Genomic DNA, 56,541 nt, shown 5'->3' on the forward strand with positions numbered 1-56,541 from the left:
TCCCGGATCGCAGGCAGCATGACCAAAGGGGAACAGCAAATCAAGCTCGCTTTGGTTGTGCGCCGGCCAAGCCGATCAATGCTGCGGCGCGAACGCGGCTTCCATGGCCTTGCGCGCCTTCACCGTTTCGTTGCCCGGGTCGAATTCGACATCGCTCCAGCGTACCAACGTGCCATGGGCGACGTCGTGCTTAAGCTTGAGGCGATGTGCGAGCCCGATCGGCAGGGCCCCAGCCCTGAGGCTCGCGGCCGCCGGTATCAGCTTGCCCCATACCGTGTAGCCGCCTTCGCCGTCGAGCATCTCCCCGGCACGCAAGTTACGTTTGGCCACGGCGGCGACGTCGCCGCGAAAGCCGTAAGGCTGCCCGGTGGGCTCGCCCCGCAGCGCGGCCGACAGCATCGAGATGTTCAGCTCGAGCCCGATCAGATGGTAGGGCTTGTACATCGCGGCATAGCGTCCGCTCCCATCGGTCTTGAGGCCGTATTGCCTGAAGCAATCGGCGGCATAGTCGTTGGGCGCCTCCAGTACCACATAGACGCCCCAGCGCAGGTCGCGAAACACCGGCCGGCCGTCGCGCTCGAGCGAGGAGACGACTTCGACGACACCGGATCGCTCCAGCACACCGCCGCGCGAGCGCGGCCGCATGATGTGCGGCAGATCATCGACGCCGCACGGCGGAAACGCCAGGCCGTCCGCGGGCACGTCGAGGCCGCAGGCATTGGCGATCGCGGCCATCTCGATCGCCGATTTGGTGCCGTCGAGGAACGAGTTGAACATCTGCGGATTCATGCCGGCCGACTGCGCTTCGCCCGCGGTCAGGCCGTAATGCTGCCAGACACCGTCGGGCGTCACGTCGTGATAGGCTGGCAGGTACTTCGTGCCCTTGCCGGCGGCAATGACGTGAAATCCAGTGGCGCGGGCCCAATCGACCATCTCCGCCGTCAGCGCCGGCTGGTCGCCATAGGCGAGCGAATAGACCACGCCGGCTTTGCGCGCTTCGTCGGCGAGCAGCGGGCCCGCCAGCACGTCGGCTTCGACATTGACCATCACGATATGCTTGCCCGCCGCGATCGCGGCGCGCGCGTGGGCAATGCCGACGGCGGGATTGCCGGTCGCCTCTACCACCACGTCCATGGCGCCGCCGGCAATGGCGCGCGCGCCGTCATCGGTGAACACGGTCGCGGCGATGCGTTCGGCATCCCAGCCGACGGTCCGGCAGGCCTCGCGGGCCCGGTCGCGGTCGATGTCGACGATGAGGGGCACCTCCAGCCCCGGCGTGTGCGGCACCTGTGCGAGGAACATCGAGCCGAACTTGCCGGCGCCGATCAGCGCGACACGGATGGGCTTGCCGGCGGATGCGCGGGCTTGCAGGAGGCGGAAGAGGTTCATGGGGGGTCCGAGATCGCTATGGCTGTCAGGTGACACTGTCAAACTTCGTCATTCCGGGGCGCGCGAAGCGCGAGCCCGGAATCCATTTCTCCACAAGCACTGCGGCCCGATGGATTCCGGGCTCGACGCTCCGCGTCGCCCCGGAATGACAGGTTACTCCGCCGCCTGCCGTGGTGCCCGCGCCAACCGCAGCAGCGCATCGTCGTCCACCGTCTTGATCGGCGTGAAATCGCGATGGGCGATGTAATCCGGTCGTGTCGGTGTGCGGATATGGTTCGAGACCGCATTCAGCGTCAGGTACACGATCTTGCGCGGATAGGGCGTGATGTTGCCGCTGGAGCCGTGCACGAGATTGCCGTGGAACATCAGCATGCCGCCGGGCTTGCCGGTGGGCGCGACGATGCCGCCCTGCTTGACGAGGCGCGTCACCGTATCCTCGTCCAGCGTCCATAGCGGATAAGAGGTGGTGGCAAGATCGTGCGAAGCCTCGAGATCGCCGGCGTTCTGGCTGCGCGGCACCAGCATCAGGGGGCCGTTGATCGGCATCACCTCGTCGAGGAAGATCGCGATGTTCATCGCCCGCGGCTCCGGCATGCCGTCATCGCGCTTCCAGGTGCCGTAATCCTGGTGCCATTGCCAGACGTCGCCGGTGAAGGCCGATTTCGCGTTGATCTTGAACTGGTGCATGTAGACGGGCTCCCCGAACACCTGCTCGACCGGCTCGATCATGCGCGGATGCGCGCCGAGGATCGCGAACGCCTCGTTGTAGAGATGCGCGGCAAAGGCCGTGCGCGGCGCTCCGCTCTTCTCGCGCCAGACCTCCGGCCGGTTGGCCTCATAGATGGCGACCGCCTCGCGCGCGAGCAGGTCGACCTCCTCTTGGGCGAACAGCTCGGGCAGGAACAGCCAGCCCTCGCGGTGGAAGAACTCCAATTGCTCCTGAGACAGTTTCATGGGTCGTCCTCCTTGGTTTTGTTTGTTTTTGTCATTCCGGGGCGCGACGAAGTCGCGAGCCCGGAATCCATTTTCCCCGCAGTCTCTGCCGCCCGATGGATTCCGGGCTCGATGCTTACGCATCGCCCCGGAATGACGGTGGCAATCGCTACGCCGCCGCCTCTTCCGTCGCCCGCAATCTCTCCTCGGTCATCCGTCCCGCCGTCTGCGCGTGCGCGAGCGCGGCGCGTTCGGCCGCTTTCGCGTTGCCGCTGAAAATGTGCGCGGCAATATCGGCATGCTCCGCCCAGGCGCTGGCGCGATAATCGAGCTCGGAGAGCACCGTCGCCATCGAGCGACGCATGTGCGGCCATTGCGGCGCCATGGTCTCCTCGATCACGGGATTGCCGGCGAGCTGATAGATCGCGCGGTGAAAATCGACATCGAGGGTGATGAGCTCGGATAGCGTGGTGTCGCGGTCGCTGCGGCGCCCGGCGGCGAGCGCTGCCTCCAGTCGCGCGCGTCCCGCTGCGTCGCTGGCCGCGCGCTGAGCGGCCAGCCCGGCCGCCAGCGCGTCGATGGCGCCGCGCACCTCGTAGAGCTGACGGATGCGCGCGGGATCGAGCTGAGTCACTTCAAAGCCGCGGCGGCCGCTCTCGGCGACCAGGCCCTGCCGATGCAACAGATGCAGCGCATGCGACACCGGCTGGCGCGACACGCCGAGCCGATCGGCGAGCTCGTTCTGCCGGATGCGCTGGCCGGGCCGAAGCGTTCGGTCGGAGATCGCCTCCAGGATCCGCGCATAGACCTGGTCGATCAAGTTCGGGAGCGGGTCGAGAGGGATCACGCCGGCAGCTCCAAGCCATCTCAGAATACGGAATTCCGTATTCGAACTTACGCTCGGCGAGGTGGAGCGTCAAGCCGTACCTCGGGCGATCCCAAGGGCTTCACGTCACCCGGGTAAGCTGTTGAATTTCCTGAGTCCGTCTACTGTGCATGGGGTTGTTTTCGCGACAACGGGTCCGGATCTGACCCATCCAGCACCTCCACCTCCATCGTGGCGATGTCGTCCGCATCGGCCACCGCCTCGATCGCCCCGATCCGCTCGCCCACGAACGTCACGCGCAGGGCAATGCGCAGCTGTCCGCCGAGGATGACGGCAGCACCCAACTCACCATCGACCAGCGCCGTGCGCGCCGTCCGGGCGCGGCCCTTGTAGAGCTGCGCGACAGCCTCGGCGCCGCGCACCTCCGCCAGCGAGCCGAGCCGCACCGCGGCCTGATCGGCGCGGAATACCACGTCGGGATCCAGCACCGCGAGTAGCCCTTCGAAATTGCCCTCGCGCGACGCTTTAAGAAATGCATCGACGATCCTTCGCTGCTGCGTCCGATCCGTCTCTGGCACCGGCGCGCCCTGCACGCGCCGCCGGGCGCGGCTCGCCAGTTGCCGCGAGGCATCGACCGAACGGCCGACGATCGGCGCGATCTCCTCGAACGGGACGGCGAACATGTCGTGCAGCACGAAGGCGAGCCGCTCCGCGGGCTGCAGCGTTTCCAGCACGACCAGCAGTGCCGCGCCGACGGAATCGGCCATCTCCGCCTCTCGCTCGCGGGTATCGTCAACCGGCTCGGGTACGTGCGGACCCATCGGATCCTCGCGACGCGACTTCCGGGCGCGCAGCATGTCGAGGCAGATGCGCGCCACGACCGTGGTCAGCCAGCCGCGCAAATTCGCGATGTCGGACAGGTCGTAGCGGCTGACCCGCAGCCAAGCCTCCTGCACGGCATCGTCGACCTCGGCGCGCGAGCCCAGCATGCGGTAGGCGACCGCACGCAAATGGTCCCTGCTCGCCTCGAACTGTTCAGTCAGAAAATTTTCTCCGGTCATAGGTCACATTCCCTCGTCGCGATCCGTCATGCCCATGACGAAGCCAATCCGGCCGATGTGACCGGAACCTTCGAAATTCGACAGATGGAGACGCAACATGATGCACGCCCGCATGAAACACCCTGTCATGGTCCTGCCGGAGGCCATGAATGTCCTTCAGTCCCTCGGCAACCTGACAAAGCAGGGTCTGCCGGAAAGGCTCCTCGAACTGGTGCACCTGCGCGCCAGCCAGATCAATGGTTGCAGCGTCTGCGTCGATATGCACCCGAAGGTCGCCCGCAGACTGGGTGAGACCGACGAGCGCCTGTTCGCCGTATCCGCCTGGCGCGAGGCGCCCTATTTCACGGACCCCGAGCGCGCCGCGCTGGCCCTGACCGAAGCCGTCACGCGCGTCGCCGATCGCGAGGATCCGGTGCCCGATGCGATCTGGAACGAAGCCGCCAAGCACTTCGACGAGCGCGAGCTCGCCACGCTGATCGTTGCGATCGCGACGATCAACGTCTGGAACCGCCTGAACGCGACGATCAAGATGCCGGTCGGCGTGTGGAAGGTGTGAGCTACTCCGTCAGGAATCTGCTCACCACCTCGCCGAACTCGAGCGGCGCCTGCTCGAACATCCAGTGGCCGGCGTTCGCGATCACTGCCGTCTCGGCGCCCGCGATGTGCGCGGCCAGCACGCGCCACATCACCGACAGGCTGCCGGTGGTGGCGCCGCCGCCTATCAGCAGCGTCGGCGTCCTGATCGCCTGCGCATCGCTGAGGGTGTAGGGCCGGCGCTGCTCGTTGATCTGGCCAAGGAAGGTGAGCGCGTTGTCGCGGAGTTGTTGCTTGGCCGCAGCCGGCACGCGCCGCCAGGAACCGTCGCCCTCGATGCCTTCGTAGAAATTCCGCACCGCGCCCTCGAGGTCGCCGCCGCGGATCATCTCGACCGAGCGCGCCGTGCGCGCCGCGAGCGGCGGATGCGCGGGCGTGCCTTCGGGCACAGGCAGGGATGGGTCGAGATCGCGGCCGGGCTCGGCCAGCACCAGCTTGTGCAACAGATCAGGCCGCGCCTGCGCCACGCGGAAGGCGATGTGGCCGCCGCGCGAATGGCCCATCAGGTCGACGGGGCCGGGCCTGACCTGCTCGATGAAGGCAATCGTATCGGCGACGTGCTGCGCCATCTTGTAGTCGTCGCCGACGGCGTCCCAATGCTCGGGAAAGAAGTGCCGCAGGCTGACCGCGATCACGCGATGGGATTTCGACAGCGGACCGAGCACCGAATACCAGGTGCGGAAATCACCGAGTGTGCCGTGCACACAGACCAGTGGCGGGCCCTCACCGACCTCGAGATAGGCCATGTCGTAACCGTTGACGCGGAAGCCTTGCATGGTCAGCTCGCCAGAAAATCCAAAACCACTTCGGAGAATTTCTGCGGCGCCTGCTCGAACATCGGATGCGTCGCGTTCGGGATGATCGCCGTCTTGGAATAGGGCACATGCGCGGCCAGCGCATGCAGCACTTTCGGCAAGAGGCCCTTGGTCCGCGCGCCCAGGATGAACAGCGTCGGCATCTTGATCGCCTCCGCATCCGCCTTCGAGAACGGCGGGCGGCTGTCGCGGACCTGGCCGATCAGCGTAAAGGCATTGTCGCGCAGGTTCTGCTTCACCATCGCGGGCAATCGCGGCCAGGTGCCGGGGCCTTCCAGCGTGTCGACGAAGACGGCGAGCCCGCCGTCGACATCGCCGGCCGCGATCTTCTCGGCCGAGGCCGTGAAGCGCGCCAGCAGCGGCGAGGGGCCGCCGACGTAGTCCGGATCAAGGCTCGCATCGAGCTCGCCCCCGGGCTCGGCCAGGATCAGCCGGCGTAAGAGATCGGGCCGCTGCTGCGCCACGCGGAAGCAGATATGCCCGCCGCGGGAATGGCCCATCAAATCGACCGGTCCCACATCGAGCTTGTCGATGAAGGCGATGACGTCCTCGACATGCTGGGCGATCGAATAGGTGTCACCGACGCCGTCCCAGCGCTCCGGGAAGAAGTGCCGCAGGCTGACGGCGATCACCCGGTGCCGCTGCGTCAGCGGCCCCAGCACGCAGCCCCAGACGCGGAAGTCATTCAGCGATCCATGCACGCAGACCAGAGGCGGACGGCCCCTGTCTTCGCCCACGTCGAGATAGGGCATGTCGTAACCGTTGACGTGGAGGCTCTGCATGATGGACTCGGGAGAGGATTGGAACGCCTGTGCAAGATTCCCGGAAACCGGGTGGATCGCAACTATTTCCAAGCCTAGATTTGGCACGACATCAAAGTGGGGGCCTGCAACGGAAGCAAGCCAGGAACCTAGACATGACCGACCAGCATTTTGCCCTGTTCGACACAAGGATCGGCCTGTGCGCCATCGCCTGGGGCCCGCGGGGCATCAACGGCACGCAATTGCCGATGGGCGGCGAGCAGAAGATCCGCACCCGCATCAGCCAGCGTCATGCCGACGCCGTTGAGGCCGAGCCGACCGCCGAGGTGCAACAGGCGATCGACCGCATGACGAAACTGCTCGCCGGCGAGCCGGATGATCTCACCGACATCCCGCTCGATCTCGACGGCGTGCCCGAGTTCAATCGCAGCGTCTACGACATCGCCCGCGCGATTCCGCCCGGCAAGACCGTCACCTATGGCGACATCGCCAAGCAGCTCGGTGGCGTCCAGCTGTCGCGCGACGTCGGTCAGGCGCTCGGCCGCAACCCGTGCCCGATCGTCGTGCCCTGCCATCGCGTGCTCGCGGCGGGCAACAAGCCCGGCGGCTTCTCGGCGAATGGCGGCGTGGTCACGAAGCTGAAGATGCTGGAGATCGAAGGCGCGCTGGTGAACCACACGCCGAGCTTGTTCGATTGAAGATACCAAAGCTTGCTCGGCGTCATGGCCGGGCTTGACCCGGGCATCCACGTGTTCCTTTGCGGTACAAAGAACGTGGATGCCCGGGACAAGCCCAGGCATGACGGTGTTGAGAGCGGCCGCTCGCCCTAAATCTTCGTCGCCGTCTTCGGCCAATACCGATCACGCAAATGCCGCTTCACCAGCTTGCCGGTCGGCGTGCGCGGCAGCTCGGCTTCGAAATCGATCGAGCGCGGGCATTTGATGGCGGAGAGGCGGCTCTTGCAATAGGCGATCAAATCGGCTTCCAGCGCCTTGCCGGCGCGGCTCATGTCGTGGGGCTGCACCACCGCCTTGACCTCTTCGCCCATCTCCTCGTTCGGCACGCCGAACACCGCGACGTCGGCGACCTCGGGGTGGGTGATCAGCACGTCCTCGGTCTCCTGCGGATAGATGTTCACGCCGCCGGAGATGATCATGTAGGACTTGCGGTCGGTGAGATAGAGGAAGCCGTCCTTGTCGAGATAACCGACATCGCCGAGCGTCGACCATCCCTTGGCGTTGTAGGCTTTCTTCGTCTTCTCGGGGTCGTTGTGATAGGTAAAGGCGGGCGCATCGGCGAAATAGACGGTACCGATCTCGCCGACCGGCTGCTCCTCATCGTTCTCGTCGAGAATCTTGATCTTGCCGACCACGGCGCGGCCGACGCTGCCGCGGTGCTCCAGCCATTGCTGCGAGTTGCAGACGGTGACGCCATTGCCTTCAGACCCGGCGTAATACTCGATCAGGATCGGCCCCCACCATTCGATCATCCTGGCCTTGACGTCGACCGGGCAGGGCGCGGCGGCGTGGATCGCTCCCTTCAATGTGGAGACGTCGTATTTGGCGCGCACCTCGTCCGGCAGCTTCAGCATGCGCACGAACATGGTCGGCACCAGCTGGGATTGCGTCACCTTGTACTTTTCGACCAGCTTCAGGAACTCTTCGGCGTCAAAGTGCTCCATGATGATGGAGGTGCCGCCGAGCACGATCGCCATCATGTTGAAGCGCAGGGGTGCCGCATGATAGAGCGGCGCCGGCGACAGATAGGTGCTCTCCGCATTCATGCCGCACATGTCGGCGCAGAGCACGCGGAGGAAGGCGTTCGGCACGTCGATCCTGTTGCCTTCGAAAGCCTTCTTGATTCCCTTAGGGCGCCCGGTGGTGCCCGACGAATACAGCATGTCGTAGCCGGCGACCTCGTCGGCGATCGGCGTCGTCGGCTGCGCGGCGGCTTCCTTGTCGTAGGAGCGGAAGCCGGGCAGCGGGTCGTCCATCATGTAGAAGATCGGCTCGCCGGGCGTGCCTTTGATCAGGCCCTTGATCTGGTCGGCGCATTTCGGCGTCGTGATCACGACCTTGGCGCCGCAATCGGCAATGATGTAATCGATCTCGTCCTGCTTCAGGTAGCGGCTGATCGCGGTGTAATAGAGCCCGCTGCGCTGTGCCGCCCAGCACAGCTCCATGAAGGCGAGGCGGTTCTCCATCAACAGCGCAATGTGGTCGCCGGCCTTGAGGCCAAGCGAGCGGAACAGATGCGCGCCCTGGTTCGAGAGCTCGTCGAGCTCGCGATAGGTGATCGCCTTGCCGGTCCCGGCCATCTGGTAGGCGATCTTGTCGGGCGTCGTCTTGGCGTGGATACAGGGGTGGGTCATGGCATTTCCTCAAAACGTGAAATGGCGAGTAGCGAGTGGCGAATAGGGAAGAAGGGCAAACCGCTCTTCGTCTACTCACCACTCGCTACTCGCCACTCGCTACTCGCTTTTGTTCTTCTTACAGCCGCTCCACGATCGTCACATTGGCCATGCCGCCGCCTTCGCACATGGTCTGCAGGCCATAGCGCTTGCCCCGCTGGTGCAGCGCGTGGACCAGCGTCGTCATCAGCTTGGTGCCGGAGCCGCCGAGCGGATGGCCGAGCGCGATGGCGCCGCCGTTGACGTTGAGACGCTCCGGGTCGGCGCCGGTGGTCTTCAGCCAGGCGGTCGGCACCGAGGCGAAGGCCTCGTTGACCTCGAACAGGTCGATGTCGCCGATCTTCATGCCGGCCTTCTCCAGCGCGCGCTTGGTGGCGTGCAGGGGAGCATCGAGCATGATCACGGGATCGCCGCCCGTCATGGTCATGTGATGGATGCGGGCGAGCGGCTTGACGCCGAGCTGCTTCAGGCCCTTCTCGTTCACCACCATGACGCCGGAGGCGCCGTCGCAGATCTGGCTGGCGCTGGCCGCGGTGAGCTTGCCGTTCTCGGCGATCAGCTTGACGCCCTTGATGCCGTCGAGCGTGACATCGAAGCGAATGCCTTCGTCGATGTGGTGAGTGTCCTTGCTGCCGTTGGCGCGGGTGATGTCGAGCGGCACGATCTCCTTCTTGAAGTGACCTGCTTGCGTCGCCGCGATCGCGCGCTGATGGCTCTGGTAAGAATATTCGTCGAGCTCATCCTTGGAGAGGCCGTACTTCTCGGCCATCATCTCGGCGCCGGTGAACTGGCTGAACACGATATTCGGATACTTCTTCTCGATGCCCGGGCTCTTGTAATTGCCAAAGCCATTCTTGGCCGGAAGCTGCGACGACAGGCCCATCGGCACCCGCGTCATCGACTCCACCCCGGCCGCGATCACGACGTCCATCGCACCCGACATCACCGCCTGCGCGGCGAAGTGCAGCGCTTGCTGCGAGGAGCCGCACTGACGATCAATCGAGGTGCCTGGCACACTCTCCGGAAGCTTCGAGGCCATGATCGCGTTGCGCGCGACATTGTTGGACTGTTCGCCGACCTGCATCACGCAGCCCATGATCACGTCCTCGACCTGGGCCGGATCGACCTTGGTGCGGTCGACCAGCTCGTCCAGCACCTTCGCGGCGAGATCGGCCGGATGCCAGCCGGCGAGGCGGCCCCCCTTGCGCCCGCCGGCGGTGCGCGCAGCGGCGACGATGTAAGCCTCGGCCATGTCGGTCTCTCCCTGAATTCTTTATTGGGTGGGTTGTCGGGCGATTTAAGGGTCGGACCATCGTTTAGTCAATCGATCAATTAACTCTTGTGATGAGGCGCTGCTTGCGCTTATCTGCGCCCCGCTTCCAGCGGCCAAACAGGGATCTCCGTGGCGACCAGCGTACCGAACAGGCTCCCCAGCGGGAAAAATTCCACGGCAGAGAAATTGCTGGTGGCCGCGAGCGAGCTGATGATCGAACGCTCCTCGATCGAGATCTCGCTGTCCGATATTGCGCAGAAGTCGGGCGCCAACGCGGCCCTGGTCAAATATCACTTCGGCAACAAGGACGGCCTGCTGCTGGCGCTGCTGGCGCGGGATGCCGCGACCGAGATGACCAATCTCGAATATCTGCTGGCACAGCCGATCACGTCGACAGCGAAGCTGAAGCTGCACATCGCCGGCATCATCCGTGCCTATCACCGGTTCCCCTACATGAACCGGCTGATCCACTATCTCTTGCACGAAACCAGCGCGAGCTCTGCCGACGAAGTCTCGAAATTCTTCGTTGCCCCGCTGCTGGACTTCCACCGCCGCCTGGTGGCGGAAGGCGTCAGCCGCGGCGAATTCCGCCCGACTGATCCGGTACTGTTCTACACCAGCCTGATCGGTGCCTGCGATCACCTGTTCTTCGGCCGGCACGCGATGTCCCGCGCCACCGGCGTCGGCCCGGTCACTGACGATGTCTGCCGGCAATACATCAAGCACATGGAAACGCTGATCTGCGGCGGCATCCTCACGCAAGCCGGGGAAGCCGCTGCGGCCGGATAGTCCGGCCGACACGTGACAAGTCTAGAGAAGAAACGCTCAAGGAAAGGTACAAGCGATGCAATTAAAAGACGTAGCCGTTCTCATCACCGGCGGCGGCTCGGGCCTTGGTGCCGCGACCGCCCGCGCCATGGCCGCCAAGGGCGCCAAGATCGGCGTGATCGATCAGAGCAAGGAAAACGCCGAGAAGGTGGCCGCCGAAGTGAAGGGCGTCGCGCTGCACGCCGACGTCACCAGCGAGGAGCAGATCAAGGCAGCGATCGCCAAGGCGGAAGCCGCACACGGCGTCGCCCGCGTGCTGATGAACTGCGCCGGCATCGGCGGCTCGCAGCGCATCGTCGGCCGCGACGGTGTCTATCCGCTCGAAAAGTTCGCACGCATCATCAACGTCAATCTGATCGGCACCTTCAACTGCCTGCGGCTGTTCGCCGAGCGCCTCGTTACTGCGGAGCCGATCGGCGAAGAGCGCGGCGTCATCATCAACACGGCCTCGGTTGCCGCCTACGAAGGCCAGATCGGCCAGATCGCTTATTCGGCCTCGAAGGGTGGCGTCGTCGGCCTGACGCTGCCGGCCGCGCGCGATCTCGCCAGCCAGAAGATCCGCGTCAACACCATTGCGCCCGGCCTGTTCTTCACGCCGCTGCTGATGGGCCTGAACGAAGAGGCCCGCAAGAGCCTGGGCGCCCAGGTGCCGCATCCCTCGCGTCTCGGCGATGCCAACGAATACGGCATGCTCGCGGTGCACATCGTCGAGAACCCGATGCTGAACGGCGAGACCATCCGCCTCGACGGCGCGATCAGGATGGCGCCGAGGTAGGTGCTTTCTTCCTTCTCCCCTTGTGGGAGAAGGTGGCATAGGCGGCCTTAGGCCGCCGTTCTTAAGAACGCCGAAGCGAAGCTTCGGCTACGGCGCCGGATGAGGGGTTGTCTCCACAATCTCATTTGTGGAGGCAGACCCCTCACACAAGCGATTGTGCGGCTAGCGATTTACATGCCCTCTCCAAGGGGAGAGGGCGCAGCAATCGGCGCCGCGACTCGCGGCAAGTGCGAGGCACCCATGTCCCAACCGCTGCTGATCGAGCATGACGATGGCGTCGACCGGGTGACGCTCAATCGGCCCGAGCACCTCAACGCCCTCGATCCGGCGCTGATCGATGCGCTCAACGACTATTTCCAGGGCCTGCAACGCAATCGCGACACGCGCGTCGTCGTGCTCAAGGGCGCCGGCAGGAATTTTTGTGCCGGGCTCGATCTCAAAGCTGCGATGGCGCGCCGGGCCGGACAGCAGGAGCCGCCGGGCGTCACGGAGTCGCTGGATTCGCAGCGGCGCATCGCCGACATCGTGATGCTGATGCGGCGCTGTCCGCAGCCGATCCTGGCGCTGGTGCAGGGCGCGGCGGCCGGCGGCGGCTTCGCGCTGGCGCTGGCCTCCGACATCCGCATCGCGACGAGATCGGCGCGGATGAATTGCGCTTTCATCAAGCTCGGGCTCGGCGGCTGCGATATCGGCACCAGCTATTTTCTGCCGCGCCTCGTCGGCGTCTCCGTCGCATCCGAGCTGATCCTCACCGGGCGCTTCATCGGAGCGGAGCGCGCGCTCGCGGTCGGCCTCGTCTCGGAGATCGTGGACGAGGACAAGCTCGATGACGCGGCCGCGCCTTATGTCGAGGCGATGATGACGGCCTCGCCCGTGGGCCTGCGGCTATCCAAGGAATGCCTCAACATGAGCGTCGATGCCAGCTCGCTGGAAGCTGTGATCGCGATGGAGGATCGCAACCAGGTCCTGTGCAGCCGCTCGGAAGAGTTTTCGGAAGGCATCAGGGCCTTCCTTGAGAAGCGAAAGCCTGTCTATATCAGGCGCTGAACGATGAAGATCCGCAAAGGACAGTAATTCCGGGAGACGCAAAATGAGTGGAAGCGCGGCGGCAGTGATGACGAAGCCCGCCTTTCGCAAGGTGCAGTGGCTCGCGCGCGACATCGACGTCGAGCGTCGCGGCGACGGCACGGTGGTGCTGAAGTCGCGCATTCCGCTGCAGCCTCATGAGAAGCACATCCCGGCCTCGCTGGCGAAATGGGCCAAGGAAGCACCCGAGCGCATCTGGCTGGCGCAGCGCGGCGGCCCGAACCGCGAATGGCGCAAGGTGTCCTATGGCGAAGCCAAGCGCATCGTGGACGCGCTGACGCAAGGCCTGCTCAATCTCGAGCTCAAGGGCCGGCCCGTCACGATCCTCTCCGGCAATTCGATCGAGCATGCGCTGATGACGCAGGCCGCGATGCAGGCGCGCGTTCCGGCAGCGCCGGTATCGCCGGCCTACTCGTTGATGAGCCACGACCACGTCAAGCTCAAGTACCTGTTCGACCTGATCAAGCCGGCGGTACTGATGGTGCAGGACGGACCGATCTTCGAGAAGGCGCTGAAGGCGCTCGACCTCAGCGGCGTCACCGTGGTTCACGTCGCGCGGCCCTGCGAGGGCATCAAGAGCGTCAGCTTTGCCGAGCTCGCGGCAACGCGTGTCACGGCCGATGTCGAGGCCTCGATCGCGAAGATCACGCCGCAGACCGTCGGCAAGCTGCTGTTCACATCAGGCTCGACCGGCATGCCCAAAGCCGTCATCAACACGCAGGAGATGATGTGCGCCAATGCAGCGATGATGATGCAAGTGCGGCCGCGCGATCCGAACGGACCGATCTCGACCATGCTGGACTGGATGCCCTGGAACCACACCATGGGCGGCAATGCCGCGTTCCACCCGATCCTGGTCGACGGCGGCACGCTCTATATCGACGACGGAAGGCCGATGCCGGGCCAGTTCGAGGAGACCCTGCGCAATCTGCGCGAGATCTCGCCGACCTATTATGCCAACGTGCCGGCCGGCTATGCCGCGCTGGCAGCGGCCATGGAGAAGGACGACGCGCTCTGCCGTTCCTTCTTCAAGAATCTCTCGATCATGGCCTATGGCGGCGCGCGTCTGCCCGACGATCTCTACGAGCGCATGCAGGCCCTCGCAGTGAAGACCACCGGCGAGCGCATCGTGTTCTACACCGGCTGGGGTTCGACCGAGACCGCGCCGACCTCGACCGGCACCTATTGGGACACCGAGCGCGTCGGCCTGATCGGCCTGCCGTTCCCCGGCGTCGAGTTGAAGATGGTGCCGTGCGGCTCGAAATACGAGTTGCGCCTGCGCGGCGTCAATGTCACGCCCGGCTATTTCGGCCAGCCTGAGCTGACGAAGAAGATGTTCGACGAGGAAGGTTTTTATTGCATCGGCGATGCCGGCGTCTTCGTCGACGATTCCGATCCGGTGCAAGGCATCATCTTCGCCGGCCGCGTGGTGGAGGACTTCAAGCTCACCACGGGCACATTCGTACATGTCGGCTCGCTGCGGACCGATGCGATCGCGGCCGCCACGCCCGTGGTGCACGACGCGCTGGTCGCGGGGCAGGACCGTCCCTTCATCGGCCTCCTGGCCTGGCCGAACCTGCACGCCTGCCGGCAGCTGGTCGGCAATCCCGATCTCAGCTTTGCGGATGCTGTGAAGCATCCCGAGGTGATCGCTTGCTTCAGGCGCGGCCTGGAAGCCCACAACCGTGAATGCGAAGGGGCCAGCAGCCGTATCATCGCGCGCGCGATGCTGATGGTCGAGCCGCCCTCGATCGACGGCAACGAGCTCACCGACAAGGGCTACATCAACCAGCGCGCCGGCCTGGAACGCCGCGCGGCGCTGGTGGAGCGGCTCTATGCGGACAAGCCGGATCAGGATGTGATCGTGCTGAAATGAAGACGACACTCGCTCCATTCGTCATTCCGGGGCGCGCGCAGCGCGAGCCCGGAATCCATCGGGCCGCATATGCGTGGCGAAATGGATTCCGGGTTCGCCGCTGCGCGGCGCCCCGGAATGACGGCAATAAATGACAACGAATAAGAGGTAAGCCCGCCATGAACTTCGACTTCTCCGACGATCAAAAGCAGCTCCGCGACCAGGCGCGCAAGTTCCTCGCCGAGAAATGCTCGCCCAAGGCGGTGCGTGTCGTGCTCGACGGCAAGGCGCCTTACGACAAGGAGCTGTGGAAAGGCCTCGCCGAGATGGGCTTCCTCGGCGTCGCGATTCCCGAGGAGTTCGGCGGCGCCGGCGCCGGTCATCTTGAGCTGTGCGTAATCGCGGAAGAAATGGGCCGGGCCAACGCGCCGGTGCCGTTTTCCTCGACCGTGTACCTCGCCGCCGAAGCGCTGCTGATCGCCGGCAGTGACGCGCAGAAGAAGAAATGGCTGCCGGCGATTGCTTCCGGCGAGGCCATCGGCACGCTGGCGCTGTTCGAGGGCAAGGGCAACCCGTCGCCGAAGAACGTCAAGCTGACGGCTGCGAACGGCGTGCTCAACGGCGTCAAGAAGCCGGTCGCCGACGGTGCGATTGCCGATTTTGCGGTGGTCGCCGCGCGCACGGGATCGAGTGGGCGCGACAATGACATCTCGCTGTTCCTGGTCGATCTCAAGGCCGGCGGCGTCGATGTGAAGAGCCTCACCAACCTCGATCCGACCCGCGGACAGGCCGAGATCACCTTCAAGGACGCCAAAGCCGAGCCGCTCGGAGCTGCGGGCGACGGCTGGAGCATCCTCACCCAGGTGCTCGACCGCGCCGCGGTGCTGTGCGCGTTCGAGCAGGTCGGCGGCGCCGATCGCGCGCTGGAGATGGGCCGCGACTACGCGCTGGACCGCATCGCCTTCGGCCGGCAGATCGGCTCATTCCAGGCGGTCAAGCACATGCTCGCCGACATGTACGTCTCGGCGACGCTGGCGCGCTCCAACAGCTATTACGGCGCCTGGGCGCTCTCGACCAATGCGGCCGAACTGCCGGAAGCCGCCGCCGCCGCGCGCATCAGCGCGACGCAAGCGTTCCAGCACTGCGCCAAGAACAACATCCAGGTCCATGGCGGCATGGGCTTCACCTGGGAATTCGACTGCCACATGTACTATCGCCGCGCCAACGCGATGGCGCTCGGGCTCGGCAGCCTCACTTATTGGGAAGATCAGCTGATCGATCGGATGCGGAAGAAAAACGCAGCGTAACGACAGGTGCGTAGGGTGGGTTAGCCGAAGGCGTAACCTACCACCGACCGGCAGTGCTCGACAGAATTGGTGGATTACGCCTCCGGCTAATCCACCCTACGGACAACAGAGAACCAAGATGAACTTCGACGACACCCCGCAGGAAGCCGAGTTCCGCGCCACCGCCCGCGCCTGGATCAGTGCGAACGCGCCCAAGCAATACGAGGACGAGCTGCGCAAATTCTCACTCGGCCGCACCGTGCTCAAGAACGCTGACATTCTCGAAGTGGCAAAAGCCTGGCAGAAGAAAAAGGCCGACGCCGGCTGGGCCTGCCTGCACTGGCCGAAGGAATATGGCGGCCGCGGCGCCTCGCCGATCGAGCGCGTGATCTGGCAGCAGGAGGAGGGGCCGTTCGGCCAGCTGTCCCGCATGTTCATCATCGGTCACGGCATGTGCGGGCCGACCATGATGGCGTTCGCGCGCGAGGAGCATAAGCGCACCTATCTGCCGCCGCTCGCCTCCGGCGAGAAGGTCTGGTGCCAGCTGTTCTCCGAGCCCGCCGGCGGCTCGGATGTCGCGGGCCTGCGCACGCGCGCCGAGAAGGACGGCGACGACTGGATCATCAACGGCCAGAAGATCTGGACCTCGGGTGCACATTATTCAGACTACGGCATCCTGCTCACGCGCACCGATCCGACCGTGCCCAAGCACAAGGGCCTCACCATGTTCTTCCTGGACATGAAGAGCCCCGGCGTCGAGGTGCGGCCGATCAAGCAGGCGAGCGGTGCCTCGGATTTCAACGAGGTCTATTTCACCAATGTCCGCATCCCCGACCATCAGCGCCTCGGCGAGGTCGGTGACGGCTGGAACGTGTCGCTGACCACGCTGATGAACGAGCGCAGTGCGATCGGCGCGGCCGTATCGACCGGTTTCCCCGAACTGTTCGAGTACTGCTCCAGCCTGATGCTCGACGACGGCCCGGCGATCGAGGATCGCGCGGTGCGATCCAAGCTGGCGAACTGGGCGGTGAAGGCAAGCGGGCTGAAATACACCAGCATGCGCGCGATCTCGGCGCTGTCGAGGGGAGAACGCCCGGGACCGGAGAACTCCATCGGCAAGCTGGTGGCGGGCTCCATGATCCAGGACGTTGCGACCTATGCGCTCGATCTGCAGGGCGCGTCCGGAATCGTCAGCGGCGAGGATGGCGAGCTGGCCGGCCGTTTCCAGGCCATGCTGCTGCGTGCGCCGGGTACACGCGTCGAGGGCGGCACCGACGAGATCATGCGCAACATCATCGCCGAACGGGTGCTGGGCCTGCCCGGCGACATCCGCGTCGACAAGGACGTGCCGTTCAACAAGATCCCGACGAAGGGAAGATGACTTCGAATTCGTAGGGTGGGTTAGCGAAGCGTAACCCACCACGTTCGCAACGATACTCGACAGAAGTGGTGGGTTACGCCTTCGGCTAACCCACCCTACGCACCGCGCAAGGATTGAGAGGTCCGCCATGAATTTCGACGACACCCCGCAGGAAGCCGCATTCCGCGAGACCGCGCGCAAATGGATCGAGGCCAATGCGCCGAAGGAATTGCAGGCCGAGCTGTCGAAGTCCTCGCTCGGCCGCATCCGCCTTGCCAATCGCGACATCGTCGATGTCGGCAAGGCCTGGCAGAAGAAGAAGTTCGAGGGCAATTGGGCCTGCCTGCACTGGCCCAGGGAGTATGGCGGCCGCGGCGCGACGCCGATTGAGAAGGTGATCTGGCAGCAGGAGGAGGGCGTCTACGGCAAGCTGACGCAGCCGTTCCAGATCGGCGAGGGCATGTGCGGCCCGACCGTGATGGCGTTCGGCAGCGAGGAGGCCAAGCGCCGTTACTTGCCGAAGCTCGCATCGGGCGAGGAGATCTGGTGCCAGCTGTTCTCCGAACCGTCTGCCGGCTCCGACGTCGCAGGGCTTCGCACCCGCGCGGAGAAGAGGGGCGACGTTTGGGTCGTCAACGGCCAGAAGATCTGGACCTCGGGCGCCCATTATTCCGACTACGGCCTGCTGATCGCGCGCACCGATCCCAACGTGCCCAAGCACAAGGGTCTCACGATGTTCTTCCTGGACATGAAGAGCCCCGGCGTCGAGGTGCGTCCGATCAAGCAGGCCAACGGCATGCAGGAGTTCAACGAGGTCTATTTCACCGATGTCGTGATCCCCGACAGCCAGCGGCTGGGTGCCGTCGGCGACGGCTGGAACGTCTCGCTGACCACGCTGATGAACGAGCGCATGTCGATCGGCGCGCGGCTCGCGACCGGCGTGCCCGAAATGTTCGAGCTATGCTCGAACCTGATGCTGGAGGATGGCCTCGCCATCGACGATCCCGCCGTACGCTCGAAGCTCGCGAGTTGGGCGGCGAAGTCGAACGGACTGAAATACACCAGCTACCGCACGATCTCGGCGCTATCGAAAGGCGAGCGACCGGGCCCGGAGAATTCGATCGGCAAGCTGGTCTCGGGCATGATGCTGCAGGACATCGCGACTTACGCCATGGACCTGCAGGGCGCGGCCGGTGTTCTCACCGGAAATGACGAGGAAACGGCCCAGGGCCAATTCCAGCAGATGCTGCTGTCCTCGCCCTCGATGCGCATCGCCGGCGGCACCGATGAGATCCTGCGCAACATCATCGCCGAGCGCGTGCTCGGCCTGCCGGGCGACATCCGCGTCGACAAGGACGTGCCGTACAACAAGATCCCGACCAAGGGGCGGTGATCGCGCGCGCTGAGCATGCACCAAGGGTGGGCAAAGGCGCAAAGCGCCGTGCCCACCCTTGCGTGTTGCTCACTCCACCCCGATCGTCGTCAGATCCTGGAACCAGTGCTGCGCCTGCACGAACTGCTTGATCTTCGGTGACAGCGCGTGCGGATTGGTATCGTGGACGACCCACACCAGCGTGGCATCGTCCACAATCAGCGCGTGCGCCTGCGCCAGCAATTGGTCCTGCTTGGTGCTGTCGAACGTCTGCTTGGCCTCGTCGATCAGCGCGTCGACCTTGGGGTTCTTGTAGCCGCCCCAATTGACGCCAACCGGCGCGATCTGGCCCGAATGGAAGAAGCGGACGATGGCGTAGAGCGGATCCGAGGTGACATAGGCGATGTTGTTGGAGGTGATGCCGGCGTTCATCTCGTCGGCGGCGCCCTTGCGCCAATGCGTATAGAGCGTCTCCAGCTCGACCACCTTGAAGTCGATCTCGATGCCGATCTCCTTGAAGCTCTGCTGCAGGAATTCGTTCATCGGCAGCGACAGCATCTGGCCGGTGCCGCCTTGCGCGATGATGAAGGTGGTCTTCAGAGGCTTTGCTTTCGAATAGCCCGCTTCCTCCACCAGCTTCTTGGCGGCGGCGAGATCATATTTCAGCTCGAAGCTGGGCTTGCCGAACCACGGGCTCGACGGGTCGACCTGGCCCTTGGCAGGCTTGGCGAGGCCGTTCATCAGGCCGACGACTTCGTCGCGGTTGATCGCAAGGTTCAGCGCCTTGCGCAGGCGGATGTCGGTCCAGGGCGAGCCCGGCAGCACGCTGAGGTGATAATTCCACACATGCGGCGTGACGTTGTCGACCAGCTTCATGCCGGCCGCCTTCAGCTGCGGCACGGCGTCCGGTGCCGGCGTCTCGATCAGGTCGACCTGGCCGGCGAGCAGCGCATTGGTGCGCGTCAGCGCTTCCGGCATCGGCACCAGCACGATCTTGTCGGCCTTGGGAATGCGCTTCTTGTTCCAGTAGTCCGGATTTTTGCTGAGCTCGGCGAGCTCGCGCGGCACCAGCTTCGTCAGCTTGAACGGGCCGGTTCCGGAGGGCTGGCTGGCGAACTTGTCCCAGTCCTTGCCGAGTTTTTCATATTGCGCCGGGCTCGAGACCAGGAACCACAGCATCTGATAGGGGAAGAAGGAATCCACCGTCTTGGTGATGATCTCCACCGTGAAGTCGTCGATCTTGGCGTAGCTGGCGACGGAGGGGAGGCGGGTCTTCACCTGCGCGCTCTGCCGCTTGTCGAATTGCGGCGCCTTGTCGTTGAGCACCTTGTCGAGATTCCAGATTACCGCATCGGCGTTGAAATCGCTGCCGTCGTGAAACTTCACGCCCCTGCGCAGGGTGAAGTGCCACTTCGTCTTGTCGGCGTCGTCCACCTTCCATTCGGTGGCGAGGCCCGGCACCAGCTTGCCGGGGCGGTCGGCGACATCCATCTCCCAGGCCACCAGCGGATCGTAGATCGTGTAGGCCGTGAACTGATAGGCGCCGGCGCCGCGATCGGGCTGGCCAGTGGTGAGTGGAATATCCGCCATCGAGATGCCGTAACGCACCACCGTTTCGGCGTGCGCCGTGATTACGGACACCGCCAGTGCAAGCACGGCGAGACAGGTCGATAGACGAATACGCATGGCCCAAAGCTCCAGGGGGATCTGGGACCAAACCTGCAATCTTGATGCCAGAATAGGCAGCGCGCCGATTTCGCCCGTGCGTCATCACAAGGACTTGTCGTCGCAGGGGCAAATCGCAGAAAAAGTTTTCCCTTGGCATAGCCATTGCATACGATTGCATCAAAATTAATCATCGGAAGCCGGAAAGGGACTGAGGCGATGTTTATCAAGAACAACAACACACGGGCGGCGCTGATCGCGCTGTTGGCGCTTGGCAGCGCAGCCGCATGGCCGCGGGTGGCGGCTGCCGAAACTGTGCTGCGCATCGGCATGACTGCTGCCGATATTCCGCGCACGCTCGGCCAGCCCGATCAAGGTTTCGAGGGCAACCGCTTCACCGGCCTCACCATGTACGATGCGCTGACCAGCTGGGACCTGTCCTCTGCCGACAAGGCGAGCGTGGTGATCCCCGGCCTTGCCACCGAGTGGAAGGTCGACGATGCCGACAAGACCAAATGGGTCTTCAAGCTGCGCCCCGGCGTCACCTTCCATGACGGCTCGCCGTTCAACGCCGACGCGGTGGTGTGGAACGTCGAGAAGGTGCTGAAGCAGGATGCGCCGCAATTCGACGCCAGCCAGGTCGGCGTCACGGCCTCGCGCATGCCGACGCTGGCCTCCGCGAAGAAGATCGACGACATGACCGTCGAGCTCACCACCAAGGAGCCCGACAGCTTCCTGCCGATCAACCTCACCAATCTGTTCATGGCAAGCCCGGCGAAGTGGCAGTCCTTCTACGACAAAGCCGAAGGCGCCGACGCCAAGGCGAAGTCGCAAGCCGCATGGACCGCCTTCGCCAGGAGCGCCTCGGGCACCGGCCCGTGGAAGATGGCGAGCTTTACGCCGCGCGAGCGGCTCGAGCTGGTCAAGAACCCGGACTATTGGAACAAGGCGCGCGTGCCCAAGGTCGACAAGATGGTGCTGCTGCCGATGCCGGAAGCCAACGCGCGCACCGCGGCACTGCTGTCCGGCCAGGTCGATTGGGTCGAGGCGCCGGCACCGGACGCGCTGCCCGAGCTCAAGCAGCGCGGCTTCAAGCTCTACTCCAACGAGCAGCCGCACGTCTGGCCGTGGCAGTTCTCGCGCGTCGAGGGCTCGCCCTGGAACGACATCCGGGTGCGCAAGGCCGCGAACCTCTGCGTCGACCGCGAAGGCCTCAGGGACGGTCTGCTCGCGGGGCTGATGGTGCCGGCGTCCGGCACCTTCGAGCCCGGCCACCCCTGGCGCGGCAATCCCACCTTCCAGATCAAGTACGACAAGGCGGCTGCGCAAAAGCTGATGCAGGAGGCCGGCTACGGTCCCAACAAGAAGCTGACCGTGAAGACGCAGACGTCGGCGTCCGGCTCGGGCCAGATGCAGCCCTTGCCGATGAACGAGTATCTCCAGCAGGCGCTGGCCGAATGCTATTTCGATGTGCAGCTCGACGTCATCGAATGGAATACGCTGTTCACCAACTGGCGCCGCGGCGCCAAGGATCCCAGCGCCAACGGCTCGCACGCGACCAACGTCACCTACGCGGCGATGGACCCGTTCTTCGCGCTGGTGCGCTTCCTGCAGTCGGGCATGGCGCCGCCGGTCTCGAACAATTGGGGCTTCATCAACAACCCCAAATTCGACGAGCTGGTGAAGAAGGCGCGCCAGACCTTCGATCCCGCCGCGCGCGACGCCGCACTCGCCGAATTGCACGCAGCCTCCGTCGATGACGCCGCCTTCCTCTACGTCGCCCACGACGTCGGCCCGCGCGCCATGAGCCCGAAGGTGACAGGCGTCGTGCAACCGAAGAGCTGGTTCATCGACTTCTCGCCGGTGTCGATCGCGCAGTAATTCGCGCCACACGCACAGTGCACCCTCTCCCCTTGCGGGAGAGGGTGGCTTCGCGGATAGCGAAGCCGGGTGAGGGGTCTCTCTCCGCGAGTGATCCTTCCTCCATTTGATAATGCTGTAACCGCGGACCGAACCCCTCATCCGGCGCTTGCGCGCCACCTTCTCCCGCAAGGGGAGAAGGAAGAAAGAAGACCAGTGCTCGCCTATACCGCCAGACGCATTGTCTACGTCGTCCCGATCGTCATCAGCGTCGCGCTGGTGTGCTTCTTGCTCGTGCACATCACGCCGGGCGATCCGCTGGTCGCCGTGCTGCCGGCCGATGCGTCGCAGGAGCTCGCCGCGCAGCTGCGCGCCGCCTACGGCTTCGACCGGCCGCTGCCGGTGCAGTTCGGCCTGTGGCTGTTGCGTGCCCTTCACGGCGATCTCGGCAATTCCATCGCGACGGGGCGTCCGGTGCTGGCCGAGGTGATGCGCGCGGTCGGCAACACCGTCACGCTCGCGATTGCCGCCGCCATCATCGGCTTCACCATGGGCGTCCTGCTCGGCCTGATCGCCGGCTATTTCCGCGAGACCTGGGTCGACAAGGTCGCGACCTCCTTTGCCATCGCCGGCGTCTCGGTGCCGCATTACTGGCTCGGCATGCTGCTCGTCATCATTTTCTCGGTCCAGCTGAACTGGCTGCCCGCGGTCGGCGCCGGCCCCAGCGGCTCCAATTCCTGGGCCTGGGATTGGGCGCACCTCAAATATCTCGTGCTGCCGGCGATCACGACGTCGGTGATCCCGATGGGCATCGTCACCCGCACGGTGCGCGCGCTCACTGGCGACATTCTCTCGCAGGACTTCGTCGAGGCTTTGCGTGCAAAGGGCCTGCGCGAAACCGGCGTGTTCCGCCACGTCATCAAGAATGCCGCGCCCACCGCGCTCGCGGTGATGGGGCTTCAGCTCGGCTACATGCTCGGCGGCTCGATCCTGATCGAGACCGTGTTCTCCTGGCCTGGCTCGGGCTTCCTGCTCAACTCGGCGATCTTCCAGCGTGACCTGCCGCTGCTGCAGGGCACGATCCTGATCCTGGCGCTGTTCTTCGTCTTCCTCAATCTCCTGGTCGACATCGCCCAAGCCGCGATCGACCCGCGCATCAAGCGGGGCTAGCCGATGAGCGAGCTTCCGTTGTCCGCCACCGCCAGCGATGCCGCGCTGCAGGCCGCGCCCGCCACCAAGGCGCGCGGTTATTGGGCGACCGTCGGCCGCCGCATCATGCGCGATAAGGTCAGCATGGCCTGCGCTCTGGTGCTGCTGCTGATCTTCCTGTCCGCGATCCTCGCGCCGTGGCTCGGTCTCGAAGACCCCTACAAGGGTTCGATGATCCGCCGCCTCCGCCACATCGGCACCACAGGCTATCCGCTCGGCACCGACGAGCTCGGCCGCGACATGCTGGCCCGGCTGATCTATGGCGGGCGCCTGTCGCTGGTCATCGGCATCCTGCCCGTGATCCTGGCCTTCTGCATCGGTACCTCGCTCGGCATCATTGCCGGCTATGTCGGCGGCAAGCTCAACACCGCGATCATGCGCACGGTGGACGTGTTCTACGCCTTCCCGTCGGTGCTGCTGGCGATCGCGATCTCTGGCGCGCTCGGCGCCGGCATCCTCAACTCCATCGTGGCGCTGACCATCGTGTTCGTGCCGCAGATCACCCGCGTCGCCGAGAGCGTCACCACCGGCGTGCGCAACATGGACTTCGTCGAGGCCGCCCGTGCCTCCGGCGCGGGCGCCTTCACCATCATGCGCGTCCACATCCTCGGCAACGTGCTGGGCGCGATCTTCGTCTATGCCACCAGTCTGATCTCGGTCTCGATGATCCTGGCGGCCGGTCTGTCCTTCCTCGGCCTCGGCACCAAGCCGCCGGAGCCGGAATGGGGCCTGATGCTGAACACGCTGCGCACCGCGATCTACGTCAATCCCTGGGTCGCAGCCTTGCCGGGCGCGATGATCTTCGCGGTCTCGATCTGCTTCAATCTGCTCTCGGACGGCCTGCGTAGCGCCATGGACATCAGGAACTAGGCCATGAGCGAAACCAATACCTCCGTCGAAATGCTGGAGCCGGTCGAGGACCGCGGTGGGCTCGCGCAGCCGCTGCTGCAGGTCAACGGCCTGACCAAGCATTTCCCGGTGCGCGGCGGCCTGTTCGCCGCCAAGCGCACGGTGCGTGCCGTCGACAATGTCTCCTTCTCTGTCGCCAAGGGCGAGACGGTCGGCATCGTCGGCGAGTCCGGCTGCGGCAAGTCCACGACCGCGCGGCTGCTGATGCACCTGATGCCGCGCGATGACGGCGACATCATCTATGACGGCATGACCGTCGGCCAGTCGCTAAGCTTGCGCGAGCTGCGCCGCGGCATGCAGATGGTGTTCCAGGATTCCTACGCCTCGCTCAACCCGCGCCTGACGATCGAGGAATCCGTCGCCTTCGGTCCAAAGGTCCATGGCATGGCCGATGGCGCGGCGCGCAACCTGGCGCGAGAGCTGCTCGGCAAGGTCGGCCTGCGCCCGGAAAACTTCGCCAACCGCTATCCGCACGAGATTTCCGGCGGCCAGCGCCAGCGTGTCAACATCGCGCGCGCGCTGGCGCTGTCGCCGCGGCTGGTGATCCTGGACGAGGCCGTCTCGGCGCTCGACAAATCCGTCGAGGCGCAGGTGCTCAACCTGCTCGCCGATCTCAAGCGCGAATTCGGCCTCACCTATCTCTTCATCAGCCACGACCTCAACGTGGTGCGCTACATCTCGGACCGCGTGCTGGTGATGTATCTCGGCGAGGTCGTCGAGCTCGGCCCGGTCGACCAGGTCTGGGACAGCCCGGCGCATCCCTACACCCGGGCGCTGCTCGCCGCGATGCCGTCTTCGGATCCCGACAAGCGCACCGAGACGCCGCCGATCACGGGCGATCCGCCCAATCCGATCGATCCGCCCCCCGGCTGCCGCTTCCACACCCGCTGCCCGTTTGCGGAGCCGCTCTGCGCAAATGCGACACCAAAGCTCACCGCGCTGGATAATATGGGTCACGAGGCCGCGTGCTACATGGCGATACCGGGTTCAGGCCACAGCCGCGCCCCCAGGGGAGAAACCGCATGACGAGACCGACACCGAAAGAGATCAAGCCGATCGCGCATATCGCCGGCGTCCCCGTGGACGACGAGATCGCAACCCGCATCTCCAACGCCATCGGCCCCGCCTTCGAAGGCTTCGCCGCGATCGCCGGCACGCTGCCGTTCGATCTGGAGCCCGCAACTTACGTGCTCGCGCAGACGCAGAAGGTGTCCAAATGAGCCGTGAGCCCGCTCTGATGACGCTCACCGAGGTCGCGCGCGCGATCGCGATGAAGCAGGTGTCCTCGCACGAGGCGACGCGTGCGCTGCTGCAGCGCATCGCGCAGTGGCAGCCGCATCTCAACGCCTTCATGTCGATCGAGGCCGAGGCTGCATTGAAAGCGGCGGATGCCGCCGATGCCGAGCTCGCCAAGGGCAATGTCCGCGGTCCCCTGCATGGCGTCCCGCTCGCGCACAAGGACATGTACTACGATGCCGGCCACGTCGCGACCTGCGGCTCGCTGATCCGCCGCGACTTCGTGCCGAACGTCACGTCCACCGCCTTGCAGCGGCTCAAGGACGCCGGCCAGGTCCGGCTCGGCACGCTGCATCTCGCCGAGTTCGCCTATGGCCCGACAGGCCACAACGCTCATTACGGTCCGGTGCGCAATCCCTGGAACGTCGCCCATATCACCGGCGGCTCCTCATCCGGCTCCGGCTCGGCGGTGGCCGCGCGCCTGACTTATGCGGCGCTCGGCTCGGACACCGGCGGCTCGATCCGCATGCCCGCGCATTTCTGTGGCGTCACGGGGCTCAAGACCACGGTCGGCCGCGTCAGCCGCGCCGGCGCAATGCCGCTGTCGCAATCGCTCGACACCGTCGGCCCGCTGGCCCGCAGCGCCGAGGATTGCGCGCTCTTGCTGGCGCTGATGGCCGGTCCCGATCCCGCCGATTCGACCTGCAGCCACGAGCCGCTCGCGGACTACGTCGCAGCCACCAAGGCTTCGCTGAGGGGGCTCAAGATCGGCGTGCCCGCCTCGTTCTATGTCGACGATCTCGACAGCGAGGTCGCGCGCGTGCTGGACGAGACCATCGCGGTGCTCAAGCGCGAGGGCGCCGACATCGTCAAGGTCGAGCTGCCGGACCAGCGGCAATTGTCCTCGGCCAGCCAGCTCGTGCTCGCCGCGGAAGCTGCCGCCTTCCACAAGCGCTGGATGATCGAGCGTCCGCAGGACTATGGCCCGCAGGTCTTGATGCGGCTTCAGAACGGCCTCGCCATTCCCGCCATCACCTATCTCGAAGCGATGCGTTGGCGCGGGTCGGCGCTCGCGGCCCACAATGCCGCGACGGCAGGCGTCGATGCGGTGATCGCGCCGGCGTCCCCGGTGCCGGCGCCGACGATCGAGGAGAGCGACGTCGGCGGCGGCCCGAACGCGCCGGCGCTGTTGCAGCGGCTGACGCTGTTCACCCGCCCGGTGAATTTCCTGGGCTTGCCGTCACTGACCATTCCTTCGGGCTTCACCACGACCGGCCTGCCGGTCGGCATGCAGCTGATCGGCCGCTCCTTCGACGAAGCCACCCTGCTGACCATTGGCGCCGCGTTCCAGCGCATCACCGACTATCACGACCGATTGCCGAAGCTGCCGTCATGACAAACCTCGTCGAGATCTCAGGCCTCAACATCCGCTTCACCGGCGAGCGCACGGTCTATGCCGTGAACGATCTCAGTCTCTCGCTCGGCAATAGCGAGGTGCTCGGCCTGCTCGGCGAATCCGGTTCGGGCAAGAGCGTGACCTTGCGTGCCTTGATGCGGCTGTTGCCAAAGAAGCGCACGCAGATTTCGGGCACGGTCAACGTCATGGGACAGGACGTGCTGGCCATGAACGACGAGCAGCTGTCGTCGTTCCGCGGCCAGACCGTCTCGATGATCTTCCAGGAGCCGGCGCTTGCGCTCGATCCGGTCTACACGATCGGCGCGCAAATCGCCGAAAGCGTGGTGCGCCACGAAGGCAAGAGTTTTGCGGAAGGGCGTGCGCGGGCGCTGGAGATGCTCGAGGTCGTGCGTATTCCCTCGGCCAAGCGCCGGCTGGATGCCTATCCGCACGAAATGTCGGGCGGCATGCGCCAGCGCGCCATGATCGCGCTGGCGCTGGCCTGCCGGCCAAAAATCCTGCTGGCGGACGAGCCGACCACGGCGCTCGATGCCACCGTGCAAATCCAGATTCTGCTCTTGCTGCGCGAGCTGCAGCGCGAGTTCGGCATGTCCGTCATCTTCGTCACCCACGACATCGGCGTCGCCATCGAGATCTGCGATCGCGTCGCGGTGATGTATGCCGGTCAGATCGTGGAGCAGGGGACCTTGCGCGACATCGTCCGCTCGCCGGTGCATCCCTATGCCAAGGGCCTGCTCGCCTCCACCATCCACGGTGCCAAGCGCGCACAGCGGCTGGAGACCATCCCCGGCACGCCGCCGTCGCTGGCCGAGAAGCCGCACAATTGCTCCTTCGCTCCCCGCTGCAAGCTCGCCGAGCCGCGCTGCCTGGAGCAATTGCCCGGAAATGTCGCGGTCGGGCCGGGTCGGGCCGCCAGATGCGTCCTGGCGGAGCCGGCCACCGTGCTGTCATAGTTCGGATGAGTTGAACCGGGCTGTGCGAGCCTTTCCAGCATTCACACCCCGTTCATTCCGGTTCCCGTTCCATGGCGCCTTTCACGGAGAGGGACCTCACGGATGTACATTTCCAACGAAGGCCTTCTCGTCATCCTGTTCGTCGGTCTCGTCGCCGGTTGGCTCGCCGGCAAGATCGTGCGGGGCGCCGGGTTCGGCCTGATCGGCGACATCGTGATCGGCATCTGCGGTGCGCTGGTGGCGAGCCTGCTGTTTCCAAAGCTCGGCATCCGCCTCGGCACCGGCTTGATCTCCCAGATTGTCTATTCTGCCATCGGAGCGGTCATCCTGCTGCTGGTGGTACGCCTGGTGCGCGGCGGGGGCCGGCTCTAGCCTCTGCATTCGGCTGAGCGGAACTTGAGCCGCGCTTTTCGCGGAAGCGGCTGAAAGCCTGCAAGAAAAAGCCGCAAGCCTGTGGAATTCCGGACTTGCGCGGAAGGCTATCGGGGGTAGATGTGGCCCATGAGGCCTCGGATTAAATTCGACCGCGTTGGACGGCCGGAAAACAGATGTTAATCCAAGGCGAGTACTCCTTGAATCGCCTTTGAAATCAGGGCTTTGCCCGTTAGCCGAAAGAGATCAGACTGATGGCAGCCATCCCTGGCGTCCGCCGTTCGGAGCTCGGTGACGCCTTGCGCGCTTGTCGCACGGCCTTCATCGGCGTCGGCCTGATGAGCTGCATGATCAACCTGCTCTATCTGACCGGGTCGATCTTCATGCTGGAGGTCTATGACCGGGTGCTGCCGAGCCGCAGCATCCCCACCCTGGTCGGCCTGATCATCCTCGCCAGCTTCCTCTACATGGCGCAGGGCGTGCTGGACATGATCCGCAACCGCATCCTGGGGCGGATCGGCACCGCGCTCGACGAGGCCCTCAATAAGCGCGTGTTCGACACCATCGTGCGCCTGCCGCTGCTGGTCGGCAGCCGCAACGAGGGCCTGCAGCCGCTGCGCGATCTCGACAATGTCCGCTCCTTCCTCGGCAGCATGGGCCCCAGCGCATTCTTCGACCTGCCCTGGCTGCCGCTCTATCTCGCCATCTGCTTCGCCTTCCATGTCCTGATCGGCGTCACCGCGCTGGTCGGTGCCATCATCCTGGTCGGGCTGACGCTGGTCACCGAGTTCATGTCCCGCCAGCCGGCGAAGGAAGCGATGGGCCTCGCCGCCCAGCGCAACGATCTCGCCCAGGCCAGCCGCCGCAACGCCGAAGTGATGGTGTCGATGGGGATGGCCGGCCGGATGAACCAGCGCTGGAGCGAGGCCAACGAAAAATACCTCGCCGGCAATCAGCGGGCGAGCGACGTCGCCGGTGGTCTCGGCGCGGTCGCAAAGGTGCTGCGGATGATGCTGCAATCGGCCGTGCTCGCGGTCGGCGCCTATCTCGTCATCCACCAGGAGGCGACGGCCGGCATCATCATCGCCGGCTCGATCCTGTCCGCCCGCGCGCTCGCGCCGGTCGATCTCGCCATCGCGCATTGGAAATCCTTCGTCGCGGCGCGCCAGAGCTGGCAGCGGCTGACGCGCCTGTTGGAGCAGATGCCGGCGCAGGCGATGCCAACCCAGCTGCAGGCGCCGACCAGCCGGCTCTCGGTCGAGGGCGTCGCCATGGTGCCGCCCGGCGATCAGCGTCTCGTGGTGCAGGATGTCACCTTCGCGCTCGCCGCCGGCAACGGCCTCGGCGTGATCGGCCCGAGCGGTTCCGGCAAGTCGTCGCTGATCCGCGCGCTGGTCGGGGTCTGGCAGCCGGTGCGCGGCAAGGTGCGGCTCGACGGCGCGGCGCTCGATCAATGGACGAGCGACGCGCTCGGCCGCCATATCGGCTATCTGCCGCAGGACGTCGAATTGTTCGGCGGCACCATCGCGCAGAACATCAGCCGGTTCGATCCCGAGGCCACCTCCGAGGCGATCATCGCCGCGGCCAAGGAGGCCGGCGTGCACGAGATGATCATCAAGATGCGCGAGGGCTACAACACCCAAGTCGGCGAGCAGGGCGCCGCGCTTTCCGCAGGTCAGGCCCAGCGCGTGGCGCTGGCGCGCGCGCTCTACGGCAACCCCTTCCTGATCGTGCTCGACGAGCCCAATTCCAATCTCGACACCGAAGGCGACGAGGCGCTGACCCGCGCCGTCCGCTCGGCGCGCGAGCGCGGTGCCATCGTCGTCGTGGTGGCGCACCGCCCGATCGGCGTCGAGGCGGTCGACCAGATCCTGGTGCTGCGCGACGGTCGCATGCAGGCCTTTGGGCCGAAGGAGCAGGTGCTCGCCCAGGTGCTGCAGCCGCGCGTGACGCCGCCGGCGCCGATCAAGATCGTCAGCGAAGGCGGAGTGGCCAAACCATGAGCACGAAGCCATGAGCACGTTGGCCATCGGCGGCACCAAGGCGGCCGCGAAGACCGTCCGCGACTCCATCAGGTTCCACCTGATGCTCGGCCTTGTGATCGTGCTGGTCCTGGTCGTCGGCCTCGGCGGCTGGGCCTCGACCGTCCTGATCTCGGGCGCGCTGATTGCGCCGGGCCAGATCGTGGTCGAATCCAACGTCAAGAAGGTGCAGCATCCGACCGGCGGCGTGGTCGGCGAGGTGCGCGCCCGCGACGGCGACCTGGTCAAGTCCGGCGACATCGTGGTGCGGCTCGACGACACCGTCACCAAGGCCAATCTTGCCATCGTCACCAAGAACCTCGATGCGGCGCAGGTGCGTGCGGCGCGATTGCAGGCCGAGCAGCGCGGCCTCGACCGAATCGAGTTCCCGCAAGGCCTCATCGAGCGGGCGGGCGATCCCGACGTCAAGGCGCTGCTTGCGGCCGAGACCAAGCTGTTCGAGGTCCGCGTCAATGGCCGCACCGGGCAGAAGGCGCAGCTCCGCGAACGCATCACGCAGCTCAACGAGGAGATCGCCGGTCTCAGCGCCCAGGAAAAAGCCAAGGACCAGGAGATCGCGCTGGTGCTGAACGAGCTCACCGGCGTGCGTGAGCTCTACGAGAAGCGTCTTGTGCAGATCTCGCGCCTGACCCAGCTCGAGCGCGACTCGGCCCGCCTCAACGGCGAGCGCGCGCAGTACATCGCCGCGCGCGCCCAGGCCAAGGGCAAGATCACCGAGACCGAGCTCCAGATCATCCAGATCGACAAGGACGTGGTCAGCGAGGTCTCCAAGGACCTGCGCGAAACCAACGACAAGATCGGCGAGCTGATCGAGCGCAAGGTCGCGGCCGAAGACCAGCTCCGCCGCGTCGGCATCCGCGCGCCGCAGGATGGCATGGTGCTGCAATCGACGGTGCACACGATCGGCGGCGTCGTCACGGCCGGCGATACCTTGATGCTGATCGTGCCGCAGACCGACGATCTCCAGGTCGAGGCCAAGGTCAATCCGGTCGACATCGACAAGCTCCAGATCGGCCAGAAGACGCTGCTGCGCCTGTCCGCGTTCAACCAGCGCACCACGCCCGAGCTCAACGGTGTCGTCAGCCGCGTCTCGCCCGACGTCACCACCGACCAGCGCACCGGCCAAGGCTACTACACCATCCGCGTCTCGATGCCGCCGGAAGAGATCGCCAGGCTCGGCGACGTCAAGATGATCCCCGGCATGCCGGTGGAAGCCTTCGTCCAAACCGGCGACCGCACGATGCTGTCCTATCTGATGAAGCCGCTTCACGACCAGCTGATGCGCGCCTTCCGCGAGAAGTGACGCACGACAGCGCGCCGTGGTCTCGTAGGGTGGGTTAGGCGAAGCCGTAACCCACCGCTTCTCTAACCGAGGATGCGGAAGTGGTGGGTTACGCTGCGCTAACCCACCCTACAACACCGCCTTCTTTGCTATAGTTCGACTTAGGCCCAATCACCCGGCGGTCGAACCATGCAATCTCCTCCCTCCATCCCCACCGCATCCTTCTCCGACGCGTCCCTCGCCGTTGCCCGCCTCGAGGAAATCTACGAGCGCAACACGAAATTCCTGCGCGACCGGTTCGAAGCCTATGTCGGCGGGGAAGCGATCACGATGCGGGTTCGCGCCTATTATCCCTTCGTCCGTATCACCACTGCGACGCATGCGCGGCTGGATTCGCGCCTTGCTTACGGCTTCGTCGCCGGACCCGGCGTGCATGAAACCAGCGTGACGCGGCCGGATCTGTTCCGCAGCTATTTCACCGAGCAGATCGGCCTCTTGATCCAGAACCACGGCGTGCCCGTCGAGATCGGCGAGTCCGCCGAGCCGATCCCGATCCACTTCGCCTATCGGCGCGACATCAATATCGAAGCCGCGATCACCACCAGCGAGAATTCGCCCGTGACACGCTCGCTGCGCGATGCGTTCGACGTGCCCGTTCTCGCGACCATGGACGATTCGATCGCCGACGGCACTTTCGAGCTCCAGCCTGATACGCCGGAGCCGCTGTCCCTGTTCCGCGCCGCCCGCGTCGATTACTCGTTGCGCCGGCTTTATCACTACACCGGCACCGATCCCGAATATTTCCAGAACTTCGTGATCTTCACCAACTACCAGTTCTATGTCGATGCCTTCGCGCAAGCGTGCCAGCAGCGGCTGCAGTCCGGCGAAGCCGGGCTCGAAGCTTTCGTCGCGCCCGGCAACGTGATCACGAACAGCGGCGGCGCGATCAGCGGCACCGCGCCGGCTCGCGCACCGCAGATGCCGGCCTTCCATCTGGTCGCACCTGGCTATCGCGGCATCACGTTGATCAACATCGGCACCGGTCCGTCCAATGCGCGCAACGTCACCGACCACGTCGCGGTGCTGCGGCCGCATGCCTGGCTGATGCTCGGCCATTGCGCCGGCCTGCGCAACACGCAGCGGCTCGGCGATTACGTGCTCGCGCACGGCTATGTGCGCGAGGATCACGTGCTCGATCGCGAGCTGCCGCTGTGGGTGCCGATCCCAGCGCTGGCCGAGATGCAGGTCGCGCTCGAGGAGGCGGTCGAGGACGTCACCGGGCTCGAAGGCTTCGAGCTCAAGCGCCTGATGCGCACCGGCACGGTCGCGAGCGTCGACAACCGCAATTGGGAAATTTCCGGGCCTGAGGTGATCCGCCGGCTGTCGCAATCGCGCGCGGTCGCGCTCGACATGGAATCGGCCGCCATCGCCGCCAATGGCTACCGCTTCCGCGTTCCCTACGGCACGCTGCTGTGTGTCTCCGACAAGCCGCTGCATGGCGAGATCAAGCTCGCGGGCATGGCCAGCGAGTTCTACCGCCGCCGCGTCGGCCAGCACCTTGAGATCGGCCTGAAGGCGCTGGAGCGGCTCAAGCAGCAGGAATCGGAACGGCTGCATTCGCGCAAGCTCCGCAGCTTTGCCGAAGTGGCGTTCCAGTAGGGCCGAAGCCGCACTTTGCTGCTGACAAGCGCAGCGATTTTCAGCATTGTCCGACGCGGGGCTCGACCGGGACGACTTGATGCCGCTCATGCGCCACAAGATCATTGGCCATGATCTGGAACGGCTGGCCTTTCGCTTCACCATGTTGAACGACGGCGAGGTCGTGCAGTGCCAGATCAGCGACGCCGCGATGGACGAGCTCGCGGGCATGCAGGGCACCGAAAGCAGCGCACGGCAGGCGCAATTCCTGTCGCTGCGCGAGACCATCGAGCGGATCGCGTCGGATCTCTACGACGAGGCACCACGATTCCCGGGCTATGTGGTGCGCATTTTCATGCGGCATTTAGGACGGTAGCTGTCGCTCCTCTTTCTCACCCCTCCAGCTTCCTCAGCAGCAACCGCAGCGCCGCCGCTGCGAACATCTGCATGTTGCCGAGCCGGTCATTGCTCCCCGTCTCCAGCGTCATCACCTCCATGGCGGGCCCTGCAACCGCCATGCAGCTATGGCCCGCCGAATCGCCGTAGCGGTTGCCGGTGGGGCCGGCGGCGCCGGTCTCGGACAGGCCCCAGTCGCTGTCGAAGCGCGTTCGCATCTGCTCGGCCAGCAATTGCGCGTAGGGCTCCGACGACGACCGAAAGCCCTTCATTCCTTCGTCCGAAATATCCATCAGCACGCGCCTGGCATCGCGCGTATAGACCACCGCGCCGCCGAGGAAATAGGCGGATGCGCCGGGCACCGCGAGCAGGCTGGCCGCGATCAGGCCGCCGGCGGAGGATTCGGCAACCGCAATGGTCTGTTTGCGCGCGATCAGTTTGGCGGCGACCTGTTCCGCAATGCCGACGAGCTCTTTCATGTCGTAACCCCTCATTCCTTCGCAACCGAGCTCAGCCTTCCTAGCATATGACAGGACGCTTGGCCGAGTTGCGGGCGGCGGGCAGGCCTGCTTGAATGGCGGGGACAAGAAGAGACATGCGAGGAAACGTGAGAAGGGAGACGTGATGGCATCCCTGATCGCCGGTGGCATCGACTGCGACGTGCATCCGGCCGTGCCGCATCTGACCAGCCTGCTGCCGTACCTGAACGATTATTGGCGCGATCAGGTCACGACGCGCGGCATGGTCGACCTTATCTCGCAATCCTATCCGCAGAACTCGCCGATCACCGCGCGGCCGGACTGGCGCCCCGAGACCGGCAAGCCCGGCGAGAGTCTGGAGGCCATGCAGCGTCACGTGCTCGATCCCTTCCAGCTCAAGCATGCGATCTGCAACCCGCTCTACGGCGTTCAGATGGTGTTTTCGGAAGACATGCAGGCCGCCTTCTGCCGCGCGCTGAACGATTGGCTGGCGAAGGAATGGCTCGATCGCGACGCGCGGCTGCGTGGCTCGATCGTGATCCCCACGCAAAGCGTCGAGAAAGCGGTTGCCGAGATCGAGCGCTGTGCACCGGACAAGCGCTTCGTGCAGGTGCTGATGCTTGTCATGGGCGATACGCCGCTCGGCAAGCGCGCGCTGTGGCCGATCTACGAGGCCGCGGAACGTCTGGAACTCCCGGTCGGCATCCATGCCGGTTCCGCCTACCACAATCCGCCGACCGCCGTGGGTTGGGGGTCCTATCACATCGAGGATTATGTTGGGCAGGCCCAGGCGTTCCAGACCCAGCTCACCAGCCTGATCGTCGAGGGCGTGTTCGCCAAATATCCGCGGCTGAAAATGGTGATGCTGGAGTCCGGCGTGTCCTGGATCGCGCCCTATCTGTGGCGCCTGCACAAGTTCTGGCGCGGGGTACGGATGGAGACGCCCTGGGTCGATCGCGCGCCGCTGGAGATTGTGCGCAGCAACATCCGTTTCTCGTTACAGCCATTTGATGCGCCGCCGGAACCTCAGACATTAATTCGCCTGTTTGATCATATGCAGTCCGACGAATTGGTCCTATTCTCCACGGACTATCCGCACTGGCAGTTCGACGGCCAGGACGCGCTGCCCGAAGGTCTGTCCCCCGATCTCGTGCGCAAGATCATGATCGACAATCCGCATGCAACCTATCCCCGCCTGAAATGAGCCCGCTGCCAAAGGAGGCAAGGCGATGAATATCCAGTTCCGCGAGAACCAAGAAGCCGCTTCCCCACTGAACGTCAAAACCGCAATCGCGGACTGCGACATCCATCCGGCGCGTACGACCCACACCGAGCTCTACCCCTACCTCGCCAAACGCTGGCAGCACCATCTCGAGGTTTACGGCGTCCATGCCTATCAGGGCATGATGGAAGGCCCGCCCTATCCGAAGGCCCAGCCCAACGCCTCGCGCCGCGATGCCTATCCGCCGGAAGGCGGCCCGCAGGGCTCCTCGCTCGCCTTCATGCAGAAGCAATTGCTCGATCCCAACAACGTGCAGCTGGGCGTGCTCAATCCGCTCAACACCGGGCAGGGCATCCGCAATCACGAGCTCTCGGCCGCTCTGTGCTCGGCGATCAACGATTGGCAGATCGACAAATGGACCAGCAAGGACAAGCGGCTGAAGGCCTCCATCGTCGTGGGCAATGAGGATGGGCTGTCGGCTGCGGCCGAGATCCGCGAGCGCGCCGGGGACAAGAATTTCGTGCAGGTGCTGCTGCTCAGCCGCAATGTCGAGCCGCTCGGCCAGCGTCGCTATTGGCCGATCTATCAGGCCGCGGAAGAAGCCGGCCTTCCCGTCGGCGTGCACGCCTTCGGCTTCGGCGGCAATCCGATCACCCCCTCGGGCTGGCCGTCCTATTACATCGAGGAGATGGTCGGGCATTCGCAGTGCCAGCAATCGGCGCTTGCGAGCCTGGTTTTGGAGGGCGTGTTCGAGCGCTTCCCGAAATTGAAGATGGTGATGATCGAGGCCGGCTTCGGCTGGGCGCCGTCACTGGCGTGGCGGCTGGACAAGGCCTGGCAGCGGCTCAGGAGCGAGGTGCCGCATGTAAAACGGCCGCCGTCGGAATATATCCGCGAGCAGGTGTGGTGGACGACGCAGCCGATGGAAGATCCTGAAAGGCGCGAGGATCTGTTCGATGTCATCAAATGGATCGGCTGGGATCGTCTCTTGTTCGCCACCGATTATCCGCATTGGGACTATGACGAGCCGTCGCGCGTGCTGCCGGCGGGAGTCAGCGAGGACAATCGCGAGGCGTTCTATCTCGGCAACGCAAAGAAGCTGTACGGGATAACCGCATGATCCGAAAAAGTGTGAAGCGGTTTTTCGGTCAGATCATGCGGAAAACATAGCATGGCGCGGCATGTGATTGCCGCGGTCGACGAGCTTCCGCCCGGCACACGAAAATTCCTGGAGATCGACGGGCGGCCGATCGCAGTCTTCAACATCAAGGGCGAATATTTCGGCCTGATGAACCGCTGCCCACATCAGGGCGCGGCGCTATGCGAGGGGCCATTGATCGGTCTCGCACAGTCGAGCAATCCCGGCGAGATCGAATACACCAAGTTAGGTGAGATCATCCGCTGCCCCTGGCACGGCTGGGAGTTCGACATCCGCACCGGCCAATCCTATTGCGACCCCCGCCGTTTCCGCGTGAAGGCCTATCCCGCCCATGTCGAGCCGGGCGCGAGCGTGGTGAAGGGACCGTATGTCGCCGAGACGATTCCGGTCAGGATCGAGAGCGATTACGTGGTGGTGGAGCTGTAGGCGGCACGGGCAGTACGCCCCTCGCCCCGTTCTTACGGGGAGAGGTGAAGAGAGTGCGCGTCCCGAAATGACACCGTCTAGCGGCCCGCCACCGGCTCCGGCACCGCATCATAGGCCGGCACTGTGCCGCCGCCGCGATACACCGTCGAGGCCGCGATGATGCCGAGCAGGGCGGCGAACATCAGCCAGAAGCCGGGCGCGGCCTTGTCGCCGGTGCGCTCGATCAGCCAGGTCGAGGCGAACGGCGTGAAGGTGCCGAACAGGGCGGCGGCGAGCGCGAAGGCGAGCGAGAAGCAGGTGGTGCGCACATGCGCCGGCACGATCTCGACGAGTGCGCCGAGCATGGTGCCGCTGTAGACGCCGAAATAGAACGAGAACATCATCTCGACCGCGAGCAACTTGCCGAACGTCGGCGCGGCCACCAGCCAGTGCAGCGCCGGATAGGCGGTGATGAGCGAAAGGCCCGCGATGGCGAGCAGTACCGGCTTGCGGCCGATGCGATCGGACAGCGCGCCGCCGACCGGATTCCAGACGAAGTTGCTCACCGCCACCAGCAGCGTGACCAGCAGAGCATCCTGGGTCGACAGCTTCAGCACGGTCTTGCCGAAGGTCGGCGTGTACACCGTGACGAAGTAGAACGTCGTCGTGGTCAGGATCGCGATCATCATGCCGAGCACCACGATGCGCCAGTTGGCGAGGGCGGAGGCGAGCACCTCGCGCGTCGTCGGATGCTTTCTCATCGCGAGGAAGGCTGGTGTCTCCTCCAGCGTCCGCCGCAGGACGAAGATCAGCGGAATAATCAGGCAACCGACGAAGAAGGGAATGCGCCAGCCCCAGGCGGCCACCGTGTCGGCCGGCATCACCTCGGAAAGAATGAAGCCGAGGATCGAGGCCACGAAGATCGCGACCTGCTGGCTCGCGGATTGGAACGAGGTGTAGAAGCCGCGATTGCCGGGCGTTGCAATTTCGGCGAGGTACACCGACACGCCCCCGAGCTCGACGCCTGCCGAGAAGCCCTGCAGCAACCGGCCGATCAGCACGATGACCGGCGCGGCGATGCCGATGGTCGCGTAGCTCGGGCAGAACGCGATGACGACGGTGCCGAAGGCCATGATGCCGAGCGTGACGATCAGGCCTTGGCGGCGGCCGATGCGGTCGATATAGGCGCCGAGCACGATCGCGCCGACGGGACGCATGAGAGCGCCGAGCCAGAACACGCCGAACGTGTTGAGTAGCGAGGCCGTCTCGTTGGTGGAGGGGAAGAACGCCTTGCCGATCGCGGCGGCATAGAAGCCGAACAGGAAGAAGTCGAACTGCTCGAGGAAATTGCCCGAGGTCGCGCGCAGGATGGCGCCGATGCGCGATTTGATTGCGGGTGGATTGGTCGATGCGGCTGATCCAGCCATGGCGTTCTCCCCTTGGAAGGCGTGGCCGGCCGAGAATCGTTCTCTCGGCAAGGCGACAGATTGATGCTGCGACAATCTGCCATACCCCTTCCCGCGCGGGGCGAGGCGAGTCAACCGATTTCGCCGGGGAAGCTGATGAATTTTCAGGCTTTATTTTGCGCTGCAGCGATCATCCAGTCGCGAAAAGCGACCAACTTTGGCGCCTCACGACGGCCCTCGGGCGAGACCAGGTAAAAGCCGGCGTCCGCCGGCAGCGCGATCTTGAAGGGGACCACGAGCCGGCCCTTGGCGATGTCGTCCTGCACATAGGAGGTCCGTCCCATCGCGACGCCGATGCCGTCGATGGCGGCCTGGATGGTCATGAAGATCATGTCGAAGGTGATGCCGGGGTGCCTTGCGATATCGGCCGGCAGGCCCGCCGCGGTCAGCCACAGCCGCCAGTCGTCGCTGTTGGTGCTCGACGTGTGCAGCAGCGGATGGTTGCGCAGATCCTCGGGGCGGCGCAGCGGCTTGTCGCCGCGCAGCAGCGACGGGCTGCACACCGGAAACAGCTCGTCCGCCATCAGCCAGTCGGCGCGCAGGCCGGGCCATTGGCCGCGACCATAGCGGATCGCGGCATCGACATTGTCGCGCTGGAAGTCGACGAGGCTGGTCGAGGTGGTGATGCGCACATCGATGCCGGGGTGCTGCTCCTGGAAATCGGTCAGCCGCGGCAGCAGCCATTTGGCGGCGAGCGAGGCCAGCGTCGACACTGTCAGCACCTTGTCGTCGTCCTTGCGCAGGAGACGGTCCGTGGCGAGGCGCAAATCATTGAAGGCGGCGCGGACGCCCGGCAAATAGTCGCGCGCCTCCGGCGTCAGCGCCAGCGCGCGGTTCTGCCGGATGAACAGGCGGATGCCGAGCTCCTCCTCCAGCCTGCGGATCTGATGGCTGATCGCGGTCTGGGTCACGTTCAGCTCGCTGGCTGCGAGCGTGAAGCTGAGATGGCGCGCGGCGGCCTCGAACGCCCGCAATCCGTTCAGGGAGGGCAATCTGGCAGTCATTTGGCAGCAGGATGCATGACGTTATTTCATGCGAAAAGGTACAAATTGTCGTTTGTCGCGGCGCAGCAGAAGGCAGATATTAGCGGTCAACTTAGCTCCAGGAGCTGAAAATGTCTACATTGACCGACAATTCGATGACAAATCATCATGCACAGGGCGTCCTCTACCAGATCGGCGAGGTCCTTCACGTCTGGCACGAGCGCTACCGGACCCGGCGCGAGCTGACCCACTGGACTGCCCGCGATCTCCAGGACGTCGGGCTGTCCTGGTCCGACATTGCCTACGAGGCCGACAAACCCTTCTGGCGGGCCTGATAGGCCGCCAGGCCGGCGCCGCCTGAGCACAGGGGCGCCGGCGGTCCCCTTTTCCGCTGGGCATGTGTCATGAGCTCGCTTCGCCTCGAAGACCTCAAGCAATATTCGGACGTGCTGCGCACAAGGCACGGTGAGCGGCTCAATGTCCGCTTCGTCGAGCCGCGCGACACCGATGAGCTGCAGCACTATTTCCGCTCGCTCTCGACCCGCTCCCGCTACAACCGCTTCTTCGGCGCGATCAGCGAGTTGCCGAAGGGCCTGCTGCACGATTTCCTCGACGTCGGCGAGCGCGAACGCTTCACAATCGTGGCGACCATGATGGTCGACGGCTTCGAGACCATCGTGGCCGAAGCCCGCTATGCCTTCCACGCCGAGACCGCGACGCTCGAGTTCGGCCTCTCGGTCGATGACCGCTGGCAGGGCCACGGCATCGCCACCGCGCTGATGAAGAATCTCGAATGCCGCGCGGCCGCGCTCGGCGCCGAGCACATGTTCGGCGACACGCTGCGCGCCAACGAGACCATGGTCTCGCTCGCGCGCAAATCCGGCTTCACGTTCGTCAACCACCCTGATGACTGGAAGCTGGTGCGCTTCGACAAGGAGATCAGTGTCGAACCGAAAGACATTCCCTGCGCGAGCTGGCGCCTCGCCGCCCTTTCCCGTCAGGCCGACAGCCCCTCAGCCTCGGCCTGACATGACTGCAGCCCGGCCTGGCCAAGCCAGAGCCGGGCTTTTTTTGCGCTCTATCTCCCCTCGTCATTCCGGGGCGCGCGTAGCGCGAACCCGGAATCCATTTCACCGCGCGTTTTGCGGCCCAATGGATTCCGGGTTCGATGCTGCGCATCGCCCCGGAATGACGGCGCTTGTGTCGGAGCTACTTCCCCGTGAACACCGCCTTGCGCTTGTCGATGAAGGCCTGCACGGCCTCCTTGTGGTCGGCGGTCGTGGTGAGGCGGACCAGCCGCTCGGCTTCGTGGTCGCGCGCGGTTTCGAAGTCGAACAGCAGGGCCTCGTCGAGATTGTCCTTCATGTAGCGGAGCGCGAGGCGCGGGCCTTCGGCGAGCGATTTGGCCAGTGCGAACGCCTCGGTCTGCAATTTGTCGTCGGGCACGACGCGGTTGACGAGGCCGATCGCCTCGGCGCGCGCGGCATCGACGCGCTCGCCGGTGAACATCAATTCGCGCGCCCGCGCGGTGCCGACCAGCCGAGTGAGCAACCAGGCGATGCCATAATCGCCGCTGAGCGCGATGCGGGCATAGCCGGTGGCGACGAAGGCGGATTGCGCGGCGATGCGGATGTCGCAGGCCATGGCGATGGCGAGCCCGGCGCCGACCGCGGGGCCGGGCAGCGCAGCGATCGTCGGCTTGCGCACAGACACCAGCGCGCCGGTGAGCAGCCGCTGCCGCTCCTGCAGGTCGGCGACCTTGTCGTCAAAGGACATGTCGAGCTTCGCCTTGTCGCGATGCGCACCCATGCCCTTGACGTTGCCGCCGGCGCAGAAGGCTTCGCCCGCGCCGGTCAGCAGCAGCGCGCCGACATCGGGATTCTCGCCGCAGCTCCGGATCATCGTGCGCAGCGCCGGCGTCAGCGCGTCCGACAGCGAATTGCGCGCCTCCGGCCGGTTGAGTGTGATCACAGCGACGCGGTCGCGGATCGTGCAGAGGAGCTCATTCGTGCCGGTATCGATGGTGGTTTCCGTGGTCATGGTTTCTCCCTTCCTTCGTCATTGCGAGCGAAGCGAAGCAATCCAGAATCTTTCGGCGGAGACAGTCTGGATTGCTTCGTCGCTTCGCTCCTCGCAATGACGGGTATTGTTGTCAGCTTGCCCTCAAAACCTCTCCACCCAGGGCCGCAGCTCCAGCTCCCAGCTCCAGGCGCTGCGCGGCTGCTGCAGCACGTTCCAATAGCTCTGTGCGATTGCGTCGGGATCGAGCATCGAGTCCGGCTTGTCCGCCGGATCCGTCCGCGCGGCGCTCCTGATGCCGCCGTCGATGACGAAATGCGCGACATGGATGCCCTGCGGCGAGAGTTCGCGCGCCATGCTCTGGGCAAGGCCCCGCAGCGCGAACTTGCCCATGGCGAAGGGAGCGGACTGCGCATAGCCCTTGACGCTGGCGGAGGCGCCGGTGAACAGGATCGCGCCGTGCTGGTTCGGCAGCATGCGCTTGGCGGCCTGCTGCGCCACCAGGAAGCCGCCATAGGCGCTGACCGCAATCGCCTGCGCGACGTCGGCCGGCACGAGATCGACGAACGGCCCGCGCGTGCGGCCGGAGGCGTTGTAGACGACGAGGTCGGGCGTGCCGATCTCGCGCTCGACCAGACCGAACAGCCGCTCCACCTCGTCGGGCTCGGTGGCGTTGCAGGCATAGGCCTTGGCCCCGGTCTCGGTGCAGAGCGCGCCAAGCTTCTCGATCTTGCGTGCGGCGAGCGCGATGCGGATGCCCTGCGCCGCTAGCAGGCGCGCCAGCGATGCGCTGAGGCCTTCGCCGGCACCGACGATGAGGGCGATCTTGTACTTCGGGTGTTCCATGGCGTGATCTCTCGGAGGTAGGAGCCGCTGATCTATGCATGGTCCGCGCAGACAACCAGCCGGCGCGATCACAATTCCGCAGGGCGAGTTGCTCCCTCGCGGCGATCATGCCGCCCTGACATTTTGCGGCTTTATCGCTGTCCGCGACTGGAGCATGATCGACATCATCCAAAGCGGCAAGCGCAAAGAATTGCCGTCGGACGGAAACGAAGAGGACGATCATGCCCGGACCGGTTAAAGCGCAGCCAAAAGATATCGCGGCCGCACCCTCCGGCCTGCTGGCGCCCGATACGTCGGGCATGAATTTCTACCGCGCCGATCCCGCGCTCAGGGACCTGCTCCGCATCCATCTGCCGGAGAATCTGTTCCGACACATCGAGCCGCATCTCGACCGGCTCGGTGAGCTCGCCGGCGGCCATCTCGACGAATGCGCGCGGCTCGCCGACCGGCACACGCCCATCCTGCACCAGCGCGACAAGTTCGGCCGCGACGTGCAATGGATCGAATATCATCCGGCCTATCGCGAGCTGGAGAACGCCGCGTTCGGCGAGTTCGGCATCCACGCGCTTTCAATCCGCAAAGGCATCATGGGCTGGTCGGACAAATACCCTGTTGTGGCCAAGCACGCCTTCACCTTCCTGTTCAACCAGACCGAATTCGGCATGGGCTGCCCGATCAACGTCACCGATGGCTGCGCCAAGCTCTTGGCGAATTTCGGCAGCGAGGCGCTCAAGGCGAAATATCTGGATGGCCTGACCTCGACCGACATGAGCAAGCTGACCCAGGGCGGCCAGTTCATGACCGAGAAGGAAGGCGGCTCCGATGTCGGCACGCTGACCACGCGAGCCGTGCAGGAAGGCGACCATTGGCGCCTCTATGGCGAGAAATGGTTCTGCTCGAATGCCGACGCCAAGGTCGTGATGCTGTTGGCGCGCCCTGAAGGCGCCGGCCCCGGTACGCGCGGCGTCGGCCTGTTTTTGATGCCGCGCTTCCTCGACGACGGTTCGCAGAACCACTACCGGATCGTGCGCCTCAAGGACAAGCTCGGCACCCGCTCGATGGCCTCTGGCGAGATCAAGCTTGAAGGCGCGATCGCCTACGCTGTCGGCAAGCTTGACCGCGGTTTCGTGCAGATGGCCGAGATGGTGAACTCCTCGCGGCTCTCCAACGGCGTCAAGTCCACCGCGCTGATGCGCCGCGCTTATCATGACGCGATGACGGTGGCGACCAACCGCGTCGTGTTCGGCCAGCGCATTATCGATCTGCCGCTGGGGCGGCGACAAATGCTGAAGATCATGCTGCCGGTGGAGCAGGGCCTGTCGATGAGCTTCCTCACTGCTGATGCCCTCGACCGTGCCGAGGCCGGCAGCCAGGATGCCGCGGCGCTGCTGCGCATTCTCACGCCGACGCTGAAGTTCCGCGCCACGCGCGATGCGCGCAAGGTTTGCGGCGATGCGCTCGAGATGCGCGGCGGCATCGGCTATATCGAGGAATTCGCCACCGCCCGCCTGTTGCGCGATGCGCATCTCGGCTCGGTCTGGGAAGGCACCGGCAACATCGTCGCGATCGATGCGCTCCGCCGCGCAGTAGGCCGCCACGGCGCGGAATCCGCGCTCGCGGCCGATCTGCACGCCCGGCTCGACGACAGTGGCTCGGTACCGCAGGCCTGGCGCGATCATCTGCGTGGCCTCACCGACCGCGCCGTCGGCTTCGCACGTGAAGTCGCGGCCAAATCCGAGAACGAAGCCGATGCGCGCCGCGCCACCAGCGCGCTCTATCACGTCGCCAGCGCGGTCGCGTTCGCCTGGGAAGCACACCGCATTCACGAGATGCGCGGCGATGCACGCCGGCTGCTGCTGTCGCGCCTCGTGATCGACCACCGCGTGACGCCGAGCGATCCGTTCCGGCTCACGGAAAATGCCGCGCAGGCGAAGATGGCCGAACTGCTGCTTGGCGATCGCGCAGCCGGCATGAGCGAGGTTGGCGAACTGGTTCTGGCAGCGTAGGCTGCGCGCTGCGATCAAACAAAAAGCGCGATAGGGAGTGTTCGATGAAGGCCGCCGTCCTCTATGAAGTCAATCAGCCGCTCGTCATCGAGGACATCAGCCTGCCGAAGCCGGGACCGCGCGAGGTGCTGATCCGGACCGCCGTCGCCGGCCTCTGCCACTCCGACCTGCATTTCATGGAAGGGCTCTATCCGCATCCGCTGCCTGCCGTGCTCGGGCACGAATCCGCCGGCGTGGTCGAGCAGGTCGGCTCCGATGTCACCTATGTGAAGCCCGGCGACCATGTCGTCACATGTCTCTCCGTCTTCTGCGGCACCTGCGACAATTGCACCACCGGCCGCACCGTGCTCTGCACCGACGCGACGGTGAAGATGCTGCCGGGCGTCTCGAACCGGATGCAGTGGTCGAAGCCGGAGAAGCTGCACCAATTCCTCAATCTCTCCTCCTTCGCCGAGCAGATGCTGGTGCACGAGAATGCCATCGTGAAGATCCGCAAGGACATGCCGCTCGATCTCGCCGCGCTGATCGGCTGCGGTGTCATCACCGGCTATGGCGCGGTGGTGAACACGGCGAAGGTGACGGCCGGCGAGACCGTGGCGGTGATCGGCTGCGGCGGCGTCGGCATGGCCGCGATCAACGGCGCGCAGATCGCCGGCGCCGGCCGTATCATCGCCATCGATACCAATCCCGCAAAACTCCAGCTCGCGACCAAGCTTGGCGCGACCGACATCATCAACCCGGCCGACGGCGATGTCGTCAAGCAGGTCCGCGACCTCACCAATGGCGGCGTGCACCATTCCTTCGAGGTGCTCGGCCGCAAGGAGACGGCCGAGCAGGCTTTTGCGATGCTCGCCTCCGGCGGCACCGCCACCATCGTCGGCATGATCCCGTTTGGGCAGAAGATCGAGCTGCACGGCTTCGACTTTCTGCGCGAGCGCAAGATCCAGGGCTCCTCGATGGGCTCGAACCACTTTCGGGTCGACATGCCGCGCCTGGTCGACTTCTATTTGCGCGGCTGGCTGCATCTGGAAGACTGGATCTCGGCCAAGCTGAAGCTCTCCGAGATCAACGAGGGTTTTGCCAACATGAAGGCAGGCAAGACGCTACGCAGCGTGATCGTGTTCGATAGCTAGCGGCCGTTACGGTGTCATCGCCCGGTCAAGCCGGGCATGACAGTTCGTAGCCCGGATGGAGCGAAGCGCAATCCGGGATCTTTGTCGCGGATCGGCTGTCCCGGATTTCGCTTCGCTCCATCCGGGCTACAGGACTTCGAAGCATCAATCGTCGAACATCTTCGGCGGCACGAAGCCGCCGAACTCGCGCTCGATCAGCTCGGCGAGCTTGAGCGGCGTCCTGTCCTCGAGGAAGGGACCGACGATCTGCACACCCACAGGCAGACCGTGTTTCGACAGGCCGAGCGGAACGGCCGTCGCTGGCAGGCCCGGAAGCGTTGCGATGCCCGGCCAGGCGAGCTGGTCGGAATAGGGGTAATCCTTGCCGTCGATGCTGATCGTTCGCAGGCGTTGTTCCGGCGAATGATCGTGCGGAAAGGCCGGCGTCGGCATGATCGGGCAGATCACCGCGTCGAAGCTCTTGAACAACGCCCGCCATTGCGCGCGGAGCACGGCGCGGGTCCCTGCGTCGAGGACCCAGGCGCGGTGGCTCGCGGTGATGCCGCGCAGCCGCTCCGCGTCAAGGCTGGTGTCCTCCGGTGACAGCTGGCTCGCCCGCGCCTGCGCATCCGCCAGCTCGTCGGGAGGTAGGAACGCGCCGAGGAAACCCAGCAGCATGCGCATGTAAAGCCGGGACGTCTCCGCGAAGTCCGGGAGCAGCGCGCTCTCGCGTGCGACGGTGACGCCGGCCTTCGCAAGATCGATTGCGAGCTTGTCGATTGCGCTGCGGACATCCCGGTCGCTCGGCAGCAGAGGATGGCTGTCGATCACCAGGATACGAAAATCCCGCAGCGACTGATGCCGCGCGGCCGGCAAATCGAGCTTGTAGGCGATACCGATGTCGAGAGGATCGGGTCCCGCCATGACGTCGAGCAGCAAGGACAGATCCGCCGCATTGCGCGCCATCGGCCCGATGACGGCGAGGTCGCCCTCGCGCGGAATGGCTGGAAACGGCGGCGGGGTCTCGCCGCGCGCCGCGCAGAGATTGAGGGTCGGCTTGTGCGCGAACACGCCGCAATGAAATGCCGGCACACGCAGGGAGCCGCCGATGTCCGAGCCGGTGGCGAGCGCGCAATAGCCTGCGGCGAGGGCTGCCGCCGATCCCCCGGACGAACCGCCCGGCGTGCGGCCGAGATCGTAGGGGTTGTTGGTGGTGCCGTAGATGTCGTTGTAGCTCTGCCAGTCGCCGAGGCCGACCGGCACGTTGGTCTTGCCGAGGATCACGCCGCCGGCCTGCTTGATGCGGGTCACCGCCAGCGCGTCTTCCACGGGCTTGAAGCCCTTCTGCGGCACGAATCCCCAGGTCGTCGGCAGGCCTGCGATGTTGAAGGATTCCTTGATCGTCGTGGGCAGGCCGAGCAGCGGCTTGCACTCGCCGCGTGCCAGCGCCGCATCCGCCTCGCGCGCCGCAACGAGCGCGCGATCGAAATCGCGCACGCACACCGCGTTGATCCTGCCGTCGTGCCGTTCGATACGCGCCATCGCGTCATGCGTCAGCTCGACCGCCGAGACCTTCTTCGCGCGCAACGCGGCCGACAATTCGACCGCACTCCTGAAACTCCATTCCGATCCGGCCACGGCGCTTCTCCCGCTCTGATTGCTCGAAGATGATGCGCAGTCTGGCCGAATCTCGCAACGGCTGTTTGATGGAGATTGTGGTTCCCGGTCAAATCAGGCCACGCCCGCCTTGGCGAGGAAGTCGAGCAGCAACCTGCTCACCGCGGCCGGCTGCTCCTGCTGGACCCAATGGCCTGCGCCGTCGACGAGATGGCAGCCGAGCATCTTCGTGCACGCGCTGCGCTGCATTGTCTCGAAAGCGCCGGCCCGTTGATAGGTGCCCCAATCCTGCTTGCCCGAGATGAAGCAGGAGGGCACATCGATGCTGCGGCCGGCAAACAGCTGCATCTCGTTGTTGAGTGTGCCCGACGTGCCGTAGCGGTACCATTGCAGCCCGCCCTGAAATCCGGTGCGGCTGTATTCGGCGCTGTAATAGGCAAGGTCGCTATCCGGCAGCCATTGGTTCGCGGCGATCGCGGCCGGCGAGGGCATTTCCTTCGCGACCGTCTCGGCCATGGTCTCATGCAAGTCCATCACGTAATAGGTCGGCAGCTTCGCCAGCTCCTGCGCCGACCATGCTTGCAGCGGATAGGGCTTGTTGTCGATCCAGTCCGCGCTCTTGTGATGATAATAGGCGCGCAGGAAATCATGCACGCCCTGCGGTGCCTGCTGCATGTGGGCATTGGCTTCCCGTGTCGAATAATACCATTGATAGTGCTTGCGTGGCCGCGGCAGCGCGGCGAGCTCGCGATGCACCGGGTCTTCCACCGCGGGCTTTGCCGGATTGTCGACCGTGCCGAACGGCAGCGCCGGTGGACCGCCGAACGGCGCGCTCATCATCGTCACCGAACGAAACACGTCGGGCCGGATCAAGGCGCACCAGGCCGCGACCGGGCTTCCGAAATCATGCCCGACCACGTCGACCTGCCTGTAGCCGAACGCCGACACCAGGCCGAGCGCATCGCGCACGAGATTGAGGAGCGAGAACGGCGCGAGAGGGCCATCGTACTCCGCGGTCCATCCCGTGGTGCGCCCGTAGCCGCGCTGGTCCGGTGCGATCACGTGGTAGCCGGCCGCGCTGAGCGCCGGCATCACCTTGCGCCAGGAGAAGGCGAGCTCGGGAAAGCCGTGTAGCAGCAGGATGCAAGGCCGTCCTTTGGTCTCGAATCCGGCCTCCAGCACATGCATCCGCAAGCCGTTGATGCCCTCGACGTGACGCGAGCGGATGCCGGCGGGCAGGGGGATGTCGGGGAGCGCGGTCATCGTATTCTCCACACGGGCAGTATCGTAGGGTGGGTTAGCCCCGGGGATTGCGCGAAGCGCAAGCCGCGCGGCGTAACCCACGTCTTTATTCTCCGCGGAGGCAGAAGTGGTGGGTTACGCTCGGCGTCTGCGCTTCGCGCAGCCGCAGAGCTAACCCACCCTACGACAGCCAGACTAAACCGCCACACATTCGAACGCGTTGCCCTTGCGCCTGATCTTCCCGACCGACGGCGAGGGGAAATGCGCGGTGCAGCACAGCGTGTCGGTGTCGCAATAGCGTTCCAGGAAGCTGCGGCGCGTTTTCGCGGCTTCGGCCGAATCGACGTCGAACTTGATCGACAGCTCCGGATAGAGCGTCTGCAGCGGTGAGTGGATGAGATCGCCCGAGAACACCGCATCGTCCTTGCCGCGGCCCATCGTGATGGCGATATGGCCCGGCGTATGGCCAGGTGTCGGCAGGATGCGGACGTGGTCGCCGATCTCGTGGTCGTTGCCGACGAGCTCGTGCCTGTTGGCCTCGACCACCGGCAACACGCTGTCGACGAAGGGCGGGATCTCCGTCTTCTCGTTCTGCGCGGACCAGTGATCGAATTCCTGCTTGGCGAACAAATAGCGCGCCTTGGGGAAGGTCGGCACCCAGCGGCCGTTCTCCAACCGCGTATTCCAGCCGACATGGTCGACATGCAGATGCGTGCACATCACAAAGTCGATGTCGTCGACCGAAAACCCCGCGGCGCCGAGGCCGCGCAAATAGGTGTCGTCGGTCTTCATGTTCCATTTCGGCCGCGGCCGCGGCTTGTCGTTGCCGATGCAGCTGTCGACCAGGATGGTGTGGTGCGGCGTCTTCACCACGTAGGACTGGAAGCACAGCAGCAGCACGTCCTCTTCGTCCAGCGCCTTCGCCTCGCGCATCCACGCCCGGTTCTCGGCCAGCACCTCGGCCGTCAGCCCCGGCAGCATCTCAAGCGCCGGGACGAACGAGGTCTCCTGCTCGATGACGCGATGGATGGTGAGATCGCCGACCGAGAATCTGAGGCTCATGAGAACTCCTGAACTCTATGCAGGTGGCGGCACCGAGATCTTCACCGAGGGCCGCTCCAGCATCTTCTGGTGGAAGGCGTCGAGCTTCGGATAGGCCTTGCGCCAGCCGCAATCGGCGAAGCGGAAGTCGGCATAGCCGAGCACGCAAACGAGGCCGATCTGCGAGATGTCGAACGGGCCGTTCAGCACGTCAGGCATGTTCTCGAAGCGCGCCATGCCGGTCCAGGCCCTGTTCCAGTGGTCGTCCGACCAAGCCTGCCATTGCAGGCCCTGCGGCCGCACCATCTTCTCGTAGCGGCACAGCAGCATGGAATCGAGCATGCCGTTGATCAGCGAGTGATTGGTCTTGGCTTTCCAGCGCCGCGGGCCGTAATCCGGGATCAGGCTGCCGCCGGCGATCTCGTTGAGATATTCGACGATGACATAGGAATCCAGGATCACGTCGCCGTCATTGGTGATCAGCACCGGCAGCTTCTTCAGCGGCGTGATCTTCGAATAATCCTCGTTGGCGGTGCCCGGCGTGACGCTCGCGGGCACGAGCTCGATCTTGTCGATCAGCCCGAGCTCGATCGCAGCGATGCGCACCTTGCGGGCAAAGGGCGAGGCGGGGGAGAAGGTGAGCTTCATGGAGAGTATCCCACAAATGAACGTTTTGTTTCGTCATTGCGAGGAGCGAAGCGACGAAGCAATCCAGAGTGTTGCCGCGGAGGGATTCTGGATTGCTTCGCTTCGCTCGCAATGACGGCGAGAGGGCGGAGGCTTACGCCGCCACGATCTCCTGGCGCTGCTCGCCGAGGCCTTCGATGCCGAGCGTGACGACGTCGCCGACATTGAGGAAGGTCGGCGGCTTCATGCCGAGGCCGACGCCGGGCGGCGTGCCCGTGGTGATGACGTCGCCGGGCAGCAGCGTCATGAACTGCGAGACATAGGAAATGCACTTGGCCATTGAGAAGATCATGGTCTTGGTCGAGCCGGTCTGGCGGCGCTGGCCGTTGACGTCGAGCCACATCGACAGGTTCTGCACGTCCTTGATCTCGTCCTTGGTGGCGAGCCACGGCCCGAGCGGGCCGAACGTGTCGTGCGACTTGCCCTTGGTCCATTGGCCCAGGCGCTCGATCTGGAAAGCGCGCTCGGAGACGTCGTTGCAGACGCAATAGCCGGCGACGTGGTTCAGCGCGTCGGCTTCCGAGACGTATTTGGCGCGGGTGCCGATGATGGCGGCGATCTCGACCTCCCAGTCGAGCTTGGTCGAGCCGCGCGGCTTCTCGACGGGATCATTCGGGCCCGACAGCGAGGTATTGGCCTTCATGAAGATGATCGGCTCGCTCGGGATCTCGGCGCCGGTCTCCTTGGCATGGTCGGAATAGTTGAGGCCGATCGCGACGAATTTCGAGATACCGGTGACGGGGGCGCCGAACCGGGGCTTGCCGGAGACGGCGGGCAGCGAGGCGGGATCGAGCGCGGCCAGCTTCTTCAGGGATTCAGGCGAATAGGCCTCGCCGGTGAGGTCCTTCAGATGCGCCGACAGGTCGCGCAACTGGCCGGATCTGTCGATCAGGCCGGGCTTTTCCGCACCCTTCTCGCCATAACGAACAAGCTTCATTCTCGTTTCTCCCTGGGAATGGACCGATCGGTTAACTGCTTCATGGAACAGGGCGGCGGGAAATTCAACCGCCCAAAACGGGCATCACCCCAGCGCCACGAACCTGAATGCGTCGCCGTCTCGCTTGATATGTCCGGCGGAATAATGACCGCCGATCACCAGTGTGGGTGTGTCGGCAAAGCGCGAGAACACCGCATGCCGGCTTGCCGCCGAACGCGCGGGATCAGTATCCACAGTCGAGCACCAGTCGAGATGGGCCATCTGGCAGGGATGATGGGCAACGTCGCCGGTCAGAAGCGCCTGCTCGCCGTCGGACTCGATCAGGACGCTCATGTGCCCCGGGCTGTGACCGGGAGTTGGGATCATTTCGATCTCCTCGCAAAGCCGATGGTCACTCGGAACCAGATCGGCTTGGCCGGCATCGACCACTGGCTTCACGGAGTCGTTGAACACCGCGACCTTGTCCGGCTCGGCCGTGTAATCACGCCAATGATCATATTCGGTCCTGCCGAAAACATAGCGCGCCTTCGGGAACGTCGGCACCCATCGGCCGTCAACCAGCCGCGTATTCCAGCCGACATGGTCGACGTGAAGATGCGTGCACAGCACGGTGTCGATGCTGTCAGGCGGAAACCCCGCCGCGGTCATGGTCTCCAAGAACGGCGTGCTGCGGTTGTTCCAGGTGGGGACGCCGCGGCCTTGCTTGTCGTTGCCGAGGCCGGTGTCCACCACGATCCGGCGCGTCGGCGTCTCCACCACCAGCGAGTGGATCGACATTTTCAGCCGGCCTTCGTCGGTGGCGAAATGCGGGATCAGCCAGGGCAGCTTCTGGATCTCGTCATGGGTGGCTGCCGGCAGGATGAAGCGGGTCGAGCCGACCGTCTCCATTTCGACGAATTTCGTGATCCTGACCTTGCCGACCTTCCACTGCATCCGCCGCCTCCCATTTTCTTGCTCTTGCGCTGGAACATGCACGTTTTCTGCCATCGGGCGCAATGGATCATCTGAGGTGATGTGGCGTTATCGCGGGGAACTGGATGCTAGCCGAAGAGGACGCCATGCCAGAGCTTGCGATTTCCGCGGAAAAGGTCGCCTTTATCATCGAGAAGGCGCGCGAATTCGACGTCAAGGAGGGGGCTTCTGATCCGGACTCCGGCTCGAACGCGGCCGACGACGATATGATGGACGTCCTCGACGACGATGGCTCCGATCCTGTCGTCCAGGAGCTCGGAAGCTTCATGATCGCCTTGAACGAGGACGAGCAGCTCGATCTCGTCGCGCTGACCTGGCTCGGACGCGGCGATGGCACGATCGATGACTGGGACGATCTGCGCGCCCGCGCGTCGGAGGCGCGCCGTGAATATGGCAGCCCACGCCGCGAAACGGTGCACTATCTGCTCGGCGAGCCCATGCTGGGCGATCTGCTCGCGAACGGGCTCGACGAATTCGGCATCGACTGGACCGATGAGCGCACCACCGCCGATTCCTCCGCTCCGAGCCAGCAGGATGAGGACGAGCCGACCAAGCAGCGGTGATGATTTTACCTCGCCCCGCTTGCGGGGAGAGGTGGGCGCGAAGCGCCGGGTGAGGGGGAGTCTCCGCGAGTCCGACTGTCACCGTGCTTTGCGGAGAGAGCCCCTCACCCCAACCCTCTCCCCCGTAAGAACGGGGCGAGGGAGTACATCTGCAAACGCGACTACAGCGTCCCCGGGAACGCACCACCATCCAGCAGAATGTTCTGTCCGGTGATGAAGCCGGCCTTGGCGCCGCACAGGAAGGCGCAGGCATAGCCGAATTCGTCGGGCTGACCGAAGCGCCCCGCGGGGTTGAGCTTGGCGCGCTCGGCCAGGATCTGCTGCGGTGTGACACCGCGCTTGTCGGCTTCGCCCTTCGCGGTGCTGGTCAGGCGATCGGTCTCGAACGGGCCCGGCAGCAAGCCGTTGATGGTGACGTTGTTGATCACCGTCTTGCGCGACAGGCCGGCGATGAAGCCGGTGAGGCCGGCGCGCGCGCCATTGGAGAGGCCGAGAATGTCGATCGGCGCCTTCACCGCGGCCGAAGTGATGTTGACGATGCGGCCGAACTTGCGTGCCATCATGCCGTCGACCGTCGCCTTGATCAGCTCGATCGGGGTCAGCATGTTGGCGTCGATCGCCTTGATCCAGTCGTCGCGGGTCCAGTTGCGGAAATCGCCGGGCGGCGGGCCGCCGGCATTGTTGATCAGGATGTCGGGCTCGGGGCAGGCCTTCAGCACCGCCTCGCGGCCCGCCGGCGTCGTGATGTCGCCGACGATCTCGGTGACCGTCACGTCGGGATAGGCCTTGCGGATCTCGTCGGCGGTCTTCTTCAGCGCATCAGCGCCGCGCGCGGTCAGCGTGACGTCAACGCCGGCCTCCGCCAGCGAGAAGGCGCAGGCGCGCCCGAGGCCCTTGCTGGATGCACAGACGATGGCGCGGCGACCTTTGATCCCAAGATCCACTGTTTCACTCCCGTAAATGTCAGGCAGGTTTTGGACGGCGGCTACATTAGCCAACTGTGATGCCGCTGATAAGGGATCGGCCCGCACCAAAATGCATGGCGTGCGCTGCGGCGATGCAAATGCGCGGGCATGATCTGGACTAGATCCGCCGCTCCTGCTTGAGGCGGTCGATTGCGGCGGCAGCCTCCGGCGGCAGCGACTTGAAGCCCATCTGGCCCGCGGTCGAGAACAGCGGCCGCAGATGCGAGCCGGCGAGGAAGGGCGGCTGGCGGTTCGTCGGCACGATCTGATCGAACACCAGCACCAAGGTGGTGGCGACGAGGCCGACCCTGACGGCGCCGAGCGCCGCGCCGCCGAGCCGGTCGCCGAGGCCGGCCTCGCCGATCGTGTCGTTCAGCGCGATGCGGCCGATGTGGCCGAACAGCATGCCGACGACCACGAAGATGGCGAAGAACCAGATCCAGTTCTGCAGCAGCGGCGAGTTCGGATTGCCGGCGATCTGCGGTGCGATCAGCGGCATCAGCGCCACCGCGATCGGCGCGGCGAGCAGATAGGCGAGGATGGTCATGGCGCTGCGCAGCAGCCCGGTCCTGAACCCCAAGCCGACCGCGACTGCCAGCGCGGCATAGACGGCGAGATCGAAACTGTTCATGCGCGAAAGCCCTGCCTCGACGGAACGAATGAAACGCCGAGCCGATCATTCCGGTTTCAGATCGCTAAAATCGTCTGTATTGGTGGCTCCAAAGCTTAAAGGAACCGTCCAAGGAACGCGTCATGTCAGACCTATTCGACGTCAGTAAAGAAACCATCCTCGTCACGGGTGCGAGCCAGGGGCTCGGCCGGCAATTTGCCCGGGTGCTGGCGGCGCATGGTGCGGCCGTGGCGCTCGCCGCGCGGCAGGCCGACAAATTGAAGGGCCTGGAAGAGGAGATTCGCGGCAAGGGCGGCCGCGCCGCGGCGGTCGCGCTCGACGTCACCGACACCGCCTCGATCGCCAGGGCGGTCGATGCCGCCGAGGCCGCGCTCGGCCCCGTCACCGTGCTGATCAACAATGCCGGCATCGCCATCGAGAAGCTCGCGACCGAGCAGACCGAGGCGGATTGGGACGCCGTGATCGGTGCCAATCTCAAAGGCGCCTATTTCCTCGCAACCGAAGTGGCGCGGCGCATGATCGCGCGCAAGCAGCCGGGCAACATCGTCAACATCGCCTCCGTGCTCGGCACCGGCGTCTTGAAGGCGCTCTCGCCTTACGCGATCTCCAAGGCCGGCATCATCCAGGCGACGAGAGCGATGGCGCTCGAGCTCGCCGGCCAGAACATCCGCATCAACGCGCTCGCGCCCGGCTATATCGACACCGAGATGAACCACGCCTTCTGGTCGACGCCGGCAGGCGAGCGCCTCGCCAAGCGCATCCCGCAACGCCGCGTCGGCGCCGAGTCCGATCTCGACGGCGCGATTCTGCTGCTGGCGTCGAATGCGTCGCGCTACATGACGGGCAGCGTGGTGACCGTGGACGGCGGGTTCCTGCTGAATTGAGCCCAACTGTCGTCCCGGACAAGCGCGCCCCAAGCGCGCGCCGATCCGGGACCCATAACCACAGGACGTGGTTTGCCGAAGACTCGGAGTTGCCATCTCGCGGCACGACTTCTCCCTGTGGTTATGGGTCCCGGATCGGCGCTTACGCTTGTCCGGGACGACAGCGGCATATGACGCGACACCGTCGCCTAACTCGCCCGCATCTCCCCCCGGATCATATCCGCTGCCTTCTCCCCGATCATGATGGTCGGCGCATTGGTGTTGCCGCCGACCAGCGTCGGCATGATCGAGGCGTCGACGACGCGCAATCCTCCGATGCCATGCACCTTCAACGCCGGATCGACCACGGCCATCGCGTCGGTGCCCATCTTACAGGTGCCGACGGGGTGATAGACGGTGTCGACACGCGCGCGCAGAATGGCGCGGATGTCCTCGTCCGTCTTCACGTCGGATGTGAACATGTCCTTCTTCTGCAGCGCCCGCATCGCAGGCGTCTCCATCAGTCGCCGCGTCGTCTTGAAGCCGGCGACCATCGCCTCGAGATCCTCCGCCTCGCCCAGAAAGTTCGGGTCGATCATCGGCGTTGCGAGCGGATCGGCGCTTTTCAGCCAAATGCTGCCGCGGCTCTTCGGCCTGAGCAGACAGAAATGGCATGAGAAGCCCGCCTCCTTGTGCTTCTTGCGGCCGTGATCGTCGAGCATCGCGATGACGAAGTGGAGCTGGATATCAGGCACGCCGAGATCAGGCCGGGTTTTCAGGAAGCCGCCGCATTCGGCGAAATTGGTGGTCATCACGCCGCGCCGCTCGCGGCGATATCGCTGGATACCGCGCAGCAGGGATGGCAACCGACTGATCGAGGCGTGAACGAAGTGCGGATAGTCGGAGGCGTAGACGAACACGAAGTCCGGATGGTCCTGCAGATTGCGCCCGACGCCCGGCAGGTGATGCACGACGTCGATGCCGTGGGCGGCAAGCGCATCACCATCGCCAATGCCCGACAGCATCAATAGCTGCGGCGACTGGAAGGCGCCGGCGGCGAGGATCACCTCGCGGCGGGCGCGCAGCTGCCTTGTCTGCCCGCCCTGCACATATTCGATGCCGACGGCGCGCCCTGCTTCGAACAGGATCTTCGTTGCCTGCGCTCCCGTCTCGACCCGCAGATTCGGCCGCTTGCCGAGATGAGGAGCCACATAAGCCCGCGCCGCGCTCCAGCGCTCGCCGCCCCGCTGCGTCACCTGGTAGCTGCCGAGCCCTTCATGGTCCTCGGCATTGAAGTCCTCGCGGATCCGGAACTGCGCCTCGCGTGCGGCCTGATGGAAGATGTCGTGAATCGGATTGTCCGAGCGCAGCCGGTTGACATGCAGCGGTCCGCCCTTGCCGTGATATTCGCCGTCGAAATCGGCGTTGTCTTCCGAGCGCTTGAAGTAGGGCAGCACGTCCGCATACGACCAGCCGGAATTGCCGAGCGCGGCCCAATGGTCGTAATCCCATTTGTGGCCGCGGATATAGACCATGGCGTTGATCGCCGAGGACCCACCGAGGCCCTTGCCGCGCGGTTGATAGCCGATGCGGCCGTTCAAGCCCTTCTGCGGCACCGTATCGAAGGCCCAATTGGCCGCGGCATAGGGCAACGCGAGCCCGAATGGCGTCGTGATCCGCCAGGTGTCGTTCCGTCCCCCCGCATCGAGCAGCGCGACGGATG

General features: G+C 65.0%; 54 protein-coding genes (1 of these 54 running past the window's edge). 31 read left to right on the forward strand and 23 right to left on the reverse strand.

The genetic code is table 11. The features are described from left to right. Positions 1–75 precede the first annotated feature (75 nt). The 4 genes from I6F33_RS01500 to I6F33_RS01515 all read right to left on the reverse strand — a co-directional run bounded on the left by I6F33_RS01500 (position 76) and on the right by I6F33_RS01515 (position 4,209). On the reverse strand, positions 76–1,389 hold the full coding sequence (locus I6F33_RS01500; RefSeq protein WP_225140793.1) for an NAD(P)H-dependent oxidoreductase: 1,314 nt from the start codon (positions 1,387–1,389) through the stop codon (positions 76–78). 153 nt (positions 1,390–1,542) lie between these two features. Next, a complete protein-coding gene (locus I6F33_RS01505; protein WP_036020838.1) occupies positions 1,543–2,343 on the reverse strand; it encodes a phytanoyl-CoA dioxygenase family protein in 801 nt (266 codons plus the stop codon). 148 nt (positions 2,344–2,491) lie between these two features. Further along, a complete protein-coding gene (locus I6F33_RS01510; RefSeq protein WP_057028357.1) occupies positions 2,492–3,169 on the reverse strand; it encodes a GntR family transcriptional regulator in 678 nt (225 codons plus the stop codon). Between the two features lie 140 nt (positions 3,170–3,309). Next, complete coding sequence (locus tag I6F33_RS01515; protein ID WP_225140795.1) at positions 3,310–4,209, reverse strand: sigma-70 family RNA polymerase sigma factor; 900 nt, start codon at positions 4,207–4,209, stop codon at positions 3,310–3,312. Positions 4,210–4,309: 100 nt separating this feature from the next. Between I6F33_RS01515 and I6F33_RS01520 the strand changes: the two genes are divergently transcribed. Then, a complete protein-coding gene (locus tag I6F33_RS01520) occupies positions 4,310–4,765 on the forward strand; it encodes a carboxymuconolactone decarboxylase family protein (RefSeq protein ID WP_225141292.1) in 456 nt (151 codons plus the stop codon). 1 nt (position 4,766) lies between these two features. On the opposite strand, the gene I6F33_RS01525 is transcribed toward I6F33_RS01520, so the two are convergent. Together I6F33_RS01525 and I6F33_RS01530 are read right to left on the reverse strand one after the other, a co-directional pair. Next, the gene (locus tag I6F33_RS01525; RefSeq protein ID WP_225140797.1) at positions 4,767–5,579 is read right to left on the reverse strand and encodes an alpha/beta fold hydrolase; all 813 of its coding nucleotides are present in this window, start codon (positions 5,577–5,579) and stop codon (positions 4,767–4,769) included. 2 nt (positions 5,580–5,581) lie between these two features. Next, positions 5,582–6,400 (reverse strand): alpha/beta fold hydrolase, encoded by an 819-nt coding sequence (locus I6F33_RS01530; RefSeq protein ID WP_036020851.1) that lies wholly within the window; start codon positions 6,398–6,400, stop codon positions 5,582–5,584. A gap of 134 nt (positions 6,401–6,534) precedes the next feature. Between I6F33_RS01530 and I6F33_RS01535 the strand changes: the two genes are divergently transcribed. Then, positions 6,535–7,077 carry a methylated-DNA--[protein]-cysteine S-methyltransferase gene (locus I6F33_RS01535; RefSeq protein ID WP_225140799.1) on the forward strand — a complete coding sequence of 181 codons (543 nt, stop codon included), beginning with the start codon at positions 6,535–6,537 and terminating at the stop codon, positions 7,075–7,077. 128 nt (positions 7,078–7,205) lie between these two features. Here the strand turns inward: I6F33_RS01535 and I6F33_RS01540 are convergent, their stop codons facing one another. Beyond that, entirely contained in the window at positions 7,206–8,750 is a 1,545-nt protein-coding gene (locus I6F33_RS01540; protein ID WP_225140801.1) for an acyl-CoA synthetase, read from the reverse strand. Between the two features lie 118 nt (positions 8,751–8,868). After that, complete coding sequence (locus I6F33_RS01545; RefSeq protein ID WP_225140803.1) at positions 8,869–10,041, reverse strand: acetyl-CoA C-acetyltransferase; 1,173 nt, start codon at positions 10,039–10,041, stop codon at positions 8,869–8,871. 231 nt (positions 10,042–10,272) lie between these two features. Between I6F33_RS01545 and I6F33_RS01550 the strand changes: the two genes are divergently transcribed. From I6F33_RS01550 to I6F33_RS01580, 7 genes are all read left to right on the forward strand, one after another. Next, on the forward strand, positions 10,273–10,851 hold the full coding sequence (locus I6F33_RS01550; RefSeq protein ID WP_249789811.1) for a TetR family transcriptional regulator: 579 nt from the start codon (positions 10,273–10,275) through the stop codon (positions 10,849–10,851). 55 nt (positions 10,852–10,906) lie between these two features. Beyond that, entirely contained in the window at positions 10,907–11,665 is a 759-nt protein-coding gene (locus tag I6F33_RS01555; protein ID WP_024337318.1) for an SDR family NAD(P)-dependent oxidoreductase, read from the forward strand. Between the two features lie 240 nt (positions 11,666–11,905). Beyond that, positions 11,906–12,712: an enoyl-CoA hydratase/isomerase family protein gene (locus tag I6F33_RS01560; RefSeq protein ID WP_109142270.1), complete on the forward strand. Its 807-nt coding sequence runs from the start codon at positions 11,906–11,908 to the stop codon at positions 12,710–12,712. A 43-nt stretch (positions 12,713–12,755) separates the two neighbouring features. After that, entirely contained in the window at positions 12,756–14,627 is a 1,872-nt protein-coding gene (locus tag I6F33_RS01565; protein ID WP_109142271.1) for an AMP-binding protein, read from the forward strand. Positions 14,628–14,785: 158 nt separating this feature from the next. Continuing rightward, on the forward strand, positions 14,786–15,913 hold the full coding sequence (locus tag I6F33_RS01570; protein ID WP_035997037.1) for an acyl-CoA dehydrogenase family protein: 1,128 nt from the start codon (positions 14,786–14,788) through the stop codon (positions 15,911–15,913). A gap of 118 nt (positions 15,914–16,031) precedes the next feature. Further along, positions 16,032–17,273, forward strand: coding sequence for an acyl-CoA dehydrogenase (locus I6F33_RS01575; RefSeq protein ID WP_225140807.1), 1,242 nt, complete (start codon positions 16,032–16,034; stop codon positions 17,271–17,273). Positions 17,274–17,400: 127 nt separating this feature from the next. After that, positions 17,401–18,645 (forward strand): acyl-CoA dehydrogenase, encoded by a 1,245-nt coding sequence (locus I6F33_RS01580; RefSeq protein ID WP_225140809.1) that lies wholly within the window; start codon positions 17,401–17,403, stop codon positions 18,643–18,645. Between the two features lie 69 nt (positions 18,646–18,714). Here I6F33_RS01580 and I6F33_RS01585 read toward each other — a convergent pair whose 3' ends face one another. Continuing rightward, entirely contained in the window at positions 18,715–20,310 is a 1,596-nt protein-coding gene (locus I6F33_RS01585; RefSeq protein ID WP_225140811.1) for an ABC transporter substrate-binding protein, read from the reverse strand. Positions 20,311–20,508: 198 nt separating this feature from the next. Between I6F33_RS01585 and I6F33_RS01590 the strand changes: the two genes are divergently transcribed. The 12 genes from I6F33_RS01590 (at position 20,509) to I6F33_RS01645 (ending at position 33,583) form a co-directional block, all read left to right on the forward strand. Continuing rightward, on the forward strand, positions 20,509–22,170 hold the full coding sequence (locus tag I6F33_RS01590; protein ID WP_225140813.1) for an ABC transporter substrate-binding protein: 1,662 nt from the start codon (positions 20,509–20,511) through the stop codon (positions 22,168–22,170). Positions 22,171–22,365: 195 nt separating this feature from the next. Next, positions 22,366–23,319, forward strand: coding sequence for an ABC transporter permease (locus tag I6F33_RS01595; protein ID WP_074447673.1), 954 nt, complete (start codon positions 22,366–22,368; stop codon positions 23,317–23,319). 3 nt (positions 23,320–23,322) lie between these two features. Further along, positions 23,323–24,228, forward strand: coding sequence for an ABC transporter permease (locus I6F33_RS01600; protein ID WP_035997066.1), 906 nt, complete (start codon positions 23,323–23,325; stop codon positions 24,226–24,228). 3 nt (positions 24,229–24,231) lie between these two features. Beyond that, positions 24,232–25,293, forward strand: coding sequence for an ABC transporter ATP-binding protein (locus tag I6F33_RS01605; protein ID WP_192893058.1), 1,062 nt, complete (start codon positions 24,232–24,234; stop codon positions 25,291–25,293). Then, complete coding sequence (locus I6F33_RS01610) at positions 25,290–25,487, forward strand: hypothetical protein (RefSeq protein WP_109142275.1); 198 nt, start codon at positions 25,290–25,292, stop codon at positions 25,485–25,487. The genes I6F33_RS01605 and I6F33_RS01610 overlap by 4 nt, the downstream gene beginning before the upstream one ends. Then, positions 25,484–26,899 (forward strand): amidase, encoded by a 1,416-nt coding sequence (locus I6F33_RS01615; protein ID WP_225140815.1) that lies wholly within the window; start codon positions 25,484–25,486, stop codon positions 26,897–26,899. The genes I6F33_RS01610 and I6F33_RS01615 overlap by 4 nt, the downstream gene beginning before the upstream one ends. Continuing rightward, entirely contained in the window at positions 26,896–27,873 is a 978-nt protein-coding gene (locus I6F33_RS01620) for an ABC transporter ATP-binding protein (protein ID WP_225140817.1), read from the forward strand. Before I6F33_RS01615 ends, I6F33_RS01620 begins: the two co-directional genes overlap by 4 nt. Before the next feature lie 102 nt (positions 27,874–27,975). Continuing rightward, entirely contained in the window at positions 27,976–28,245 is a 270-nt protein-coding gene (locus I6F33_RS01625; RefSeq protein WP_035997080.1) for a GlsB/YeaQ/YmgE family stress response membrane protein, read from the forward strand. A 254-nt stretch (positions 28,246–28,499) separates the two neighbouring features. Further along, entirely contained in the window at positions 28,500–30,248 is a 1,749-nt protein-coding gene (locus tag I6F33_RS01630; RefSeq protein WP_035997082.1) for a type I secretion system permease/ATPase, read from the forward strand. Positions 30,249–30,258: 10 nt separating this feature from the next. Continuing rightward, entirely contained in the window at positions 30,259–31,590 is a 1,332-nt protein-coding gene (locus I6F33_RS01635; RefSeq protein WP_225140819.1) for an HlyD family type I secretion periplasmic adaptor subunit, read from the forward strand. A gap of 168 nt (positions 31,591–31,758) precedes the next feature. After that, positions 31,759–33,228: an AMP nucleosidase gene (locus I6F33_RS01640; RefSeq protein ID WP_074447674.1), complete on the forward strand. Its 1,470-nt coding sequence runs from the start codon at positions 31,759–31,761 to the stop codon at positions 33,226–33,228. A gap of 46 nt (positions 33,229–33,274) precedes the next feature. Then, on the forward strand, positions 33,275–33,583 hold the full coding sequence (locus tag I6F33_RS01645) for a DUF1488 family protein (protein ID WP_225137591.1): 309 nt from the start codon (positions 33,275–33,277) through the stop codon (positions 33,581–33,583). 16 nt (positions 33,584–33,599) lie between these two features. On the opposite strand, the gene I6F33_RS01650 is transcribed toward I6F33_RS01645, so the two are convergent. After that, positions 33,600–34,082: a CinA family protein gene (locus tag I6F33_RS01650; RefSeq protein ID WP_225140821.1), complete on the reverse strand. Its 483-nt coding sequence runs from the start codon at positions 34,080–34,082 to the stop codon at positions 33,600–33,602. 145 nt (positions 34,083–34,227) lie between these two features. Between I6F33_RS01650 and I6F33_RS01655 the strand changes: the two genes are divergently transcribed. The 3 genes from I6F33_RS01655 to I6F33_RS01665 are packed head-to-tail and all read left to right on the forward strand — an operon-like array spanning position 34,228 to position 36,889. Continuing rightward, a complete protein-coding gene (locus tag I6F33_RS01655; RefSeq protein ID WP_225140823.1) occupies positions 34,228–35,286 on the forward strand; it encodes an amidohydrolase family protein in 1,059 nt (352 codons plus the stop codon). A 25-nt stretch (positions 35,287–35,311) separates the two neighbouring features. Then, positions 35,312–36,424, forward strand: coding sequence for an amidohydrolase family protein (locus I6F33_RS01660; RefSeq protein ID WP_035997110.1), 1,113 nt, complete (start codon positions 35,312–35,314; stop codon positions 36,422–36,424). Between the two features lie 51 nt (positions 36,425–36,475). Beyond that, positions 36,476–36,889: a Rieske (2Fe-2S) protein gene (locus I6F33_RS01665; RefSeq protein ID WP_109142280.1), complete on the forward strand. Its 414-nt coding sequence runs from the start codon at positions 36,476–36,478 to the stop codon at positions 36,887–36,889. Between the two features lie 77 nt (positions 36,890–36,966). Here the strand turns inward: I6F33_RS01665 and I6F33_RS01670 are convergent, their stop codons facing one another. Both I6F33_RS01670 and I6F33_RS01675 read right to left on the reverse strand, forming a co-directional pair. Further along, positions 36,967–38,295, reverse strand: coding sequence for an MFS transporter (locus I6F33_RS01670; RefSeq protein ID WP_109142281.1), 1,329 nt, complete (start codon positions 38,293–38,295; stop codon positions 36,967–36,969). Between the two features lie 143 nt (positions 38,296–38,438). Continuing rightward, the gene (locus I6F33_RS01675; RefSeq protein ID WP_036020936.1) at positions 38,439–39,338 is read right to left on the reverse strand and encodes a transcriptional regulator GcvA; all 900 of its coding nucleotides are present in this window, start codon (positions 39,336–39,338) and stop codon (positions 38,439–38,441) included. A gap of 110 nt (positions 39,339–39,448) precedes the next feature. On the opposite strand from I6F33_RS01675, the gene I6F33_RS01680 reads away from it, so the two are divergent. Then, positions 39,449–39,652 carry a DUF1127 domain-containing protein gene (locus I6F33_RS01680; RefSeq protein ID WP_035997119.1) on the forward strand — a complete coding sequence of 68 codons (204 nt, stop codon included), beginning with the start codon at positions 39,449–39,451 and terminating at the stop codon, positions 39,650–39,652. Positions 39,653–39,721: 69 nt separating this feature from the next. Continuing rightward, on the forward strand, positions 39,722–40,345 hold the full coding sequence (locus I6F33_RS01685; protein ID WP_225140825.1) for a GNAT family N-acetyltransferase: 624 nt from the start codon (positions 39,722–39,724) through the stop codon (positions 40,343–40,345). A gap of 181 nt (positions 40,346–40,526) precedes the next feature. On the opposite strand, the gene I6F33_RS01690 is transcribed toward I6F33_RS01685, so the two are convergent. Both I6F33_RS01690 and I6F33_RS01695 read right to left on the reverse strand, forming a co-directional pair. Next, positions 40,527–41,357, reverse strand: a complete 831-nt coding sequence (locus I6F33_RS01690; RefSeq protein ID WP_109142285.1) for an enoyl-CoA hydratase — start codon at positions 41,355–41,357, stop codon at positions 40,527–40,529. A 123-nt stretch (positions 41,358–41,480) separates the two neighbouring features. Next, a complete protein-coding gene (locus I6F33_RS01695) occupies positions 41,481–42,182 on the reverse strand; it encodes an SDR family oxidoreductase (protein ID WP_225140827.1) in 702 nt (233 codons plus the stop codon). 34 nt (positions 42,183–42,216) lie between these two features. On the opposite strand from I6F33_RS01695, the gene I6F33_RS01700 reads away from it, so the two are divergent. Genes I6F33_RS01700 through I6F33_RS01710 form a run of 3 tightly spaced genes read left to right on the forward strand, consistent with a single transcriptional unit; the run spans position 42,217 to position 45,321 of the window. Continuing rightward, the gene (locus I6F33_RS01700) at positions 42,217–42,420 is read left to right on the forward strand and encodes a hypothetical protein (RefSeq protein ID WP_035997131.1); all 204 of its coding nucleotides are present in this window, start codon (positions 42,217–42,219) and stop codon (positions 42,418–42,420) included. After that, a complete protein-coding gene (locus tag I6F33_RS01705; RefSeq protein ID WP_225140829.1) occupies positions 42,404–44,188 on the forward strand; it encodes an acyl-CoA dehydrogenase family protein in 1,785 nt (594 codons plus the stop codon). Before I6F33_RS01700 ends, I6F33_RS01705 begins: the two co-directional genes overlap by 17 nt. A 44-nt stretch (positions 44,189–44,232) precedes the next feature. Further along, positions 44,233–45,321, forward strand: a complete 1,089-nt coding sequence (locus tag I6F33_RS01710) for a Zn-dependent alcohol dehydrogenase (protein WP_225140830.1) — start codon at positions 44,233–44,235, stop codon at positions 45,319–45,321. Positions 45,322–45,465: 144 nt separating this feature from the next. Here the strand turns inward: I6F33_RS01710 and I6F33_RS01715 are convergent, their stop codons facing one another. From I6F33_RS01715 to I6F33_RS01740, 6 genes are all read right to left on the reverse strand, one after another. Further along, a complete protein-coding gene (locus I6F33_RS01715) occupies positions 45,466–46,938 on the reverse strand; it encodes an amidase (RefSeq protein WP_225140831.1) in 1,473 nt (490 codons plus the stop codon). Positions 46,939–47,031: 93 nt separating this feature from the next. Beyond that, positions 47,032–48,180 (reverse strand): alpha/beta hydrolase, encoded by a 1,149-nt coding sequence (locus tag I6F33_RS01720; RefSeq protein ID WP_035997313.1) that lies wholly within the window; start codon positions 48,178–48,180, stop codon positions 47,032–47,034. Positions 48,181–48,354: 174 nt separating this feature from the next. Continuing rightward, positions 48,355–49,221: an MBL fold metallo-hydrolase gene (locus I6F33_RS01725; RefSeq protein ID WP_225140832.1), complete on the reverse strand. Its 867-nt coding sequence runs from the start codon at positions 49,219–49,221 to the stop codon at positions 48,355–48,357. 15 nt (positions 49,222–49,236) lie between these two features. Continuing rightward, positions 49,237–49,848, reverse strand: a complete 612-nt coding sequence (locus I6F33_RS01730) for a glutathione S-transferase family protein (protein WP_035997146.1) — start codon at positions 49,846–49,848, stop codon at positions 49,237–49,239. A gap of 133 nt (positions 49,849–49,981) precedes the next feature. Then, on the reverse strand, positions 49,982–50,824 hold the full coding sequence (locus I6F33_RS01735; protein WP_035997147.1) for a fumarylacetoacetate hydrolase family protein: 843 nt from the start codon (positions 50,822–50,824) through the stop codon (positions 49,982–49,984). A gap of 84 nt (positions 50,825–50,908) precedes the next feature. Beyond that, a complete protein-coding gene (locus I6F33_RS01740; RefSeq protein WP_036020963.1) occupies positions 50,909–51,757 on the reverse strand; it encodes an MBL fold metallo-hydrolase in 849 nt (282 codons plus the stop codon). A 125-nt stretch (positions 51,758–51,882) separates the two neighbouring features. On the opposite strand from I6F33_RS01740, the gene I6F33_RS01745 reads away from it, so the two are divergent. After that, a complete protein-coding gene (locus tag I6F33_RS01745; protein ID WP_035997316.1) occupies positions 51,883–52,359 on the forward strand; it encodes a DUF3775 domain-containing protein in 477 nt (158 codons plus the stop codon). A gap of 161 nt (positions 52,360–52,520) precedes the next feature. On the opposite strand, the gene I6F33_RS01750 is transcribed toward I6F33_RS01745, so the two are convergent. Together I6F33_RS01750 and I6F33_RS01755 are read right to left on the reverse strand one after the other, a co-directional pair. Beyond that, positions 52,521–53,303: an SDR family oxidoreductase gene (locus I6F33_RS01750; RefSeq protein WP_035997153.1), complete on the reverse strand. Its 783-nt coding sequence runs from the start codon at positions 53,301–53,303 to the stop codon at positions 52,521–52,523. 139 nt (positions 53,304–53,442) lie between these two features. Continuing rightward, entirely contained in the window at positions 53,443–53,955 is a 513-nt protein-coding gene (locus I6F33_RS01755; RefSeq protein ID WP_036021099.1) for a CvpA family protein, read from the reverse strand. A 122-nt stretch (positions 53,956–54,077) separates the two neighbouring features. Between I6F33_RS01755 and I6F33_RS01760 the strand changes: the two genes are divergently transcribed. Beyond that, positions 54,078–54,839: an SDR family oxidoreductase gene (locus tag I6F33_RS01760; RefSeq protein ID WP_225140833.1), complete on the forward strand. Its 762-nt coding sequence runs from the start codon at positions 54,078–54,080 to the stop codon at positions 54,837–54,839. Positions 54,840–55,027: 188 nt separating this feature from the next. On the opposite strand, the gene I6F33_RS01765 is transcribed toward I6F33_RS01760, so the two are convergent. Next, positions 55,028–56,541, reverse strand: the 3' portion of a protein-coding gene (locus tag I6F33_RS01765) for a GMC family oxidoreductase (protein WP_225140834.1). It continues 85 nt past the right edge of the window; the window shows 1,514 of its 1,599 coding nt (coding positions 86–1,599); its start codon lies beyond the right edge, outside the window; it ends in the stop codon at positions 55,028–55,030.

Origin of the sequence: Bradyrhizobium sp. BRP20, from assembly GCF_020194215.1 — a bacterium.
Classification (GTDB): Bacteria; Pseudomonadota; Alphaproteobacteria; order Rhizobiales; family Xanthobacteraceae; genus Bradyrhizobium; species Bradyrhizobium yuanmingense.

Coding starts and splice junctions, on each gene's coding strand:
- I6F33_RS01500 (WP_225140793.1), bottom strand. CDS start 1,389: ATGAACCTCTTCCGCCTCCTGCAAGCCCGCGCATCCGCCGGCAAGCCC.
- I6F33_RS01505 (WP_036020838.1), bottom strand. CDS start 2,343: ATGAAACTGTCTCAGGAGCAATTGGAGTTCTTCCACCGCGAGGGCTGG.
- I6F33_RS01515 (WP_225140795.1), bottom strand. CDS start 4,209: ATGACCGGAGAAAATTTTCTGACTGAACAGTTCGAGGCGAGCAGGGAC.
- I6F33_RS01520 (WP_225141292.1), top strand. CDS start 4,310: ATGCACGCCCGCATGAAACACCCTGTCATGGTCCTGCCGGAGGCCATG.
- I6F33_RS01525 (WP_225140797.1), bottom strand. CDS start 5,579: ATGCAAGGCTTCCGCGTCAACGGTTACGACATGGCCTATCTCGAGGTC.
- I6F33_RS01530 (WP_036020851.1), bottom strand. CDS start 6,400: ATGCAGAGCCTCCACGTCAACGGTTACGACATGCCCTATCTCGACGTG.
- I6F33_RS01535 (WP_225140799.1), top strand. CDS start 6,535: ATGACCGACCAGCATTTTGCCCTGTTCGACACAAGGATCGGCCTGTGC.
- I6F33_RS01540 (WP_225140801.1), bottom strand. CDS start 8,750: ATGACCCACCCCTGTATCCACGCCAAGACGACGCCCGACAAGATCGCC.
- I6F33_RS01545 (WP_225140803.1), bottom strand. CDS start 10,041: ATGGCCGAGGCTTACATCGTCGCCGCTGCGCGCACCGCCGGCGGGCGC.
- I6F33_RS01550 (WP_249789811.1), top strand. CDS start 10,273: ATGATCGAACGCTCCTCGATCGAGATCTCGCTGTCCGATATTGCGCAG.
- I6F33_RS01555 (WP_024337318.1), top strand. CDS start 10,907: ATGCAATTAAAAGACGTAGCCGTTCTCATCACCGGCGGCGGCTCGGGC.
- I6F33_RS01560 (WP_109142270.1), top strand. CDS start 11,906: ATGTCCCAACCGCTGCTGATCGAGCATGACGATGGCGTCGACCGGGTG.
- I6F33_RS01565 (WP_109142271.1), top strand. CDS start 12,756: ATGAGTGGAAGCGCGGCGGCAGTGATGACGAAGCCCGCCTTTCGCAAG.
- I6F33_RS01570 (WP_035997037.1), top strand. CDS start 14,786: ATGAACTTCGACTTCTCCGACGATCAAAAGCAGCTCCGCGACCAGGCG.
- I6F33_RS01575 (WP_225140807.1), top strand. CDS start 16,032: ATGAACTTCGACGACACCCCGCAGGAAGCCGAGTTCCGCGCCACCGCC.
- I6F33_RS01580 (WP_225140809.1), top strand. CDS start 17,401: ATGAATTTCGACGACACCCCGCAGGAAGCCGCATTCCGCGAGACCGCG.
- I6F33_RS01585 (WP_225140811.1), bottom strand. CDS start 20,310: ATGCGTATTCGTCTATCGACCTGTCTCGCCGTGCTTGCACTGGCGGTG.
- I6F33_RS01590 (WP_225140813.1), top strand. CDS start 20,509: ATGTTTATCAAGAACAACAACACACGGGCGGCGCTGATCGCGCTGTTG.
- I6F33_RS01600 (WP_035997066.1), top strand. CDS start 23,323: ATGAGCGAGCTTCCGTTGTCCGCCACCGCCAGCGATGCCGCGCTGCAG.
- I6F33_RS01605 (WP_192893058.1), top strand. CDS start 24,232: ATGAGCGAAACCAATACCTCCGTCGAAATGCTGGAGCCGGTCGAGGAC.
- I6F33_RS01610 (WP_109142275.1), top strand. CDS start 25,290: ATGACGAGACCGACACCGAAAGAGATCAAGCCGATCGCGCATATCGCC.
- I6F33_RS01615 (WP_225140815.1), top strand. CDS start 25,484: ATGAGCCGTGAGCCCGCTCTGATGACGCTCACCGAGGTCGCGCGCGCG.
- I6F33_RS01620 (WP_225140817.1), top strand. CDS start 26,896: ATGACAAACCTCGTCGAGATCTCAGGCCTCAACATCCGCTTCACCGGC.
- I6F33_RS01625 (WP_035997080.1), top strand. CDS start 27,976: ATGTACATTTCCAACGAAGGCCTTCTCGTCATCCTGTTCGTCGGTCTC.
- I6F33_RS01630 (WP_035997082.1), top strand. CDS start 28,500: ATGGCAGCCATCCCTGGCGTCCGCCGTTCGGAGCTCGGTGACGCCTTG.
- I6F33_RS01635 (WP_225140819.1), top strand. CDS start 30,259: ATGAGCACGTTGGCCATCGGCGGCACCAAGGCGGCCGCGAAGACCGTC.
- I6F33_RS01640 (WP_074447674.1), top strand. CDS start 31,759: ATGCAATCTCCTCCCTCCATCCCCACCGCATCCTTCTCCGACGCGTCC.
- I6F33_RS01650 (WP_225140821.1), bottom strand. CDS start 34,082: ATGAAAGAGCTCGTCGGCATTGCGGAACAGGTCGCCGCCAAACTGATC.
- I6F33_RS01655 (WP_225140823.1), top strand. CDS start 34,228: ATGGCATCCCTGATCGCCGGTGGCATCGACTGCGACGTGCATCCGGCC.
- I6F33_RS01660 (WP_035997110.1), top strand. CDS start 35,312: ATGAATATCCAGTTCCGCGAGAACCAAGAAGCCGCTTCCCCACTGAAC.
- I6F33_RS01665 (WP_109142280.1), top strand. CDS start 36,476: ATGGCGCGGCATGTGATTGCCGCGGTCGACGAGCTTCCGCCCGGCACA.
- I6F33_RS01670 (WP_109142281.1), bottom strand. CDS start 38,295: ATGGCTGGATCAGCCGCATCGACCAATCCACCCGCAATCAAATCGCGC.
- I6F33_RS01675 (WP_036020936.1), bottom strand. CDS start 39,338: ATGACTGCCAGATTGCCCTCCCTGAACGGATTGCGGGCGTTCGAGGCC.
- I6F33_RS01680 (WP_035997119.1), top strand. CDS start 39,449: ATGTCTACATTGACCGACAATTCGATGACAAATCATCATGCACAGGGC.
- I6F33_RS01685 (WP_225140825.1), top strand. CDS start 39,722: ATGAGCTCGCTTCGCCTCGAAGACCTCAAGCAATATTCGGACGTGCTG.
- I6F33_RS01690 (WP_109142285.1), bottom strand. CDS start 41,357: ATGACCACGGAAACCACCATCGATACCGGCACGAATGAGCTCCTCTGC.
- I6F33_RS01695 (WP_225140827.1), bottom strand. CDS start 42,182: ATGGAACACCCGAAGTACAAGATCGCCCTCATCGTCGGTGCCGGCGAA.
- I6F33_RS01700 (WP_035997131.1), top strand. CDS start 42,217: ATGCATGGTCCGCGCAGACAACCAGCCGGCGCGATCACAATTCCGCAG.
- I6F33_RS01705 (WP_225140829.1), top strand. CDS start 42,404: ATGCCCGGACCGGTTAAAGCGCAGCCAAAAGATATCGCGGCCGCACCC.
- I6F33_RS01710 (WP_225140830.1), top strand. CDS start 44,233: ATGAAGGCCGCCGTCCTCTATGAAGTCAATCAGCCGCTCGTCATCGAG.
- I6F33_RS01720 (WP_035997313.1), bottom strand. CDS start 48,180: ATGACCGCGCTCCCCGACATCCCCCTGCCCGCCGGCATCCGCTCGCGT.
- I6F33_RS01725 (WP_225140832.1), bottom strand. CDS start 49,221: ATGAGCCTCAGATTCTCGGTCGGCGATCTCACCATCCATCGCGTCATC.
- I6F33_RS01730 (WP_035997146.1), bottom strand. CDS start 49,848: ATGAAGCTCACCTTCTCCCCCGCCTCGCCCTTTGCCCGCAAGGTGCGC.
- I6F33_RS01735 (WP_035997147.1), bottom strand. CDS start 50,824: ATGAAGCTTGTTCGTTATGGCGAGAAGGGTGCGGAAAAGCCCGGCCTG.
- I6F33_RS01740 (WP_036020963.1), bottom strand. CDS start 51,757: ATGCAGTGGAAGGTCGGCAAGGTCAGGATCACGAAATTCGTCGAAATG.
- I6F33_RS01745 (WP_035997316.1), top strand. CDS start 51,883: ATGCCAGAGCTTGCGATTTCCGCGGAAAAGGTCGCCTTTATCATCGAG.
- I6F33_RS01755 (WP_036021099.1), bottom strand. CDS start 53,955: ATGAACAGTTTCGATCTCGCCGTCTATGCCGCGCTGGCAGTCGCGGTC.
- I6F33_RS01760 (WP_225140833.1), top strand. CDS start 54,078: ATGTCAGACCTATTCGACGTCAGTAAAGAAACCATCCTCGTCACGGGT.